Here is a 54,201-nt window from a genome sequence, read left to right as displayed (position 1 = left end):
GTGCCGGTGCCGGTGCCACGGCCGAGGCTCCCGCGCAGACCGCCGAGGCGGCGGCCGGCGCGACCCCCGCCGAGACCGAGGGCGGCGAGGCCAGGGCCCCGCGCCGCCGGCGCCGTACCCGCACGGCCAAGCCCGCGGACGCCGAGACGGCGGGCTGACGCACCCCACCCGGCGCTGCCGGGACGAGATCGACGGCGAACGGCCGGGCACCCTCCGCGGTGCCCGGCCGTTCGCCGTCGCGCGCCACGGTCGTGGCGGACTCGTCGCACGACGGAAACCCGCCGCGGATAGCCTCGGCGCATGAGCCGACCGCCGTTTCTGACGCTGCCCGAGAACGTCACCGCGCATCCGCTGTCCACCGAGCGCGGTCGCTTCGCCGTCCTGGAGTCCGTCCCGCCGGCGGGGACCCCGCATCGCGGCACGGGCCTGCTGGTGCCCGGCTTCACCGGCAGCAAGGAGGACTTCCTCGCGCTGCTGGCCCCGTTGACCGCGGCGGGCTTCCGCGCCGTCGCCGTGGACGGCCGGGGCCAGAACGAGTCGGTGGGGCCGCGTGACGAGGCGGCGTACGCGCAGGACGAGCTGGCCGCCGACGTCCTCGCGCAGACCGCCGCGCTGGGCCCGGACACCGGCCCGGTCCACCTGCTGGGGCACTCGATGGGCGGCCTGGTGGTGCGCGCCGCGGCGATCACGGCCGCTGCCGCGGGGAACGCCCTGCCGTGGGCGTCCCTGACCCTGATGAGTTCCGGCCCGGCGGCGATCGAGTCGGCCCAGCAGGCACGGACCAAGCTGCTGCTGGAGGCGCTGTCCGCGATGGACATGGAGAGCGTGTGGCGGCGGATGCGCGAGCTGGACGCCGAGGATCTCGAAGGCACGGCGAACGCCTCCGGCGAGATCGAGGAGTTCCTGCACCAGCGGTGGCTGCGGACCGTGCCGGAGCAGCTGACGGCGACCGGCAGGCAGCTGATCGCGGAGCCGGACCGGGTGGCGGAACTCGCGGCGGTGGGCCTGCGCACCCTGGTGCTGTCCGGCGCGGTCGACCACGCGTGGCCGGTACCGTGGATGGACGAGATGGCGGTCCGGCTGGGCGCCCGGCGCGTGGTCGTCGAGGGCGCGGAGCACTCGCCCAACACGGAGCGGCCGGCGGAGACGGCCGCGGCACTCGTCGGCTTCTGGAACGGGGAGCCCGCGGGACCCCGCGGACGGTGACGACGGGGCTCAGAGCCTGGCCTGCAGGTGCTCCCAGAACCCGTCGCGCAGCACGCGTCGCAGATCGGCGTGGCCGCGCAGGGAGATGTTGAGCATGCCCTCCGCCTCGACGAGCAGTTCCTGGTCGTAGGCGGGCGGCAGGTAGGGGTGCCCGGGCAGCAGCTCGGCCAGGGAGTCCCGGCCGCGGGTCGCCAGCCACTGCGAGGCGACTCGGGCACCCACGAAGTGCACGTCCTCGCGGGTGGGGATGGGGCCGGTGGGGATGGGCGCGTCGCCGTAGATGGGCGCGGTGCGCCGGGTGATGTACGGCTTGCAGAAGTCCAGGTCGAGCGTGCGCAGGCTGTCCACCTCCCACAGCAGGGGGTCGGCCTGGTTGCGCCCGTCGGCGGCCTCGATGCCCCACAGGTGGACGCGGGCGCCGTAGCCCTGGGCGGCCTCGACCGCCGAGACCAGGTCCTCGTCGCCGCCGATCAGCACGGCATCGGAGATCGCCCGGTGCCGGGCCAGCGACTCCAGGTCGCTGCGGATCAGCGAGTCGACGCCCTTCTGCTGCCGGCTGGCGTTGAGGTTGCCCAGCCGCACCTTGACGTCGGGCAGCTCGGCGATGCGTTCCTGCTCGGCGCTGTGGATGCGGCGGCGGGCCCCGTCGTACCAGTAGACCCGCAGCAGCCGGCTGTCCGGGAACAGTTTCCGGGCCCGGTCGATGAAGGCCTCGATGATCCCCTCGGCGTCGAGTTCGAAAGCCCTGCGGTCCTCGGTGCCCGCGACGAGGCGGCCGGCGGCGGCGTACACGTACCCGGCGTCCACGAACACAGCGTGGGTCGCCGGGGTCGTGGCGACCTCGGCGAGGACCCGCTGCAGGAGCTCGTTGGTGCGCTCGATGCCGGCGGCGATGGCGGAAAGGGCTTCGTCTTCCATAGAACTCACATTGTCCGGCGCCCCGGTCCGCACACACAACCGGAACCCAGGCCACCGAGGGTCGTTGTTACCGACGGGTAGAAGGCGGCCGGAAGATTTTCCTTAGGACAGGGAAGGTTTTCGCTCCGGCAACAGTTGTGGATACATGAATGACCCACGCAGGTAACGGCTGCGAAGCAGCCCCGTACTCCAATGGAGGAGTGCCCGGACGAAGGGAGAAGCCATGAAGACCATGCGCTTCGAGATCATGCGCCTCAACGACCAGGACGGTCGCGCCGTCGACTGCACGGTCGTGGACGCCGCCTCCGTCGATCAGATCGTTCAGCAGGCCGCCGCGATCGGCCAGCGCATCTACATCCGCCCGGTCGAGCTGGCCTGACGGACACCGCGGAAGGGCCCCGTACGCTGCGGCTGCGGGGCCCTCGTCGTGCCCGCACGGCGGGAGACGGACCGTCAGCCCTCGCCGCGGATGAAGCCGAAGACGCCGTTGGCGATCTGCTGCACCGCGATCGCGGAGAGCAGCATCCCGGACAGCCGCGTGACCAGCACCACGCCGCCGTCCTTGATCAGACGGATGATCACCAATGAGTAACGCATCGTCAGCCAGAGCACGACGTGCATGGCGGCGATCGCGAGCCACACCGACACCTGTTCCCCGAAGCCGTGTGCGCGCTGCACCGCGAGGATCACCGTCACGATCGCGCCCGGCCCGGCGAGCAGCGGCATGCCCAGCGGCACCAGCGCGACGTTGACGTCCTTGGTCTGGGTCGGCTCGTCCGCCTTGCCGGTGAGCAGGTCGAGCGCGATGAGCAGCAGGAGCAGCCCGCCGGCGATCATCAGGGCCGGCACCGAGACGTGCAGGTAGTCCAGGATCTGCTGGCCGCAGATCCCGAAGACGGTGACGACGCCCAGCGCGACCGAGGCGGCCTGCCAGGCCATGCGGCGCTGGACCTTGCCCGCGCGGCCGGAGGTGAGGGCGAGGAAGATCGGCGTGATGCCGGGCGGGTCCATGATCACGAAGAGCGTGACGAACACGGACCCGAACAGGGTCAGGGAGAAGAGATCCATGGGCCTAGCGGTGTGCGGAAGGGGTGAGCGGAGCCGCGCCGGTCGCCCGGCGGACGATCTCGCGGTAGACGTCGGGGTCGGTGGTGTGCTCGCCGAGCCGGCAGGTCTTGCGCGTGCCGTGGTAGTCGCTGGAACCGGTGGCCAGCAGTCCGAGCTCGGCGGCGAGGTGGCGCAGCCGCGCGCGGGTGGACTCGTCGTGGTCCATGTGGTCGACCTCGATGCCGTCCAGCCCGGCCGCGGCCAGCTCCTGGATCATGCTCTCCGGGACGACCGCCCCGCGTTTGACGGCGGCGGGGTGGGCGAAGACGACGACCCCGCCGGCGTTCTTGACCAGGCGGATCGCCGCGAAGGGGTCCAGTTCGTGCTTCTGCGCGTAGGCGCGGCCGCCGGGGCCGATCCACTCGGGGGTGAACGCCTCGGAGATGCTGTCCACCAGGCCCGCGTCGATCAGCGCCTGCGCGATGTGCGGGCGCCCCACGGCGCCGTCACCCGCGATGCGGGCCACCTGTTCCCACGTCACCGGCACGCCGTACTCACGGAGTTTGGCCACCATGGCCTGCGCGCGGGGGGTCCGGTCGTCGCGCACGAGCTCGCGCTCGCGGTACAGCTCCGGCTCCAGCGGGTCGAAGAGGTAGGCGAGCATGTGCATGCTCACGCCGTCGTGCCGGCAGGACAGCTCGGCGCCGGTCACCAGGGTCAGGCCGCTGTCACCGGAGGCGTGCAGTTCGTCGAGCGCCTTCCCGGCCTCGGCGTATCCGCCCACCGTGTCGTGATCGGTGAGGGCGACCACGTCGAGCCCCGCGGCGGCCGCGGCACGGACCAGCCCGGCCGGGGTGTCCGTGCCGTCGGACGCGGTGGAGTGGGTGTGCAGATCGATGCGCACGAACGTCACTCCAAGGCTCTCGGTACTCGGCGCCGACCACCAGGAGGCGGCGGTCTTGCGATTACCAGGATAACTGCCCGGCGAGCCTCGGAATCTCAGGAGAGCAGGCGGGGGGAGAGCGCCCCGCACGGAACGAGGTCGATCTCGGCACCGGCCTCGCGCAGATCGGTCAGTATCAGCTCGTCGTAGATGAGCAGCCCGGACTCCTCGGGCCAGACGATCGCCCACAGCCACAGGCCGAAGGATTCCCCGGCGAACACGGCCCGGTCCAGCGGGGTGCCCGTCACGTGCCACAGGGGGGTGGGCCGCCCCGCGGCGACCACCTTCGCGGCCGGCGGCTTGCCGATGCACATCTGCGGGCCGGGATCGGGCCCCGCGATGCCCGCGAACCGCGCGCCGAGACCGACGCCCAGTTCCTCCGCGACCAGCACCATCTCCCCCGGCCCGCCGAGCGGACCGGGGCCGGAGCAGGCGACCGCGGTCGCCCGGCCGCCGCTGCGGTCGTCGCCCGCCGACGCGACACCGCTGAACAGCCAGCCGACCGGCAGCGGCCAGGGCATCCAGACCGGGACCCGGGCCCGGCTGACGACGACGCCGAGCGCCTCGACACTGGGTGGTACGACGGGCTGCAGCGGGTACACGGCGCCGTGCTCGTCGCAGTGCCAGGAGTCGGCGAAGAGGCCGGGCGCGCGGACCCGGCCACCGCACTTCGGGCAACTGGGTTCGCCCCTCATACCGCCCCACGGTCCTACCACGGCGTGCCCGCGTCAAGGACGATCACCCGTCCGGGTCCGGCAGCGTGGCGCCGCGGGCACGACCCGGCGGTACAACGCACCGGCGCGGCACGGCCGTCAGTCGGACAGCGGTACCGAAGCGCGCAGCGGGTCGCGCAGGTCGGTCCCGGCCCGCAACCACCGTTCCTGCAGCGGCCCGGCGCCCCGCACGCGCTTCCAGGCGGCCTCGTTGGCCGTCATGGGCAGCAGTGGGAAGAAGCGGACCGGGTCCATGGGCGGATCGAGGACGAGGTCCTCGACCAGGCCGCCGGGCTCGGCGACCAGGACGGCGGAGAACGCGGCGCCGGGCCACAGGGGTTCGCCGACGTCCAGGGAGTTGCCGGGCGCCACGACCACCCCCTCGACCTGGGGCGAGGCGGCCAGCACGGCGAGCGGGCGCAGCACCTGGTCGATGTCGGCGCCGCTCCCGGCGCGCAGGGTGAGCACGAGTTCGGCCCGCGGTCCGCGCACGGGGTCGGCGACGGAGACCGACAGGGGCGCGGCGAAGGTCGAGGGGGCGGCGCCGGCCGAGCTTCCGGCCGGGTCGTTCATGGGCGCACGGGACATGCCGAGCGTCACGTAGCGCACCAGTGCCCCGTCCTTCCCGTCCTCCCCGTCGTGGGGATCGCGGACGTCGCGGAACCGCAGCACCTCGATGCGCTCGGTCCCGAGGAAGGTGATCGCCGCGCGCGCGTCCGGCTCCCCGAAGGACATGCGCAGACGCGCCTCGACCAGCCCCAGTACATCGACCATGAGCCGAGCATAAGCGCGTATGAAATGGGCAAAGGAGCGCTGTGACGCTTTGGGCTCCTGGTATGGTGAGCCGTCGGCCACGCCGGTAGAGGCGTGCTCGTATTCCCCCAGCGGGGACAGGCCGGAGGAGGTGGGGCTGCAATGGATCCTAGTCGACCGTGCAGTACCGGCAGCTCTTCCGCCCGGCATCTCTCCTGATCCCCAGCGTTCCGTACCCGGCCACCCGGCCGTGAAACCAAGAAATTTCACGGAACTCCAGAGGATTTTCGGAACACTCCGCGAGCACCCGCGTGCCTTGTCGCCGCCCTGCCCGCACCCTGGTCTGCCCGGGCCGCCCGCCGCCTCCGGAAGAGCTCGCTGAACTGCGCAGTGATCAACGGTGATCACCCTGCCCTGATCCGCATTTCAGTCCGGCCAGTCCGTGAAGGAGCTTGCCATGTCGATGATCCGCGACCTCCGCGCAGTCGTCCGTCCCGCCCTGCGCAAGAGCAGCACTTCGTACGACTACGGCCCGGACCGCTCCCGCAACGCCACCGTGCCCAGCGCCGTCGTCGACTGCGCCGTCTACCGCGACGGCCGCCGCAGCAGCGACCACATCACTCCGCGCGAGGCGCTGGAGAAGGTGAGCGGCGGTGGCGACGAGGGCTTTGTGTGGATCGGGCTGCACGAGCCGTCGGAGCGCGAGTTCTCCGAGATCGCGGACGTCTTCGGGCTGCACCCGCTGGCCGTGGAGGACGCCGTCCACGCCCACCAGCGGCCCAAGCTGGAGCGGTACGACGACACGCTCTTCATGGTGTTCAAGACCATCCGCTACGTCGAGCACGCCGAACTCACCGCCACCAGCGAGGTGGTGGAGAGCGGCGAGGTCATGGTCTTCACCGGCCGGCAGTTCGTCATCACCGTCCGGCACGGCGGCCACGGCTCGCTGCGCGCGCTGCGACACCGTCTCGAGGACGACCCCGAGCTGCTGGCCAAGGGCCCCTCTGCGGTGCTGCACGCCATCGCCGACCAGGTCGTCGACGACTACCTGGCGGTCAGCGAGGCCGTCCAGGACGACATCGACGAGGTGGAGATCGACGTCTTCTCCGCGCAGGGCAAGTCCCCGCGTGCCACCGACGCCGGGCGCATCTACCAACTCAAGCGCGAGGTGCTGGAGTTCAAGCGCGCGGTCTCCCCGCTGCTGCGGCCGATGCAGATGCTCAGCGAGCGGCCGATGCGCGTGGTGGACCCGGAGATCCAGAAGTACTTCCGGGACGTCGCCGACCACGTCGCCCGCGTCCACGAAATGGTCGTCGGCTTCGACGACCTGCTGAACTCGATCCTCCAGGCCAACCTCGCCCAGGCGGCGGTCGCGCAGAACGAGGACATGCGCAAGATCACCTCATGGGCGGCCATCATCGCCGTCCCGACGATGATCTGCGGCGTGTACGGCATGAACTTCGAGCACATGCCCGAACTGCACTGGCGCTACGGGTACCCGATGGTGCTGGTCGCCATCGGTGGCATCTGCCTCGCCATCCACCGCATCCTGCGCCGCAACGGCTGGCTGTAGACCGGACCGGTTCAGCCCTTGCGGCGGTCGGCGAGGACGACCAGCGCCAGCCCGGCCAGGATCACCAGGAGCGCCGGGTAGGCCGCCACGGGCGGGGTCTGACCCAGCCAGAGGGCCGCGACCAGCGCGGCCCCCGGCGTCTCCAGCAGGATCGCCGTGGAGGTGGTCGAGGCGCCGAGGCCGCGCACCACGCGGTTGAGGATGCTGTGCCCGAGCAGTTGCGCGGCCACGGTCAGCGCGGCGAGCTTCAGCCAGGTGGTGCCGGAGTAGCCGGCGAGCGCGGAGCCGGAGAGCAGGCAGGCCGCCAGCAGCGCCACGGCGGTGGTGGCGTAGCAGACGAAGGTGTACGCGGTGGTGCTGACGGTCCGTCGCACCTCTGCGCCCAGCAGTACGTAACCCGCGGCGGCGATGCCGCCGCCCAGCGCCAGCGCGTCCCCGGCCAGGGCGCGGGGCGACAGCGACAGGTCGACGCCGGTGAGGATGACCACGCCGAGAACGGCGAGGCCGGTGCCCGCCCACACCAGCGCGGGCTGCCGCTGCCCGCGCAGCCGCAGGAAGAGCGTGGTCCAGACGGGCGTCGTGGTGACCATCGCCGTCGAGGAGGCCACCGAGGTCATCGACAGGCTGGGCAGCCAGAGCCCGAAGTGCAGGGCCAGCACCGCGCCCGCGGCGAGCGACATCACCAGGGCCCGCCGGCCCATGCCGCGCAGTTCCGCGCGGTGCCGCAGCAGCGCGAACGGGCTGAGCACACCCACCGCCATGGCGTTGCGCCAGAACGCGATGGCCAGCGCGGGCGCGGCCGTCGCGGCGATGAGCGGGGCGGACAGCGACACCCCGGCGATGGCCACCGCCAGCAGGACGAAGTCCAGGGGTGCCTTGGCCTGCGGGACGGCGCCCGGGGCAGCCACCGCCGTCGTCGAACCGGAACTGCTGGTGGGCGGCGCGGCGGACACGCGGGTTCTCCTCGGGGCGGTGGGACGACGACCCCCACAGCGTAAGGCCCGTACCCCGCCCGAGCCCCTGTCGTCTCACGATGCGTGCGGCCGACGGCCCCGCAGGGGCAGGCAATAGGCTGGGCGCATGACGGAAACCGTGGAGCAGCCCCTGCTGGACCGGGCACTCATCGAGGAGGCCGCGAAGAAGTCCGGGCTGCTGTGGGTCGACGGTCAGGCGCTGTGGCACGCCTGGGTGGACGGCGCGGTCGTGGTGGTCGGCGGCGGCCCCGGCGAGCAACCGCTGCCCGGACTCGCCCCCGGCGGTACGGCCCTGGTCACGCTCCGCAGCAAGGACAAGGGCGGCCGGCTGGTCGCCTTCCCGGCCGTGGTCTCGGAACTGCCCGCGCACGAGGACGCGTGGACCGCCGCCGTCGCGGAGCTCAAGGGCAAGCGGCTCAACGCGCCGGACGCCGAGACGATGACCGGGCGCTGGGCGCGCGAGTGCCGCGTACTGCGCCTGGAGCCCGCGGGGGCGCCCACCGAGCGGCCCGGCCTGATGCCGGAGCACAGCGGCGCCGCGGTCCCGGTTCCCACCGCCGCCACCACCCGCCGGCCGGCTCCGGCCGGTCTGCCGAAGCTGCTGTTCCGGCGGCGCGGCCGCCGGTGAGGGCGGCTACGGCGTCACGGAACGGCCGTAGTCGACGACCTCGTCCTTGTCGGGGGCGCGCAGCGTGAAGTCCTTGCCCCAGTCGGCCATGGTCAGCGTGCCCGCGCCGCCGGCCCGTTCGTAGCGCAGCGGGTAGGGCGTGCCCTCCAGGGAGACGTCGATCGTGCCGCCGCTGCCGCCGTCCGCGGTGACGGCGACGGTGCGGACGGAGCCGACCTTGCGGTGGTCGCCGAGCGCGAGGTCGCCGCGCAGCACGAAGAATCCGTCCAGCAGCACCTCCTTGTCCGTGAAGCCGCTGAACTGGCGGTAGGCGGGATCGCCGGTGGGCACCTTGACGTACTTGTCCTTGAGCTTGGCGCCGACCTCGTCGCCGTAGAAACCCGCGCCCGCCTTCAGGTACAGGTCCTTGCCGACCCGCAGCAGCTCGAAGGTGCTGCCCTTGGTGCTGACCTCGCCGAAGCCGCCGTTGCCGCGCAGCCGCATGTCGAGGGTGTAGGTGCGGCCCTGGCTGACCACCGTGCCGGACAGCCGCACGGTGTCGGCGGCCTCCGCCGCGGTGCGGGCGCGCTTCTCGATGGTGGTGGGGGGCAGCTTGCCGACGCCGTTGGTCCCCGCGTCCGGATCACCCGCACATCCCGTCAGCAGGGTGAGCGCCAGTGCGCACACGAGGCTCGTGAGGGCGGCTGAACGGCGGCCGGGGATCACGGTGTTCTCTTCCTCCTGCGGTCGTCGTCGCCGTCTCGAACGGCGAAGCGGAGCCGAAGCTACCGAAGCGTACCCCCGGCCGGGTGAACAGCTGTGAACACGGTGCGAAGCCCCCGTGGAGCATCCCCGCGCGCCTGGTGCGACCTGCGGCGTTAGCCTGACCGCATGGCAGCCGGAACCTCCCGGGTCTTTCTCTCGCACCTGTCCGGCGTGCGGGTCTTCGACCCCAACGGGGACCAGGTCGGCCGGGTCCGGGACGTGATCGTGATGCTGCGGGTCGGCGGCCGCCCGCCGCGCGTGCCCGGCCTGGTGGTCGAAGTGGCGAGCCGGCGCCGGATCTTCCTGCCCATCACGCGGGTGACCGGTGTGGAGTCCGGCCAGGTCATCACCACCGGCGTGGTCAACATGCAGCGCTTCGAGCAGCGCCCCACCGAGACCCTGGTCATCGGCGAGCTGCTGGACCGGCGGGTCACGCTCGTCGACACCGGTGAGGAGGTGACCGTGCTGGACGTGTCGATGGTGCGGTTGCCGGCCCGCCGCGACTGGGAGATCGACAAGGTCTTCGTCCGCCGCGGCAGGGGACGCGGGCTGCGGCGCGAATTCGAGGGGCGCGTGGGGCTCGCGTGGCGGGGCGTCGGCGGGCGGCGGGGAGAGACCCTGACCGTGGAGTGGTCGGCGGTCACCGGCTTCTCGCTGGACGAGCACGCGCAAGGCGCGGAGGCGCTGCTCGCCACCTTCGACCAGTTGCGCCCGGCGGACCTCGCCGGCGTGCTGCACCACCTGTCCGCCAAGCGCCGAGCCGAGGTCGCCGCCGCCCTCGACGACGACCGGCTGGCCGACGTCCTGGAGGAGCTGCCCGACGACGACCAGGTGGAGATCCTCGGAAAGCTGAAGGAGGAGCGGGCGGCCGACGTCCTGGAGGCGATGGACCCCGACGACGCCGCCGACCTGCTCGCCGAGCTGCCCGAGCCGGTGCAGGAGCGCCTCCTCGGGCTCATGGAACCCCACGAGGCCGCCGACATGCGGCGGTTGATGTCGTACGAGGAGCGCACCGCGGGCGGTCTGATGACCACCGAGCCCATCGTGCTGCGCCCGGACGCCACCGTCGCCGACGCCCTCGCGCGGGTCCGCAATCCTGATCTGTCCGCCGCGCTGGCCGCCCAGGTGTACGTCTGCCGGCCACCGGACGAGACCCCCACCGGCAAGTACCTGGGCACCGTGCACTTCCAGCGGCTGCTGCGCGACCCGCCGTTCACGCTGGTGAGCTCCCTGCTCGACAACGACCTGGAGCCGCTGCGCCCCGACACCCCGCTGCCGGCCGTCACCAGCTTCCTGGCGACGTACAACATGGTGGCCGTGCCCGTGGTGGACGAGGGCGGCTCGCTGCTCGGCGCGGTGACCGTCGACGACGTCCTGGACCACCTGCTGCCGGAGGACTGGCGCGAGACCGAGCTGCACGGGGTGGCCGGGGATGAGTGACGAGCGCCCCCGGGTCCGGCTCGACCAGCCGCTGGTCCGCCGGATCAGCCTGCTGCCCGCCTACGACCCCGAGGCCTTCGGACGGCTGTCGGAGAAGATCGCCCGCTTCCTGGGGACGGGCCGCTTCATCGTCTGGATGACCGTGGTCATCATCGCCTGGGTGGCGTGGAACGCGTTCGCGCCCCCCGGCATGCGCTGGGACCCGTACCCGTTCATCTTCCTCACCCTGATGCTGTCGCTGCAGGCCTCCTACGCCGCCCCGCTGATCCTCCTGGCCCAGAACCGGCAGGACGACCGCGACCGGGTCAACCTGGAGCAGGACCGCAAGGCCAACGAGCGCAGCATCGCCGACACCGAGTACCTCACCCGCGAGATCGCCGCGCTGCGGCTGGGACTCGGCGAGGTCGCCACCCGCGACTGGATCCGCTCGGAACTCCAGGAACTGCTCAAGGACATCCACGAGCAGGCGCGCGCCGACGCGGAGTGAGGGCCCGCGGGGCCGTGTGAACCCGACCACCGCGGGTCATGGGCCGTTCACGCGCGACGTACCATCGATCCATGGCTGACGACACTCCCGCAGGCGCTGTCTCGCTCGACGCGGTGCGCGCCGCCCTCGCGACGGTGAACGACCCCGAGATCCACAAGCCGATCACCGACCTGGGCATGGTCAAGTCCGTCGACATCGCCGACGGCGGCGCGGTGCGGGTCGGTGTGTACCTGACGGTGTCGGGCTGCCCGATGCGGGACACCATCACCAGCCTGGTGACCACGGCGGTCGCCAAGGTCGCGGGCGTCACCGGCGTCAGCGTCGAACTGGACGTGATGAGCGACGAGCAGCGCCGCGAACTGGCCTCCTCGCTGCGCGGCGGTCAGGCCGAGCGCGAGATCCCCTTCGCACAGCCGGGCTCGCTCACCCGCGTGTACGCGGTGGCCTCCGGCAAGGGCGGCGTCGGCAAGTCCTCGGTGACGGTGAACCTCGCCGCCTCGATGGCCGCCGACGGCCTGAAGGTCGGTGTGGTCGACGCCGACATCTACGGCCACAGCGTGCCCCGCATGCTGGGCGCGGACGGCCGTCCGACCCAGGTCGAGAACATGATCATGCCGCCCTCGGCGCACGGCGTGAAGGTCATCTCCATCGGCATGTTCACCCCGGGCAACGCCCCCGTGGTGTGGCGCGGCCCGATGCTCCACCGCGCGCTGCAGCAGTTCCTCGCCGACGTGTACTGGGGCGACCTGGACGTGCTGCTGCTCGACCTGCCGCCCGGCACCGGCGACATCGCCATCTCGGTCGCCCAGCTGGTACCGAACGCCGAGATCCTCGTGGTGACCACGCCCCAGCAGGCGGCGGCCGAGGTCGCCGAGCGCGCGGGCACCATCGCCGTGCAGACCCACCAGAAGATCGTCGGCGTCATCGAGAACATGTCCGGGCTGCCCTGCCCGCACTGCGGCGAGATGGTGGACGTCTTCGGCAGCGGCGGCGGCGAGCGCGTCGCGGAAGGCCTGACCCGCACGACCGGCGCCAACGTGCCGGTGCTGGGCCAGATCCCGATCGACGTCCGGCTGCGCGAGGGCGGCGACGACGGCCGACCCGTCGTGCTCACCGACCCGCAGTCCCCGGCGGGCTCCGCGCTCCGCGACATCGCAGGCAAGCTCGGCGGGCGCCAGCGCGGTCTGGCCGGCATGTCCCTGGGCATCACGCCGCGCAACAAGTTCTGAGCGGCAGCGCCGCCGCGTCAGGGGCGTCCTCTCGCGAGGGCGCCCCTGGTGTGCGACCGCGCGTCAGCGCCCGTAGGCGTGGATGTCCTTGACCCGCGACAGTCCGAGACCGTAGGCGCTCATGCCGCGCCCGAACGCGCCCAGGTGCACCCCGCGCGCGGACCCGGCCATCACCCAGCCGTACTCGGACTCGCGGTAGTGGAAGGGCGTGGGCTCACCGTCCACCGGCAGGGTGAGCGTCGACCAGTCGGCACCGTCGAGGTTGTCGGCCAGGTCCCACGCGATGGCGGTCTGCTGGTCCAGCCAGTCGTCGCGCAGATGGCGTTCCATCTGGGTGGGCCAGGTGCACGACAGCAGCCCGGAGCCGGCCAGCCACGCGGCGGAGGCCACCGAGGTCTCCTCCAGGACGCCCGTTCCGTCGGCGCTGCGCCGCACCGGACGCTGAGCGACCGTCACGACCACTGTGAAGCGCCGGTTGTCCGGTGTGGGCTCCACCTTCACGGAGGGCTCGTCTCCGTGGCCCGTCGAGCCGTGCTCCACGGTGCCGTCCGCGCTCCTGCCGACAGGGGCGAGCCAGCGGTGCCCGGTGAAGGCCTCGTCCAGCCCGTACCAGGCGAAGTCGGCGCTGAGATAGCCGTCGATCGTACGATCCGCTGGATCGGCTGTGGTCTCCATACGCGCGGCGCCTCCTCCATAAGGGCAAACAAAGGGAGAATAGCCACTCGCGCGACCTGAACGGGGCAGGGGCCCCGGTTCAGGTGGCGTCGGAGTCGAACGGCGGAGCCTCGCCCGGCTCCAGCCCGTCCCGCTTGCGCAGCCGGTCCGGCGTACCCGAGGAGCCGGAAGCGCCGCTGGAGCCGCTGTCCCGCCCGTGGACGGCGTCGGTGACCGCCGACATCTCCTGCTTGAAGTCGAATCCGTTGCGGATCTCCTTCAGGCCGAGCTCGTCGTTGTCCAGCAGCTGCTTGCGGACGAAGTTGCGCGGGTTGAGGTCCTCGAACTCGAAGTCCTTGAACTCCGGGCCCAGCTCCTTGCGGATGTCGGCCTTGGCGCTGTCGGAGAACTCACGCACCTTGCGGATGAACTGCGTGACGTCCCTGATGACCTTGGGCAGCTTGTCGGGCCCGAACACGAGCACGGCAAGGATCACGAGCGCGACGACCTCCAGCGCGCCTATGTCTGAAAACACCGTGCAGCTCCTCGCGGTCCTCGGCCGGCGGACGGAATCCGGCGCATCTCACCGTACCTGCCCGAACCAGGTGGACGGGAGTGGCCCGGGGTCAACAGTAGGCCGCGCCGGGGTAAACCCGTGGCCGCCTCAGCCGGTGGCCGAACCGAGGACCAGCTGCACGCTGCGCTGCTTGCCGCCGCGCTTGAGGGTGAGGGCCAGCTTGTCGCCGGGACGGTGGCTGCGGATGCGCACGATCAGCTCCTCGCCGCTGTGCACACGCTTGCCGTCGATCGCGGTGATGACGTCGCCCGGCTCGATGCCCGCCTTGGCGCCGGGACCGTTGGGGGTGATGGACTCCCCGTCGCCCTCGCCCTCGGGGCTCACCTGGGCGCCGTCGCCCTCGTACTGCAGATTGATGCTGACGCCGATCACCGGGTGGGTGGCCTTGCCGTTGTTGATCAGCTGCTCGGCGACCCGCTTCGCCTGGTTGACGGGGATGGCGAAGCCCAGGCCGATGCTGCCGCCCTGGCCGCCGTTGCCGAAGGGGTCCGAGCCGGTGTCGGCGGAGCGGATGGCGCTGTTGATACCGATGACCAGGCCCCGGGAGTCCACCAGCGGGCCGCCGGAGTTGCCCGGGTTGATCGGGGCGTCGGTCTGGATGGCGTCGACGTAGCTGACGTCGCTGCCCTCGGTCTCGCCGCCCGCGGTGATCGGGCGCTGGGTGGCGCTGATGATGCCGGAGGTCACGGTGCCCTCCAGGCCGTACGGGGCGCCGATGGCGACCACCGGGTCGCCCACCTGCGCCGCGTCGGAGTTGCCGAGGGCGACCGGGCGCAGGCCCTTGACCCCGCTGACCTTGATGACCGCCAGGTCGTAGCCGGTGTCCCGGCCGACGATCTTCGCGGAGCGGATCTGGCCGCCGTTGAAGGTCACCGAGATGGTGCCGCTCTTCGCGACGGTCTCCACGACGTGGTTGTTGGTGAGGATGTGGCCCTCGTCGTCCAGTACGAAGCCGGTGCCGGTGCCCTCCCCGCTGTCGCTCTTGACGTGGATGTAGACCACGCCCGGCAGGACCTTGGCGGCGATGCCCGCGACGCTGTCCGGGGCCCGTTTCCCGGCGTCCCGGGTGACCTGGGGCAGGGTCACCTGCTCCGATCCGTCGTTCTGCGCCACGTACGCGCCCAGGGCGCCGCCGATGCCGCCGGCGACCAGCGTGAGGGCGACCAGGCCGGCGGCCAGCGGGCCGCGGCGGCGGGAGGTCCTGGGGGCGGCGGGCAGCGGCCCGGGGGCCGCCCAGGGGTCGTAGCGGTGCCACTGGCCGACCGGGAGCGGCGGCGGGGCCGGGTTGGCGGTGTACGGCGGCGCGGGCGGCAGGGGAGGCCGAGAGGGCGGTGCGGTGTCCGCCGGACGGGTGACGGGAGGGGCGGGCGCCCAGGGCCCGGGCTCGCCGTACGGCGGGGTGTCGTACGGGTCGGAGCCGTGCCGCGGGACGGCGTCCTGCGCGGGCTCGGAGGGCTGCGCGGCGGACGGCCCGGACCGGGGCGGGGCCTGCGCCTCCGGCGGGGCCGGTGACACCGGCTCCGGGCGGCTCCACCACTTCGGCCCGCCGGCCTTCCCCTGGTCCACAGTGCTCCCCTACGACGACCTGTCCTGACTGGATTGAACCAGGACTCGGCGCCGCCCGCAGCCGCCCGCTCAGCGGCTGACGGGGAAGGTGCCCAGCAGGGGGGTGGTCGAGGCGACGGGAACGGATGCCGACGGCGAGGCCGGGGCGCTCCCGCCGGGGCGCGGGGAGGCCGTGGCCGACGTGCCCGGCGCGGGGACGGCCAGGGTGGCCGGTACCGCCGTCCCGGACGCGGAGGGCGAGGCGGACGCCCGCCGGTCCGGTGCCAGGAGGGACCGCGCGACGGCCGCCGGGTCGATCCGGCCCCCGGCCGTCGGCGAGGTCAGCGCGAAGGGCCGCGTACCGCTGCTCGGGTGCAGAAGGTCGCCGGTCGGCCTGGCCCAGACATCGGCGGCGGGCCGGGCGGACTGCTGCGAGCTCAGGGGGGTCACCGCGGCACCGGTCTCGTCCATGCCGGGCTCAGGGGCGCCGTCCAGGGGCAGCGCACCACCCAGGGCGATGGCCGCCATGGAGAACGCGCCGGCCGCCGCGAAGGCGAACCGCCGCCGGCCGCGGCCGGCCGAGCCCGTCGGGCCAGGCGCCGCGGGGGTGCTCGGACGCGCCGTCTCGTGGATCCGGAAGCCCCGGGACGACGATGCCGACAGCGGCAGCGCGAACTCCTCTCGGGCCTTGCCGAACAGGTCGCCGTTCAGCCGCTCGCCGCCGAGGCCGGCGGCCTGGATCATGCCGCCGCCGTCGAAGGGGCCGCCCGTCGCGTCGCCGTCGCCCGCGGGCAGCTCCTGCAGACGGGCCAGCAGGCCCGCCGAGAGGGTGGGGGGCGCGGAGGCGGCGATCGCGTCCTTCATGCGGCGCTGCTCGTCGGCCGCGTCCTTGCACTCGGTGCAGGTCGCCAGGTGCGCCAGCACCCGGTCGCGGGCGTCGTCCTGCAATTCGCCGTCGACGAAGGCGGCGAGATGGTCTCCCAGGTGCTGCTCGGCGCAGAGCAGATGCCGGCCGCGGGTGCTGCTCACGTGCTCCCGCCCTCCAGGGCCGCCCGGCCCGTGGTCAGCACGGGAGCCCGGCCCGGACGCGCGGCGGGCGCCCGGTGCTCCAGCGCCTTGCGCAGGTGGGAGCGGCCGCGGTGGATGCGGCTGCGCACGGTGCCGAGCTTGACCCCGAGGGTCGCCGCGATCTCCTCGTAGGACAGGCCCTCGATGTCGCAGAGCACGACCGCGGCGCGGAACTCCGGTGCGAGGGTGTCCAGCGCCTGCTGGATGTCGGCGTCGAAGTGCGTGTCCGCGAAGTGCTGCGCGGGGGACGGCTCACGGCTGGGCAGCCGCTCGGCCGCGTCGTCGCCGAGGGCGTCGAAACGGATGCGCTGGCGGCGCCGGACCATGTCCAGGAAGAGGTTGGTGGTGATGCGGTGCAGCCAGCCCTCGAAGGTGCCGGGCGTGTACGTCGACAGCGAACGGAAGACCCTGACGAAGACCTCCTGCGTGAGGTCCTCGGCGTCGTGCTGGTTGCCCGTCAGGCGGTAGGCCAGACGGTAGACCCGGGCGCTGTGGGTACTGACGATCTCCTCCCAGGAGGGAGGGGTCCACGTCTGAGCACCCCCGTCGGTGGCGAAGGTCGCGTTGGCGGCCACTGTCGAGGACTCGTCGGAGCGCGGACGGTCGTCAGCTGTATCGGTCACGGATTTCGGCTCGCCGGCCGACCTGCGGAAGCGCGACAGCACTCCCCGGTGACCCGCCGCAGCCGCACCTCCCCTATCGGCTCTGGTGGTGTCCAGTAGAGCCCCTACCATATCCACCTCGCCCGTTAGCTCCGGATAAGTGCCGAGCTCATCAGCGCGGCCCTCGTTTCCCGTCATCCGTCGAACCTCCCAACGACTGGTCCCATCTCCGGGTTCCCGACCGCAACGGATACAGTCGCCGGGCGGGCTGCAACCGTCACGCGGACAGGAGAGGGCAATTACCGGCAACCGGCAGGCGAGCTGGGCGTTCGCGGACGCCTTCGTCGCCGAGGACGACGCGCTGATACGAGCCCGCGCGCGAGCTCGTGAGGCGGGCGTGCGTCCGGTCTCCCCGGGCACCGGCGCGACCCTGCGCCTGCTGGCCGCGGCCACCGACGCCAAGGCGGTCGTGGAGATCGGCACCGGCACCGGGGTCTCCGGCATCCACCTGCTGCACGGCATGCGCGCCGACGGGGTGCTGACCACCGTCGACACCGAGCCCGACCGCCAGCAACTGGCCCGCGGCGCCTACCGCGAGGCCGGCTTCGCCACCAACCGCGCCCGCTGCATCCCCGGCCGGGCGCTGGACGTGCTCCCCCGCCTCGCCGACGGCGGCTACGACCTGGTCTTCTGCGACGGGGACCGGCTGGAGTACCCGGACTACCTCGGCGAATCCCTGCGCCTGCTCCGGCCCGGGGGGCTGGTCTGCTTCGAGGGCGCCTTCGCCCAGGGCCGCGCGATGGACGCCGCCCACCAGGAGGCCGAGGTGATCCGGCTGCGCGAGCTGATGCGCACGGTCCGGGACAATCCCGCGCTCGCCCCCGTCCTGCTGCCGACCGACGACGGACTGCTCTGCGCGGTACGGCGCGGCTGACAATTCCGGCGCCGCCCGTGCCGCTCCGCGCGGCATTCCGGCGCGCCGCCAACCGTCCGGCCGTTCGGAAAAACAAACAAGCGACCCCCGGCGCAGGTGTGCTGCCGGGGGCCCAAGGCTTGGATTGGCCGGTTCAGGCGATGGCCTTCTTCAATGCCTCGCCGAGTGCATCCGCCTCGTCCGGGGTCAGCTCGACGACAAGCCGTCCGCCGCCCTCGAGCGGAACGCGCATGATGATGCTCCGCCCCTCCTTGGTCACCTCGAGCGGGCCATCACCCGTCCGCGGCTTCATGGCCGCCATGCTCGTTCCCCTTCCTGAAACCAGCTCTTCGCACACGGTGGCCCAGGCGCCACCGGACTCGAACACATTGGTTCTCGGCCATTATCCCGCATCGGGTGACCCGATGACCAACATCGGTTCCCATCCGTTCGAGAACCCGGTCCCGCAAAACCGTCCATTTCGGTGATCGCCCACTCGCGTGCGTTTGATGGACGCCACATGTTCGCGTACGGCGATCTCCGGCATGCTGACCCCGAACGCGAGCCGCGACGAAGGGGATCACATGGCCGACACCGTGCTGTACGAGGTGAGCGACGGGCTCGCCACCATCACTTTGAACCGCCCCGACGCGATGAACGCGCTGGACATCGAGACCAAGGTCGCCCTCAGGGACGCCCTGCGGGCGGCGGGCGCCGACCGGGTGGTGCGGGCGGTGCTGCTGACCGCGACCGGCAGGGCGTTCTGCGTGGGACAGGACCTGAAGGAGCACGTCGCGCTCAGCGGCGAGGCGGGCGGCGGCGCGGCCATGTCCACGGTCCGGGAGCACTACAACCCGATCGTCACGGCCATCACGACCATGCCCAAGCCGGTCGTCGCCGGGATCAACGGCGTCGCGGCCGGCGCGGGGGCCGGCTTCGCCTTCGCCTGCGACTACCGCGTGGCCGCCGACACCGCGGCGTTCAACACCTCCTTCGTCGGCGTCGCGCTGACCGCCGACTCCGGCGCCTCGTGGACCCTGCCCCGGCTCATCGGCCGCAGCCGCGCCGCCGACCTGCTGCTCTTCCCGCGGACGGTGCCCGCGCGGGAGGCGTACGAACTCGGCATCGTCAACCGGCTCGTCCCGGCGGCCGACCTGGCCGCCGAGGCCGCCGCGGTGGCCCGCGGCCTCGCCGAGGGCCCCACGGTCGCCTACGCGGCGGTCAAGGCGTCCCTGGCGTACGGCGAGGAGCACTCGCTGGTCGAGACGCTGGCCAAGGAGGACGAGCTGCAGACCCTCGCGGGCGCTTCCGAGGACCACCGGATCGCGGTCGAGGCGTTCCTCAAGAAGGAGAAGCCCCGCTACCTGGGGCGCTGACGGCCTCCGGCGGCCGGCTGCCCCGCGGCCTCAGCGGCGGGCGAAGCAGCCGGCCAGGTGGTCGTCCACCAGGCCGCAGGCCTGCATCAGCGCGTAGGCGGTGGTGGGGCCGACGAACCGGAAACCGCGCTTCTTGAGGTCCTTGGCCAAGGCGGTGGACTCCGCCGTCACGGCCGGGACGTCCGCGGAGGTGCGGGGGGCGGGCCGGCCGGCGGGGTCGGGCGCGTACGACCACACGAGGGCGTCAAGGCCGCCCTCGTACCCCTCGCGCAGCTCCAGCGTGGCCCGAGCGTTGGAGATCGCCGCGTCGATCTTGGCGCGGTTGCGGATGATGCCGGAGTCGCCGAGCAGCCGCTCGCGGTCCTCGCCGGTGAAGACGGCCACGGCGTCCGGCGAGAAGCCCGCGAAGGCCTTCCGGAAGCCCTCGCGGCGGCGCAGGATGGTGATCCACGACAGCCCGGACTGGAAGGCCTCCAGGCAGATCCGCTCGAAGAGCGGTGCCTCGCCGTGCACCGGGCGGCCCCACTCGGTGTCGTGGTACTCCCGGTAGTCCGCGGAGGTCCCGGTCTCCAGTCCCCAGGGGCAGCGCGCCTTGCCGTCCGCCCCGACGACCACCGCGCTCATCGCTCGCCGCCGGGCCCGCTGGGCTCGTGGGCGGCGTCCTCCGCGTCCTGGGCGGCGTCCTTGACCAGGGAGGGGCCGCCGAACGCGGTGGCGTGCGCCCCGGCCAGCGCCGCCTCCAGGTCGGCGATGTGCGCATCGCGCTGGGCGAGTTCCGCGGCCAGCCGGTCCAGCACGTCGTCGACGTCGAGCATCCGGTAGCCGCGCACGGCCACCGGCAGCCGCAGCTGCTCTATGTCGGCGCGCCCCACCGGTCGCTCGCGCGGCAGCCGGTCGTCCAGCCGGTCCGGCTCCACGTCACGGAGCCCCCCGCCGTCACCGAGCACCGCGAGGGCCACCGCGGCGACCACCGCGACCAGCGCGATGAGCAAGAACCAGAACAAGACCTCTCCCGGGGTCGGCCCGACGTGTACGGCACGATCGTGCCACGCCGCGCTGTGCGCGCGGTGCGCGGACGGCGACTATCTTCGATCGGCGGACCACATTTCGAGGAGACGGGCGCGACATGCTGAGGCTGGGCACACGGGAATTCGGCGAGCACGAGCCCGTGATCATGGCGATCGTGAACCGGACACCGGACTCGTTCTACGACCAGGGCGCCACGTTCAGCGACGAACCCGCCCTGGCACGCGTGTCGCAGGCCGTGGCCGAGGGCGCCGCGATCATCGACATCGGCGGCGTCAAGGCGGGCCCGGGGGCGGAGGTCTCGGCGCAGGAGGAGATCCGGCGCACGGCCGACTTCGTCGCCGAGGTGCGGCGGCGCCACCCCGACGTCGTGATCAGTGTGGACACCTGGCGCCACGAGGTCGGCGAGGCCGTCTGCGAGGCCGGCGCCGACCTGCTGAACGACGCGTGGGGCGGCGTCGACCCCCGGCTCGCCGAGGTCGCCGCGAAGCACGGCGCCGGCCTGGTGTGCACGCACGCGGGCGGTGCGCAGCCGCGCACCCGGCCGCACCGCGTGGGGTACGACGACGTGATGGCGGACATCCTCGAGGTCACCGTGGGGCTCGCCGAGCGGGCGGTGGCCCTCGGGGTGCGGCGCGACGCCGTCCTGATCGACCCCGGGCACGACTTCGGCAAGAACACCCGGCACTCCCTGGAGGCGACCCGGCGGCTGCCGGAGATGACGGCGACGGGATGGCCGGTGCTGGTCTCCCTGTCCAACAAGGACTTCGTGGGCGAGACGCTGGACCGGCCGGTCAAGGAACGGCTGCTGGGCACGCTGGCGACCACGGCGGTGTCGGCCTGGCTGGGCGCGCGGGTGTACCGGGTGCACGAGGTCGCCGAGACCCGCCAGGTGCTCGACATGGTCGCCTCCATCGCGGGCCGGCGACCGCCGGCGGTCGCCCGGCGCGGACTGGCCTGACGGACCCGCCCGCGCCGGCCGCCGGCCGGGACGGCCTGCTAGTCGCCGCTCTCCTTGGTCACCAGCGCGACGGCCTCGTCCACGTCGTCGGTGAGGTGCAGCAGTTCCAGGTCCACCGGGGACGCCTTGCCCTGGTGGACGACGGTCTCCCGGACCCAGTCGACCAGGCCCTGCCAGTAGGCGGTGCCGAACAGGACGATGGGGAACTGCGTGACCTTGCGGGTCTGCACCAGGGTGAGGGCCTCGAAGAGCTCGTCGAGCGTGCCGAAGCCGCCGGGCAGCACGATGAAGCCGGAGGCGTACTTCACGAACATCGTCTTGCGGACGAAGAAGTAGCGGAAGTTCACGCCGATGTCGACGTAGGGGTTGAGGCCCTGCTCGAAGGGGAGCTCGATGCCGAGCCCCACCGAGAGGCCGCCCGCCTCGCACGCGCCGCGGTTGGCCGCCTCCATGGCGCCGGGGCCGCCCCCGGTGATGACGGCGAAGCCGGCCTCGGCGAGGGCCCGGCCGATCCGGACGCCGGTCTCGTACTCCGGGGCGCCCTCGGGCGTACGGGCGGAGCCGAAGACGCTGACGGCACGGCCGAGTTCGGCCAGCGCGCCGAAGCCCTCGACGAACTCGGACTGGATGCGCATCACGCGCCAGGGATCCCCGTGCACCCAGTCCGACGGGCCGCGGGTGTCCAGCAGCCGCTGGTCGGTGGTGGACTTCTGCACCTGGCCCCGGCGGCGTACCACCGGGCCGGTGTGGCGCTCGGGCCAGCCTCGCCCTGCGGAGCTGCCTTCCGCCGCCGCCGTCTCGGCCGCCGCCGCCTCCTCCGCGTCATGGTCCATGTCGCGCTCCTTTCGCTGCGTCCCCCGGTCCGGTCAGGGTACGCACGCGCCCACCGCGCGGATCAAGAACGCGCCGCTTAACAGCTCGTTACGCCAGCCAGGCGCGCAGTTTCCGCTCCGCCTCCAGGACGGCGGCGACGGCGACGTGCTCCTCGCGGGTGTGGGCCAGCTTGGGGTCGCCGGGGCCGTAGTTCACCGCGGGGACGCCGAGCGCGGAGAACCGGGCGACGTCGGTCCAGGCGTCCTTGGGCGCCGGCTCGGTGCCGATGGCCGCCACGAACGCCGCCGCGGCGGGGTGGGACAGGCCGGGCAGGGCGCCGGGGGCGCTGTCGGTGAGCAGCACGTCGAAGCCCTCGAAGACCTCGCGGACGTGGTCGAAGGCCTCGGCCTCGGAACGGTCCGGGGCGAAGCGGAAGTTGACGATGACCGCACAGGCGTCGGGGATGACGTTGCCCGCGTGACCGCCCTCGATCATGACGGCGTTGAGGCCCTCGCGGTAGGTCAGGCCGTCGATGACGGCCTGCCGGGGCTCGTACGCGGCGAGCCGGGCCAGCACCGGCGCGGCCTTGTGGATGGCGTTCTCCCCGAGCCAGCTGCGCGCGGAGTGGGCGCGGCGGCCGGAGGTCTCGACACGGACCCGCAGGGTGCCCTGGCAGCCGCCCTCGACCTTGGCGTCGGTGGGCTCCAGCAGGACCGCGAAGTCGCCCTCCAGCCAGTCGGGGTGATGCCGGACCAGCCGCCGCAGCCCGTTGCGCTCGGCCTCGATCTCCTCGGCGTCGTAGAAGACGAAGGTCAGGTCGCGGTTGGGCTCGGGGAGGGTGGCGGCGAGCCGCAGCTGCACGGCGACGCCGGACTTCATGTCGGTGGTGCCGCAGCCCCACAGGATGCCGTCGTCGTCCAGCCGGGAGGGAACGTTGTCGGCGATGGGCACGGTGTCCAGGTGCCCCGCGAGCACCACCCGCTCGGCGCGCCCCAGACGGGTGCGGGCGACCACGGCGTCGCCGTCGCGGTCGACGGTGAGGTGCGGCAGGGCGCGCAGCGCCTCCTCCACGGCGTCCGCCAGCGGCTTCTCGGCGAGGCTGACGGAGGGGATGTCGACGAGCTGCGCCGTCACCGCGGCGGCGTCCTGACTGAGATCGAGCACGGGCCGTTCCATGGGGCCGACCCTACCGGGGGACGAATACCGTGGTCGGCACAGCGGCCTTCGGTACGGTGTGCGCGTGCCGAAGCCGACGTCGACGTCCAGCCCCGCCGCGCGCGCCCCGAAGAAGCGGGGACGGGCCGTGCGGGTGGTCACCGCCGCCCTGGTGCTGCTGGGGGTCGCGGGCTACGCCGCCCACCACTTCGGCGTGATCGGGGGCCCCGGGCCCGTCGAGTGCACGGTGACCGCCGAGGGCGGGACGCTGCGGCTGGAGCCCCAGCAGGCCGCCAACGCCTCGACGATCGCCGCCGTGGCCAGTTCGCGCGGACTGCCGGAGCGGGCCGTGGCGATAGCGCTGGCGACGTCGATGCAGGAGTCCGCGCTGCGCAACATCGACCACGGCGACCGGGATTCGATGGGCCTGTTCCAGCAGCGTCCCTCGCAGGGCTGGGGCACCGCGGCGCAGATCATGGACCCGGTCTACGCCTCGAACGAGTTCTTCGACGGCCTGGTGAAGATCCAGGGCTATTCGCGGCTGCCGCTCACCGTGGCCGCGCAGCGGGTGCAGAAGAGCGGTTATCCGCAGGCGTACGCCAAGCACGAGTCGGACGCGGCGCTGCTGGCCGCCGCCCTCACCGGACGGCACGGTGCGGCGCTGACCTGCACGACGGCGGACGGCGAGCGGACCGTCACCGGCGGGGACCCGGCGAAGGTGCGGGCCCGCCTGGTACGGGAGTTCGGTCCGGACGTGGCCCCGCGGACGACGGCGGCCGCCGATCGGGATCCCGGGGCCGGCGCCGAGGGCGACGCCAAGAACGGCGGTACCGCGGACCGCGCCGGCGCCGGTGGCCGACAGGCCGCGGGGCCGCGCACGGTGGCGGTGCCGTCCGCGCCCGCCGACGGCCGGGGGCGGGGCGGGGACGCCCGGCGGGGCTGGGAACTCGCCCAGTGGGCGGTGGCGCACGCCCATGAACTGAAGGTGGAGAAAGTCGCGTTCGCGGACCGCGAGTGGTCGGCGGCGGCCTCCGGCAAGGGCTGGACGAAATCGAATGGCGCCGATTCCGGCGCGGCGGCCGACGACGTGCGCATCACCGTCGCGCAATAGTGCGGGCATTCACCCCCAGGCGGGTCGCTTGTACGCCAAACCCATCAGATGGGAAACCGTCTTGACGGAACGTCAAAACCGCATCTGAGGAAGGGCCGTGACGTTTCGTCGGCGCAGCTCAACACGCCCGAATTGCTCCGCTTTACCGGCCGCCGGAACTCGCCGCATTACCAACTCTTTACCTGAGACGGCCGCAACCTTCGGGGCACCTCACGCGGTAGTCACGACGTCCGCCCCGCGGACATGTCACGCCGTAACTGTCGTCTCTCCGTAAAAGGAGCACCATGTCTCTCCCCCTCACGCGTCGGATCGCCCGGGCCGCCCTGCTGGTCGGCGCGGCCGCGGCTCCTCTCATCGGTGCCGGTGCCGCGTCCGCCGCCGAGCTGCCGCAGGTCGGCGACCTGGGTGGGCTGACCAACGTGGACAAGGCCCCGGAGCTCGCCGGCACGGTCACCCATGCCGCCCAGGACTCCGGCGCGGTGAAGACCGTCCAGCAGACCGTGCCCGCCACGGCGCGCACGGTGGCCGGCCTCGGCAAGACGGCCCAGCCGGCCGTCAGCGGCGTCGCCACGAAGGCGGTGGGCACCATCGGCGGCGCCGCCGTGGAGGTCGGCAAGCACGCCGGCAAGACCGGCCTGCCGCTGCAGAGCCTGCCCACCACCGACCAGCTTCCTCTCAAGGGGCTTCCCCTCGGCGGCTGACCCCCCACAGCCGCCCCGGAAGGGCCCGGAGAGCCTTCGCTCTCCGGGCCCTTCGGGGCGCCGCGGCTTCGCCCGGTACGAGCCGGTCAGCCGGCCATGCGGCGCACCGCGGCCGCCACCCGTTCGTCGGTGGCCGTGAACGCGATCCGCACGTACCGCTCGCCGGCCGCGCCGTAGAAGTCGCCCGGCGCCACGAGGATGCCGCGCTTGGACAGGTCGGCGACCGTGTCCCAGCCCGACTCGTCACGCGTGGCCCACAGGTAGAGGCTGGCCTCGCTGTGCTCGATGCGGAAGCCGGCCGCCTCGAACGCGGTGCGCAGCGCCGCCCGGCGCCGCGCGTAGCGCTCCCGCTGCCCGGCCACATGGGCGTCGTCACCGAGGGCCGCGATGGTGGCGGCCTGCACCGGGGCGGGCGTCATCATGCCGCCGTGCTTGCGGATCTGCAGCAGCTCGCCCAGCACGGCCGGGTCGCCCAGCAGGAAGGCGGACCGGTAGCCGGCCAGGTTGGAGCGCTTGGACAGCGAGTGGACGGCGACGATGCCCTCGTACGAGCCGCCGCAGACGTCCGGGTGCAGCACCGAGACCGGGTCGGCCTCCCAGCCCAGCTCCAGGTAGCACTCGTCGCTGAAGACCAGCACGCCGTGCTCACGCGCCCAGGCCACCGCCCGGCGCAGCTCGTCCTTGCCGAGCACCCGCCCGGTGGGGTTGGACGGGCTGTTGAGCCACAGCAGCCGCAGGCCGGCCGGGTCGAGCTCGGTCGGCTCGTCGTAGACGACCGGCTCGGCACCCGCCAGGCGCGCGCCGACCTCGTAGGTCGGGTAGGCCAGCCGCGGGTACGCGACCTTGTCGCCGGCGCCCAGGCCCAGCTGGGTCGGCAGCCAGGCGACGAGTTCCTTGGAACCGACCACCGGCAGCACGTGGGTGTCCCCCAGGTCCGTGGCGCCGAGCCGGCGGCCCGCCCAGCCGGTGATGGCGGCGCGCAGCTCGGGGGTGCCCCACACAGTGGGGTAGCCGGGGCTGTCGGAGGCCTCGCTCAGCGCGCGGCGGACGATGTGGGGGACCGGGTCGACGGGGGTGCCCACCGACAGGTCGACGATCCCGCCGGCGTGTGCGGCGGCCGTGGCCTTGTACGGTTCGAGCCGGTCCCACGGGAAGACGGGGAGTCTGGACGAGACTGGCTGCGCCACGCTGGTGCTCACTTTCCGTTACTGAACGGCCGGGGGCCGCCAAAGACGGCGGTCCCGCACGGCGGTGTGCCGTACGGGACCGCCCACAACTGTCGGGGTCACTCGCCCTGCGGGGGCAGGGCGGCGATGAAGGGGTGGTCGCGCTCGATCAGCCCGAGCTTGGAGGCACCACCGGGCGAACCGAGCTCGTCGAAGAACTCGACGTTCGCCTTGTAGTAGTCCTTCCACTCCTCCGGGGTGTCATCCTCGTAGAAGATGGCCTCCACCGGGCAGACCGGCTCACAGGCTCCGCAGTCGACGCATTCGTCCGGGTGGATGTACAAGGACCGCTGGCCCTCGTAGATGCAGTCGACCGGGCACTCCTCGATGCACGCCTTGTCCTTGACGTCGACACAAGGCTGCGCGATGACGTAGGTCACGCTGTCGTTCCTCCTCGATAGGGCTGTCTCGCGCGGGAGCGCGGCGTCGTCGATGCCCGCCCCTAGTATCTCCGTTCTTGGGCGGCAGACGAACAGGAGGGGCGGTCATGAGCATGGATTTCACCGCCGGAGCTCGGGCGGATGTACGCATAACGCCCTCTGACGTGGGCAAACGGGTATCGGTCCGCCGGATCGCGGAGATCGTCGGAGGACGCCCCGTGTTCACCGACGCCGTAGGGGTTCTCACATCGTGGGACGAGGGCGCACTGGTCGTGACCCGCAGGAACGGGGAGGCCGTCCGCATCGCGGAACCCCTGCTGGTGGCGGCCAAGATCGTGCCCGACACGCCGGCCCGGCGCGGCGCGCGGGCGCCCCGCGCGACCGCCCGTGAACTGCAGGAGAGCGCCGCGCGCTGCTGGCCCGCGCCCGAGACCGGGCGGCTCGGCGCCTGGACGCTCCGGGCCGCCGGCGGGTTCACCCGCAGGGCCAACTCCGCGCTGCCGCTCGGCGAGCCGGGCATGCCGGTGGCGGCCGCGGCCGAGGCGGTGACCCGCTGGTACGGCGAACGCGGGCTGCCCGCGTACATCCAGGTCACCACGGGCGGCGAGGAGGGCGACGAGGCCCTCGCGGCGTCGCTCGACGCCCTCGGCTGGACCGCCGAGGGCCACGCCCTGCTGCGCACCGCCCCGCTGGCGCCGCTCGCGGACCTGCCGGGCGCCGAACAGGTGCGGCCGGCACGTGAGGTGGACGCCGGGTGGCTCGCCCGCTACCACCGCACCGGCGGCCTCGGCGACGCGGCACTGGCCGTGCTCACCGGTGGCCCCTCCGTGTGGCTGGCGAGCGTGCCGGGCGCCGCGGGCGGCGCGCCCGCCGCGATCGGCCGGTGCGTGGTCGACGGACGCTGGGCGTCCTTCGCCGCCGTCGAGACCGACCCGGCCGCGCGACGGGGCGGGCTGGCCACGGCGGTCGTGGCGGCACTGGCCCGCAAGGCCCTGGAGGAAGGCGCCTCGGGGGCGTACCTCCAGGTCGAGGCGGACAACGAGGGCGCCCGCGCGCTCTGGGACCGGCTGGGCTTCGGCACACACCACGCGTACCACTACCGGCGCGGGCCGCGCCCGGCGGACGGTTAGGAGCGGCGGCATGGACGACTCCGTCAGGCGGCGCTTCGCCGAAGCAGCCCGCGAACCGCGCCCGGACCTGGCGACGCTGTGCCTGCTCGTCGGCGAGGAGGCCGACCCCGGCCTCGGCGAGGCCGGGACGGACGCCGCGCAGATCGAACTCGACCGGCTCGCCGGGCTCCTGCCGTACGGGCTCACCGGGCCCGCCGACTGGGCCGCCGCCACGGCCGCCCTGCTCGGCGGCCGGCTCGGCTTCGGCGGGACACCAGCGGACTACCAGCGGCTGGACTCCTCGCTGCTGCACGAGGTCCTGCGGCGGCGGCGCGGGCTGCCCATCCTGCTGTCCGTGGTGTGGATCGAGGTCGCCCGGCGGGCCGGTGCGCCGGTCTACGGCGTCGCCCTCCCCGGCCACTTCGTGGTCGGCTTCGGCGACCCGGCCGGCGCGTTCGTGCTCGCCGACCCCTTCAACGGCGGGCGCCCCCTGGGCGACGAGGACGTACGCCTGCTCGTGGCGGGCGCCACCGGGTCCGTTCCGTCCCCGGCGATGCTCGGCCCGGCCGACCCGCTGGACATCGTGCTGCGCGTGCTGAACAACATCCGTGCCTGGGCCGACGCACGCCCCGAGCACCTCGCGGTGCAGCTGTGGGCGGTCGAGCTCTCGCTGCTCCTGCCGCAGCATCCGGGGCGGTTGCGGCAGGAGCACGCGCAACTGCTGGTGCGGGCGGGGGATTTCGCGCGGGGCGCGGCCGAGATGGAGGCTTGTGCGGAGGTGCTCGACGCGGCGGAGCCGGGGAGGGCGGGGGCGTTGCGGCACCAGGCGCGGGCGGCGCGGGCGCTCCTCAACTGACCGCTGCGCTGGCTGTCCGGGTGGGTTTTTTCCCCGCCCGCCCTCCCTCCCCCAACCTTCGGCCGGGGGTGCCCCCAGCCCTGTGAAGTCAGGTCACCCCGGCGCGCGTTTCGTGGGGGCCGGGGTCGAGGCCTCCGGGGCTGGCCATTCTGGACAGCACATTTCGGTGCCTCCGGCACAATCTGTTGATCACCCCGGTTCATGCACCCACATATGCTCCACAGTCCAGAACACCCACCCCTCCGACCCCGCCCCCTCCGTTTCGTCATGCGCCTGATCCCCGGTGGGGGGGTATGGAGGCGGACCGTGCTCGGGCCACCGTTTACGCACCGCACGCCAGCCGCCCAGGCAACCGCCGCCTCACCGCCACACCGGCAGTGGAGTTCTACGGGGCCTCGGCAAGACGACCCGGCCGAGCCACTCGCAGGCGCCGCCGAGCGCACAGGACCGGACGACCTCACCGCCCGCAGCCACGTCTACGTCCGGCACCCTGCGGAACGCGCCGCCGCGCGGAACCCCATGAGACCCGCGATCCCCCCGGAGACACCCCGCACGACAGCCGCCCAGACAACTGCCGCCTCGGCGACCTGGACATCGACCTCGGCGAGACGATCCGGACGAGCCACTTGCACGCGCCACCGAGCGCACAGGACCGGACGACCTCACCGCCCGCAGCCGCGTCTACGTCCGGCACCCTGTGGAACGCGCCGCCGCGCGGAACCCCATGAGACCCGCGATCCCCCCGGAGACACCCCGCACGACAGCCGCCGCATCGCCCCCGCACCGGCATAGGCGTTCGGCGCGGCCTCGGCGAGACGATCCGGACGAGCCACTTGCACGCGCCACCGAGCGCACAGGACCGGACGACCTCACCGCCCGCAGCCGCGTCTACGTCCGACTCCCTGTGGAACGCGCCGCCGCGCGGAACCCCATGAGACCCGCGATCCCCCCCGGAGACACACCGCCCACCAGCCGCCGCATCGCCCGCACACCGGCGGCAGACGCTCGGGGAACCCCATGGGACGCTGCGCGCCCTCACAGCCGCTCGGCCTGTGTCCAGGCAACCGGGTGCACCCGGACCGCCTCGATACCCCCACCGGGGATCAGGCGCGACAACCTACGGAGGGGGCGGGGTCGTAGGGGTGGGTGTTCTGGACTGTGGAGCATATTTGGGTGCATGACCCGGGGTGATCAGTTGAGGGTGCCTGAGGCACCTAAATGTGCTGTCCAGAATGGCCAGCCCCGGAGGCCCCGCACCCGGCCCCCACGAAACGCGCGCCGGGGTGACTGACCGCGCCGGGCACACGGGAGGGCGGGCGGGGAAAAAACCAGGTCAGAGCCAGCCGCGGTCGAGCGCGATCCGCACCGCCTCCCCCCGATTCCGCGCCCCCGCCTTCTGCATCGCCGTCGAGAGGTAGTTGCGAACCGTCCCCTCGGACAGATGCAGCCGGCGCGCGATCTCCGCGTTGACGGAGCCGTCGGCCGCCGCCCGCAGAACCTCCCGCTCGCGCGCGGTGAGCGGATCCGCACCGCCGCTGAGGGCGGCCGCCGCGAGCGCCGGGTCGATGACCTTCTCCCCGCGCAGAACCGCGCGCACCGCGTCCGCGAGCCGCGCCGCGGGGGCGTCCTTGACCAGGAACGCGTCGGCGCCGGCCTCCATCGCGCGGCGCAGGTAGCCGGGCCGCCCGAAGGTGGTGACGATGACGACCCGCACGTGCGGCAGCTCGGCCCGCAGCGCGGCCGCCGCGTCGAGGCCGGTCATGGCGCCGGGCATCTCGATGTCGAGGAGCGCGACGTCCGCCTCCGCGGTGCGCGCGGCCGCGACGGCGTCCTCGCCGCGCGAGACCTGGGCGACGACCTCGATGTCATCCTCCAGCCCCAGCAGCGCGGCCAGTGCCTCCCGCACCATCGACTGGTCCTCCGCCAGCAGCACCCGGATCATGGGCGGCAGCGTAGCCCGCCGGGACGAACGCGCGGAGGGTGAAACCGCGTCCGCCCTCCGTCTCCAGGCGGCCGCCGGCCAGCAAAAGCCGTTCCTCCAGCCCTGTGAGGCCGTTGCCGCGCCCGGTGCCGCTCGGGCCGCGCCCGTCGTCGGAGACGGTCAGACAGACCGTTCCGCCGCCGCCCACGCCCACGGCGACAGCGCACCGCCGGGCGCCGCTGTGCCGTACGACGTTGGTGACGGCCTCGCGCAGGGCCCAGGCGAGGGCCGCCTCCGCCTCCGGGGTCAGCGCGGCGGTCACCTCGGTGGGCAGGTCGGCGCGGATACCGGCGGTCCGCAGCGCGCCGCGGGCCGCGATCAGCTCGTCGGCGAGATTGGCCCGCCGGTAGCCGCTGACGGCCTCGCGGACGTCGACCAGGGCCTGGCGGCTGACCCGCTCGATGTCGGCGACCTGCGCCGCGGCGTCCCCGGGCCGGTCGGGCAGCATGCGCCCGGCGAGTTCGCTCTTGAGGGTGATCAGGGACAGCGAGTGCCCCAGCAGGTCGTGCAGGTCGCGGGCCAGCCGGAGCCGTTCCTCGGTGGCGGCCAGCTGCGCGATGGTCTCGCGGGCCTCGCGCAGCTCGCGGGTGGTGCGGACCAGCTGCCGTACGCCCGTCATCGCGAAGCCGCCGAGCATGCACGGTACGAGGAGCGAGACCAGCGTGATGCCGTCCGCGCCGCGCGGCCAGGCGCACAGCGCGAGCACCCCGGTGACCAGGGGGATCACCCAGCGGGCCTGGCGGCCGGGCAGGACCGCGCCGCAGCCGACCGACAGGTAGACGAAGAGCACGAGGAACGCGCTGCCGAGGGTCAGTCCCAGCACCAGGGCGAGCGCCCCGAGCAGTCCCAGTACCCCGTACACCCAGGGCGGCTGCCGTTCCGCGTTGGTCCGCCGGAAGACCAGCCCGAGGTAGAGCGTGACGTAGACGGCGAGCCCGGTCCAGCCCAGCACGGTGGCGAGCAGGCCGTGCCCGCCGTCGGCCAGATCGCTGACCGGGGAGCCCAGGTAGAGCATCCACATCGCGATCCAGATCAGCTTCACGAGTGCCTGCCGGCGGTTCTCCGGCGCCCGGCCGATCGCCGTGGTGTCGTCCGCCTCGACGGCCTCCCGCCAGCGCGTCGCTCCCGCGGCCACGTCGCGCTCCCTTCCGGCCCTCAGGCCTTCGCGGTGTCCTTGCGGTACATCCAAGCGGCTGTGCCCGCGAAGAGCACCAGGTAGACCAGGAGCACCGCCACGTCGCGCAGGTGCGGGGCGTGGCCGAGCTCGACGGCCTGGCCGAGCGCGGCGTACGGGCGCGCCGGGAGCACGTCGGCGATGTGCCGCAGCCACCCCGGGAAGGAGCTGTACGGCATCCACAGGCCGCCGAGCAGCGCCATGCCGAAGTAGGCGATCATCGCGACCGGGCGGGCCACGTCCGCGCTCGCGACGTAGCCGATGGCCACGCCCAGCGCGGCGAAGACGAAGCTGCCGGCCCAGCTGGTCAGCAGCACGCCGCCCCACTGCCAGGCGTCCAGCCGCACGCCCTTGACGGCCGCGCCCGCGATCAGGACGAGGGCGATCGAGGGCAGGCTGACGGTGGCCGCGGAGGCGATCTTCGCCAGGACGTAGCCGCGGCCGGGCAGCGCGGTCAGCCGCAGCTGCCGGACCCAGCCCCGGTCGCGCTCGCGGGCGATGCGCTCGGAGTTGCCCATGAGCACGGCGGTCATGGCGCCGAAGGCGCACATCGCGACCATGTAGTACGTCACCAGGGAGCTCTTCTGACCTGCCGTCAGAATCAGGAAGAGCAGCACCGGGTAGAGCACCGAGAAGAACATGAACTTGCGGTTGCGCAGGACGCGCAGGATCTCCAGCTTGACCAGCGTCCTCATCGGGCCGCCACCTCCTCGTCCTTGGCCGCGGCGACCGGCGCCGCCGGTTCCGTGCCGGCGGTGCCTGCGGTGATGGCCAGGAAGGCCTGTTCCAGGCCGAGCCCGGCGACTTCCAGGTGGCGGGGGTAGAGCCCGGCCGCGTAGACGGCGTGCACGGTCGCGTCGGCGTCGGTGGACCGCAGGCGCACGGTGGGCCCGGTCACCTCGGCCGCGGTGACCCCGGGCAGCGCGAGCAGCGCCGCCTCGTCCCAGGCGGTGTCCAGGTCGAAGACGATCCGCCGGGCCCCGGCACGTGCCTTGATCTCCGAGGCGGTGCCGTCGGCCAGCAGCCGTCCGCCCTGCAGGACGAGCACGCGGTCGGCGACCGCGTCCGCCTCCTCCAGGTAGTGGGTGGCGAACAGCACGGTGCGGCCCTGCCGCACCTGGCCGCGCATGGCGTCCCAGAAGGCCTGGCGCGCGGAGACGTCCATGCCGGTGGTGGGCTCGTCCAGGACCAGCAGGTCGCTCGCCCCGGCGGTGGCGAGGGCGAAGCGCACGCGCTGCTCCTGGCCGCCGGAGAGCTTGTTGACCTTGCGGCCGGCGATCGCCTCCAGGCCGGCGTCCGCGAGCACCTCGGCGACGGGGCGGGGGCGGGGGTGCAGGTCGCAGGCGAGCCGCACGATCTCCCGGACGGTGACGTCCTCCATGAGGCCGCCGCTCTGCAGCACGGCGCCGACCAGCCCCTCGGAGATCGCGCGGCGCGGCGGGCGGCCGAAGATCTCGACGGTGCCGGAATCGGGGGTGCGCAGGCCCAGCAGCAGGTCCAGGGCGGTGGACTTGCCGGCGCCGTTGGGGCCGAGGAGGGCGACGGTCTCGCCCGGGTGGAGGGTCAGGGTCAGGTCGTCGACGGCCCGTACCGGGCCGAAGCTCTTCGTCACGTGCGTGAACGCGATGGCGGTCATGGCATCAGAATCCCGGTGCGGGGGTCCGCCCGGCAGTGCCCGGCGTCCCGTTCCGCGCATGACAGATGTCATGGGTGTGGCCCCGGTACGGGTACCGGGGCCACACCCATGGCGCTCGTGGCGGAAGGCTCAGGCGGTCAGGAGGTGCCCTCCACGGTGACCGTCTTCTTCGTCGGGTCGTCCGTCCGCAGCGCGGGCAGCATCGCCGAGGCGACGTCCTGCGGGGTGACGGCGGTCTTGCTGCCGTCCCCACGGGTGACCAGCACGCCGTCGAAGGCGCCGCCGTACAGGCCCTTGAGCACCTTGGTGTCGATGTACGGGGTCAGGTTGCCGTCCTTGTCCGGGACCATCGACAAGATCTCCGACAGCGAGTGCTCCGGGCTGAACGGGACGGGGTTGCCGCTGCCCGCCTTCACGTAGACGAAGCCCGACATCGCGGTCTTGCCGAAGCCGTTGACCGCCGCGTCGAGCGCGGCCTGGGTGACCTTGGGCTCGACGGTGGTGGCCGCCAGCGTGACCAGGCCGGGCTTGCCGCTGGCGACCTGCGTGGCGTAGGCCGCCGCCACCTTGTCCACCGAGCCGTCGACGTCGATGGCCTGGTGCGGCTTGCCGGCGACGGCGACGGCCTTGCCGGACACGAACGTGACCTTGCCCTCGGAGCCGGCGCCGCCGAGGCCGGCGGAGAGCTTCTCCAGCTGCGCGCGGAGCTTGTCCTTGTCGGTGTCCACGACGGGGTCGACCTCGCGGGTACCGCCGAAGAGCGAGCCGATCACCGTGACCGGGTTGTAGTCGCGGCGCGCCACGTTGCGGACGGTGGCGTCGGTGTCGAGGACCAGTCCGGCGGCCGAGGGCTTCAGCTTCCGGGTCTGGTCGCCGACGGTGACGGTGATCGCCGTGTCCTTGCGGGGGCCGAGCTGCGCGTCGAGCGCCGCCGTGGCCTGGTCCTTGGACTTGCCGCCGATGTCGACGCCGTAGACGGTGGTGCCGGCCGGGACGTCGGAGTGGTCCATCAGCAGGCCCGCCGTGTAGGCGATGCCGAGCAGGGCCACCACGGCCACGCCCGCCAGTATCAGCTTGGAGCGTCCCTTGGGCTTCGGGGCCGGCTCGTCGTCCTCCTGGAAGTGGTACGCGTCGCCGCCGGCCGGGACCGGGCGGGTCACCGCGGGGCCCGCGGGGGGCACGGCCGGGATGCCGCTGACGACCGTGTCACCGGACAGCCGCTCCCCCGCGGGCGCGAAGGCGCCGGGGAAGGGCTCCTGGTGCGGCGCGGCGTGCGGGGCGCCGGCCGGGGGGATCCGCATGTCGCCGGTCATCGGGCCCGTGGTGGGGCCGGACGGGGGCTGGAAGCTGCGGAAGGGGGTACCGGGACCGCCGGGGCCGGGGCCGGGGCCACCCGGACCGCCGGGACCGCCGGTGCCGGGGCCGGGGCCACCCGGACCGGACGCACCGCCGGGACCGCCGGGACCCGCCTGGCCGGGGAACGGCCGGGAGCCGGGGGCACCGGGCCCGCCCGGGCCCATGGGGCCGTCGGTGAGGTACGGGATGCCGGGACGGGGCGCGCCGCCGGGGGCACCGGGGCCACCCGGACGACCGGGGCCACCAGGACGGCCGGGACCGCGCTCCTGGCCGGTGGGCCGCGAGGGGAGGTCGCCGAGTTGCATCGGCTGCGTGATCTCCGGGGCGGCGAAGTCCTGGGCCGGCCCGGGGGCGGGTGCCGGGGCGGGCGGCGCCGCCTCGGGCGCCTGCGGCGCGGGAGTGGCCTTGCGCGGGGCGAACCAGTCGCTGGTCGGCTTCGCGCCGCCCTGCGCCGGGATCTCCGGCTCGGGGGCCGGGGCGGGTGCGGGCACCGGCTCGCCCTGCCCGGCGCCGGTGGCACCGTTGCCGCCGCCGGCGGGGGTCCATCCCGCGGCCGGCTGCGCCGGTTCCGGGGCGGGGCCGGCGGCCGGGGAGGCGGGGGCCTCGCCCTCGGCGCCGCCGTCGACGGTCGTACGGACCACGACGGGCGGAATCGGCCGGGACCCGGGGATGTTGATCCGGATCCGCGTGGTCAGCGTGGTCTCGGTCCTGGGCTCTCCCGCGGCCGGGGCGGCCGGGGTCTCCCCGTCGGCAGGTGCCTCGTCCCGTGGGCCCTCCTGCGGATGCAGCGACGGAAACGGGCGGGTCCCGTACGGCGGGGTGCCCGAGGGATACGCGGCTCCGCCTCGGCCCTGGTGGCCGGGGGACGGACGGTCAGTTTCACGACTCAATGCAGGCTCTCCCGGTTCGCTTCGCCACCCGTCACGGCCTTCCGCGGGCGGCCCGGCGGCGCGCACCACCATACTGGGCACCGCCGAGGAGTCGCCTGCCGCCGGGGGGAGACCGCCCGTACCAACGGGACGTATGCGACGTCATCCACCAAAACGGACGACGCGCAGTTCGTGAGCGGTCAACGCGCGCATCGTAACGGACGGAACGTGGCGCCTATCGTGCCGCAAGTGATCCGCCGCCGGGAGGCCCGGGTTGGGCGAGCGTGGCCGACATCACGCCGGCCATGGCACCGCCCAACAAGTAGATGTACGGGCTGAGTCCATTGGCGAACAGGAAGTCACCCTCCGGGCGCGCGGAGCTCAGGAAGACCACGGTGAGCAGCCAGACCGCCGCCGGCACCAGAGCCCCCACCCGCCCGCCGGTCAGCTTGGCGCCGCCCCAGAACAGGGCCGCGCAGCCGGCCAACGCCAGGATCAGCCCACCGGGGAACCAGGCCGCCTGGACCAGCCCCCCGGCGACCGCCACCACGGCGCCCAGCACGGCGAGCACGGCGTATCCGAGGAGCCTCATGCCCCCACCCCCGCGAACAGGTCGTCCTCGAGGCCGTCGACGACCCCGGGCTCGCCCGTGACCAGGCGGTAGCACTCGGCGCCGAAGAGCGGCTGCCCGAGGTCGTTGGAGAGGGCGAAGAACGGTCCGTCCACCGCGATCTGCGTGCTGTGCGCCCGCATGGCAGCCGCCTTGAGCCCGCCGTAGCGCGCCTCGGCGTCGATGCGCGCGGTCACCTCGGAGTCGTCCACGACGCCCGGCAGGTCGTCGGCGGTCGCGATGCCCTCGAACAGGTGGTCCCTGCCGGCCGCGCGCAGCCGCGCGAAGCCCTCCTCGACCTCTGTCCGGGGCAGGCAGTTCCAGTAGACCTTGGCGATCGTGTGCGGGGCGCCGAGGTCGGGCCGGAAGGACGGCTCGGCGGCCAGCCCCGCGGCGCGGGTGGCGACCCGGTGCGCCTGGATGTGGTCGGGGTGGCCGTAGCCGCCGTTCTGGTCGTAGGTGACGAGCACCTGCGGCCGCGTCTCGCGGATCACCTCCACGAGGTACGAGGCCGCCTGGTCGAGGTCGGCCTGCCAGAAGCAGTCCGGCCGCTCGTTCTGCGGGACGCCCATCATCCCCGAGTCGCGGTAGCGGCCGGGGCCGCCCAGGAACCGGTGGTCGCTGACGCCCAGCTCCTTCATGGCGGCCGCCAGTTCGCCGATCCGGTGGGTGCCGAGGGTGTCGTCCCGGTCGGCGGCCAGGTGGGCCAGCTCCGGCGGGATCACCTCGCCCTCCTCGCCCAGGGTGCACGTCACGAGCGTCACGTGGGCCCCCTCGGCGGCGTACTTGGCCATGGTGGCGCCATTGTTGATCGACTCGTCGTCGGGGTGTGCGTGGACGAGGAGCAGTCGGCGGGCGGGCGTCGCGGTCATGGGAAGAGCCTACGGCTCAGAACTTGAAGTCCCCGATCATGCCCGCGACGTTGTTGGTCAGGTCCCTGATCGTCGGGGCGATCGACGAACTCGCCAGATAGAAGCCGAGCAGTACGCAGACCACCGCATGCCCCGCCTTCAGCCCGGACTTCCGGACGAGCAGGAACACGACGATCAGCAGCAGCAGCACCGCCGAAATCGAGAGTGCCACAGCGGCTCACCTCCAGGGCCTCAGGGTCGCGACAGCAGTTGCCAACCGGTTGTTACCCACTCTCGGCAATGGATCATAACTTTGTGGTGCACCGCATAGCTCGGTGCACGGGAGCACGCGGGGGCGCATGGCCGGTTCTCGCGGGTGCGCGCGCCGGGCCCGGCGGCCGTCCCCGGTGGGAGACTCGCCCTCATGACGCAATCGCTCTCCTTCCCGCGGCAGTACGCCCGCACGCAGCGGTTCTCGCTCGGCGCCCCGCGCGCCTTCTCCGTCTCGCCGGACGGCGGGCGCATCGCCTTCCTGCGCTCCCGTTCCGGCACCGACCGCTCGCACCTGCTGTGGGTGCTGGACCTGTCCGCGGACGGCGCCGCGGCCGAGCGGGTCGTGGCCGATCCGGCGGCGCTGCTCTCCGGTGCGGACGAGGAGCTGTCACCGCAGGAGCGGGCGCGACGCGAACGCAGCCGCGAGGGTTCGGCGGGCATCGTGGCGTACGCGACGGACGACGCCATGGAACGCGCCGCGTTCGCCTTGTCCGGGCGGCTGTTCACGGCGGAACTGATCGCGGGCACCGCCCGGGAGATCGCGGTGCCGGGCCCGGTGGCGGACCCCCGCCCGTCGCCGGACGGCCGCCGGGTTGCGTATGTGGCGGACGGCGCGCTGCGCGTGGTGGACGCGGACGGCGGCGGGGACCGCGCCCTCGCCGGGCCGGAGGGCCCCGGCGTCACCTACGGGTTGGCGGAATTCATCGCCGCCGAGGAGATGTCCCGCAGCCGCGGCTACTGGTGGGCCCCGGACGGTGCCGCCCTGCTCGCCGCCCGGGTGGACGAGGGCCCGGTGCGGCGGTGGTGGATCGCCGACCCCGCCAACCCCGGCCAGGAGCCCGCCGAGGTCGCCTACCCGGCCGCCGGAACGCCGAACGCCGAGGTCACGCTGGTGCTGCTGACCCTGGACGGCGCGGCGACGCCCGTGGAGTGGGACCGGGAGCGCTATCCCTACCTCGCGCGGGTGCACTGGTCGGCGGCCGGCCCGCCGCTGCTGCTCGTGCAGGCGCGGGACCAGCGCGAGCAGGTGTACCTGGCGGTCGACACGGCCACCGGCGGCACCCGCGAGGTGCACCGGGAGCGCGATGAAATCTGGCTGGATCTTTTCGGTGGAGTGCCGGCCTGGGCGAGCGGTGAGCGCCTGGTCCGGATCACCGACGAGAGCGGCGCGCGGTGTCTGGTCGTCGGTGAACAGGCCTTCACCGGACCGGAGTTGCACGTGCGTTCGGTGCTCGGCAGCGATGCGGACGGCTTCTTGCTGACCGCCTCGGCGGGGGCCGCGGCCAAGGACCCGGAGACCGGCGAGATCCATGTGTACCGGGCGGACGGCGGGCCCGGCGGCCCGGTCCGGCTGACCGGCACGCCGGGTGTCCACACGGCGGTGCGCTCGGGCGCCGTCACGGTGCTGACGTCCGCCTCGCTGGAGCAGCCGGGTGCCGCCACGCGCGTGCTGCGCGACGGCGCGGAGGTCGCCGTGATCGCCTCGTACGCCGAGACCCCCGTGCTGACCGCCCGCCCCGTGCTCACCACCGCGGGCGAGCGGGACATCCCCGCGGCGGTCCTGCTGCCCTCCGGCCACCGGGACGGCGACGGCCCGCTGCCCGTGCTCATGGACCCCTACGGCGGCCCGCACGGCCAGATGGTGGTGCACGCCCAGCGCACCTACCTGCAGGCGCAGTGGCTCGCCGACCAGGGCTTCGCGGTGGTCGTCGCGGACGGCCGCGGCACCCCCGGGCACTCCCCCGCGTGGGAGAAGGCGATCGCCGGCGACTTCGCCGGGGTCACCCTCGACGACCAGGTCGACGCGCTGCACGCGCTCGCCGCCCGCTACCCGCTGGACCTGGGCCGGGTCGCCATCCGCGGCTGGTCGTACGGCGGTTACCTCGCCGCGCTGGCGGTGCTGCGCCGCCCCGACGTCTTCCACGCGGGCGTGGCCGGCGCGCCGGTCACCGACTGGCGGCTGTACGACACCCATTACACCGAGCGCTACCTCGGCGACCCCGGACGGCAGCCCGGGGTGTACGCCGCCAACTCCCTCGTGACCGAGGCCGGACTGTCCGCGCCGGCGGAGCGGGTGCGGCCGCTGATGGTCATCCACGGCCTCGCGGACGACAACGTGGTCGCCGCCCACACCCTGCGGCTGTCCTCCGCCCTGCTGGCCGCCGGACGCCCGCACGAGGTCCTGCCGTTGTCCGGCGTGACCCACATGACCCCGCAGGAGCAGGTCGCGGAGAACCTGCTGCTGCTCCAGGTCGCCTTCCTCAAGCGGGCCCTGGGGCTCGGGACCGCGGGCTAGTTGTACGGGGGTTCCCGCAGGTACGCCGCCCGGGCCTCCCCGGGCGGCATGCCGGGCGGCGGCCCGTGGGCGTCGACGACGGGCAGGACGGCCGTCTGGTCGAACAGCGGCATGCTGAGGTTGTCGGCGGCCGGCACCACCTCGGCGTCCGCGAACGGGTCGCCCTCCGGCACCCCGTCCCGGTCCGGCCGCCGGGGGATCAGCAGCAGCACGGCCACTACGGCCGCGGCCGCCGAGAAGCCCGCCGCGAACTCGGCGCCGGACAGCGCCTGGAGCCGGAAGGTGACGAGCACCGGGACCGCGACGGCACCCAGCAGGCACGCGACCGAGATGCCCAGCGGCCGGGAGAAGGGCGCCCGCGCCAGCGCCGCCGTCCCGGCGGCCGCGGCCAGGGCCGCGCTCGCCCAGGCCTGCCAGTCGAAGGGCGCGCCCAGCTGCGAGTTGACGAGATAGCCGCCGACGGCCGTACGGAACAGGAAGCTCGGCGGCAGGGGCGTGGCGGCCGGATCGCCGTGGGCGCGGGTGAACTCCCAGATGCCCGTGATCGCCGCGGCGACCAGCAGCAGCAGTCCCGCGAGCACCCCCGCGGCGGGCCGGGGCGGTGCGGGGGCGTCCGTGCCGTTGCGGCGTACCACCAGGAGCAGCAGGAGCGCCCCGGCCACCTGCCCGCCCGCGGTCAGCAGCAACGGCCCCTGCAGGCCCCGCAGGACGCCGCCGGAGGCGGGGGCCAGGAGAAGCGCCGCGGGAGTGCGCAGCGCCAGGGTGATCACGGCGGCGGCCCCGAGGACCCCCACGCCACCGGGCCGGAAGGCGGCCACCGCGCCGGCCGCGTACAGCCCGAGCAGCAGCAGGTCCACGGTGGAGGTGACCAGCGGCGCCCCGCCGACCGGCATTCCGAGCCCGGTCCACACCCTGAGGGCGCCCTCCGCCCGGAACTGGGTGAGGTCCTGCGCCACCCAGACGGCCTCGGCCGCCGCCAGGGCAGCACAGATCACGCCTCCGAGCCGATACGTCTGCCGCATGGCCACCTCCCAGGCCCCTCCGGCAGCAGTGTCCTTGCGTTCGGAGGGGATACGTGGCGCGACCGCCCCGCGTTCAACGCGGGGTCCGGCGGTGGCCGGCCGGGGCGGCGCGAGGCCACCCCGGCCGGCGGACGGCACCCGCACGGCCGTACGCCCAACAGCCTGGCGCGCCCGTATATCGCGGATGCGTCGGTGAAGTTGCCCGCACGTAAAAGACCTTGCCGCCACCTTCTTCACGATCGCCCGCGGAACAGGGCAGGTGTCTGGCGCGAGATCACGCCGATCAGCAGAAATAAGGGGGCGGAACGATCAGGTGCGCGACAATCGGGTGCGCGATTCCCGGCCTCCGGGCCGCTCGGGCGGGCGGCGTATTCACGCCTTGCACCGACGGGTCACGGACATTCACCGCCACCACCGAACTCGTCGATGCGCTAGATCGCCATGCCCACGCCGAGCACGACAGCCCCCGGACCTCTTTTCCGAACGGTCCCCGCGGGACGCATCTCCGCCGCCGACCTGCTGTAAGGCTGCCGTAAAAGGATGAAATCCCCCGCACTTCACGGCGGCAATGTCCGGAATGTACAGCTTCCACCCCTTGTCAGTTCAAGCTGCGCCCAAAGATGCGTTGCACTGCCATCAACCTTTACAAACAACGATAAAAAAGCATCTTCCCCCTCTGACCTCCCTTGACGATCTCGCTTAGCGTTGCGCCAAGTCCGCAGACCCTTAAGCCATTGGCAACCCCCGTCACATCGTCTTTTCACCCAAGGGCAGATCCGAATGACGAGTTCAACCAGAGGCGCGACCTGGCCACCGCCCCCGGCCGGTCTTTCCCCGGCCGGCGGGGGACGCGAAAAGGCCGCCGGCGAATCGGCCGGGCGTTCCGCGCGACGCACCGGGATCGAATCCGGGATGTCCCGACGATGAGCGCCCGATCCCAGCCGGTCGAGGCCGGCGGCGGCACCGCGCAGCGGGCCGACGACCCGGCGGAACCGATGGCGGGCCCAGCGCCCCCCGGCGACCCGGTCATCGCCGGCCGCTCCCCGTCCCGGATGGCCTGGAAACGCGTCAAGCGGGACAGGATCACCACGATCGCTCTGGTGATCACCGTCCTGTTCGTCCTCATAGCACTGTTCGCACCGCTGCTCACCGCGGTGACCGGCTGGGGGCCGATCACCCCTGACAACAAGGCGATCAACCCGGACACCGGCAACTACCCGTACGGCGCTCTCGGTGGCATCAGTCTCGCGCACTGGCTGGGCGTCGAACCGGGGACGGGCTACGACCTGTTCGCCCGGATCGTCTACGGCCTGCGTACCTCGCTCCTCGTGGGCCTGGTGTCCGCCGTGGTGTCGACCGTGGTCGGCGTCGTGGTGGGGCTGGCGGCCGGCTACTTCGGCGGCTGGATCGACACCCTGCTGTCCCGGGTCATGGACGTGATGCTGGCGTTCCCGCAGCTGCTGTTCATCATCGCGCTCACTCCGGTGATCCAGAGCGCGTTGCAGACCGACAGTCATGGGGGCACCAACGAGAACCTCCGGCTCGCGGTCCTGGTCCTGAACATCGCGGCGTTCGCGTGGGCCTACACCGCCCGCCTCGTGCGCGGTCAGGTCCTGTCCATGCGCGAGCGGGAGTTCGTCGACGCCGCGCGGATCATGGGCGCCGGATGGCCTCACATCCTTTTCCGCCAACTGCTGCCGAACCTGTGGGCGCCGATCCTGATCGCGTTCGCCCTCGCGGTCCCGCAGAACATCACCACCGAGGCCGCGCTGTCCTACCTGGGCGTCGGTGTCGTCCCGCCCAACCCCGACTGGGGCTCCCTGCTCACCGACGCCTCGCAGTTCTTCCTCCAGGATCCGGCGTACCTCTTCGTCCCCGGAGTCCTGCTTCTGATCCTCGTACTCGCGCTGAACCTCCTCGGCGACGGCGTGCGGGACGCCCTCGACCCCCGCGCCAACCGCGGCTGACGCGCCGTACGGCCTGGGCCCCTCAGCCCCGCCCGGCAGCTGCCGAGGCACGGCAGACAAGCAAAAGGAGCACTCCTCGATGATGCGTCGTACGCGCACGGCTGCCCTCACGGCGACCGCGATGGCGCTGGCCATGGGGGCCACCGCCTGCGGCGGTTCCTCCGGCGGCAGCGGCAACAGCAGCAGCGGCCCGGTGAAGGGCGGCACGCTGACCATTCTCAACAAGGCGGACTACGACCACCTCGACCCCCAGCGCACCTACACGACCGAGGGTTCGAGCATGGACCAGGAGATCGTCCGCAGCCTCACCGGCTGGGACGAGACCGGCACCACGCCGAAGCTGGTCGGCGACCTGGCCACCGACACCGGAACGTCCAGCAAGAAGGCCACGGTGTGGACCTTCCACCTGCGCCACGGGGTGCAGTTCCAGGACGGCACCGAGGTCACCGCGCAGGACGTCAAGTACGGCGTCGAGCGCGGCTTCTCGCCCGACATCAACGGCGGCCCGCCCTACGCGAGCCAGTGGCTGGTCGGCGGCGCGGGCTACAAGGGCCCGTACAAGGGCAAGGAGCTCAGCTCCATCAGCACGCCGGACAAGTACACCATCGTGTTCCACCTCAACACGCCGGTGGCCGACTTCAACGAGACCACCGCGATGCCCGCGTGGTCGGCCGTGCCCAAGTCCAAGGACACGGGAGCGACCTACGACACCCACATATGGTCCGACGGCCCCTACATGATCAGGTCGTACACCAAGAACAAGGAACTCGTCCTCGTCAAGAACCCGCACTGGTCGCAGACCACCGATCCGATCCGGCAGCAGAACGTCGACGAGATGGACGTCAGGTTCGGCCAGGACGAGGCGGCCATCGATCAGCAGCTCAAGTCCGACAGCGGTGCCGCCCAGACCGCGCTCCAGCAGTGGCCGATCGCCGGCTCCGACCTCTCCCAGATCGCGAACGACCCCACGGTCAGGTCGCGTTACTACAAGATCGCCGCTCCGGGCATCAACTACCTGACGATCAACGTCAACCGGGTCAAGGACCTCCGAGTCCGCCAGGCGATCGAGTACGCGATCGACAAGACCACGGCCCGTGGCGCCTTCGGCGGCGCGGCGTACGGCGACTACGCCGACACGATGCTGAGCCCCGGGATCGGCGGCTACAAGAAGTTCAGCCTCTACAGCAGCACCCCGGCCGGTGACCTCACCAAGGCCAAGGCGCTGATGGCGCAGGCCGGGAACCCCACGCCGACCATGTCGTTGGCCGTGGAGAACACCACCACGCAGGAGCACTTCGCCGACGCGATCAAGAGCTCGCTGGGCCGGATCGGCATCAAGGTGAACGTCACGCCGCTCGACGCCGCCAACTACTTCAGCACCCTGGACAACACCAAGAACCAGTACGACATGGCCTGGATGGACTGGATCGCGGACTGGCCGAACGCCTCCACCGTGCTCCCCGTCCTCTTCGACGGCCGGCAGATCAAGAAGCTGCCGCTGTCCAACCAGGACATCTCCTACCTCGACGACCCCAAGGTCAACGCGCAGATCGACAGGCTCGCGAAGATGACCGACATCGCCGAGCGCAACGCCGGCTACGGCGCCCTGGACGAGCAGATCGTGAAGGACGCCTCGGTGGTGCCGCTGATGTACATGAACTTCAGCGAGATGTCCGGTTCCAAGGTGGGCGGTGTCATCCCCGACACCATCCTCGCCGAGCCGAGCCTGGTGCACGTCTACGTCAGGAAGTGATCCACCCGTGATCGCGCCCGGCCGGCGGCCATCCGCCGCAGGCCGGGCAGGCTCCCCCCACCATCGTCACCCACGCGCAACCACCACCGCGCAGGTCCACAGCGAGAGGGAGGCGGACCGGGCTCCTCGCCAGGTCCCAGCACCACATGTTCCGTTATCTGATCAGACGTCTGCTGGCGGCGGCCGTCATCCTCGTGGTGATCAGCCTGATCACCTTCTTCATCTTCTTCGCGCTGCCCTCCGACCCCGCGCTCCTGGCCTGCGGAAAGACCTGCTCCCCCTCCCGTCTGGCGGAGATCAAGCACTCACTGGGCCTGGACCAGGGTCTGAGCGAGCAGTACTGGAACTTCTTCAAGGGGCTCTTCGCCGGCCGCGACTACGGCGACCAGAGCGTGCTCGTCCACTGCGCCGCGCCCTGCCTGGGGATCTCCTTCCAGACCGACACGCCCGTCCTCACCACCTTGCTGGACGCGTTCCCGGCGGACCTCTCGCTCGGCCTCGGCTCCGCGGTGGTCTTCCTCGTCCTGGGCATCGGCCTCGGCGTGCTGGCCGCGGTGCGCAAGGGCAAGGCCGCCGACAAGGTGGCGGTCGGCTTCGCCCTGTTCGGTGTGTCGCTGCAGATCTACTTCGTCGGACTGCTGCTGATGTGGGTGTTCGTCGACAAGTGGCAGCTGCTGCCGGCCCCCGGCTACACCCCGCTGACCCAGGATCCGGCCTCCTGGTTCCAGGGACTCATCCTTCCCTGGGCGACCCTGGTCATCCTCTATCTCGCCCTGTACACGCGGCTGACCCGCTCCTCCATGCTGGAGGTGTTCGCCGAGGACTACATCCGCACCGCCCGGGCCAAGGGCGTCCCGGCAGGGACAGTCGTCGTCAAGCACGGGCTGCGCGCCGCGATCACCCCGATCGTGACCATCTTCGGCATGGACTTCGGCTCGCTGATCGGTGGATCCGCGGTCATCACCGAGTCGGTCTTCGGCATCAACGGCATCGGCAAACTGGCGGTCGACTCGGTGACCAACTCGGATCTGCCGGTCATCCTCGGCACCACCCTCTTCGCCGCCACCTTCATCGTCCTCGCCAACGTCGTGGTCGACATGGTCTACGGCGTCATCGACCCCCGCGTCCGCCTCGCCTGAGCAAGGAAGCACCGTGGCCCTCGAAACCTCGCCGCACACCGCGGACCTCGCACCCTCGTCCTCCTTCCTCCAGGTCCGGGACCTGCGCGTGCACTTCCCGACCGAGGACGGCATCGTCAAGTCAGTGGACGGGGTGTCCTTCGCCCTGGAGAAGGGAAAGACCCTCGGCATCGTCGGCGAATCCGGCTCGGGCAAGTCGGTGACCTCGCTGGCCCTGCTGGGGCTGCACAAGAACTCCCGTGCCATGGTCTCCGGCGAGGTCTGGCTGGACGGCGAGGAACTCGTCGCCCTGTCCGAGTCGCAGATGCGCACGCTGCGCGGCGACAAGGTCTCCATGATCTTCCAGGATCCGCTCTCGGCGCTGCATCCCTTCTACACCGTCGGCGCGCAGATCGCCGAGGCGTACCGCGTGCACCACCGGGCCTCCAGGAAGGAGGCCCGGGAACGCGCCGTGGAGATGCTCAAGCGGGTCGGCATCCCCCAACCGGAGCGCCGGGCCAGGGACTACCCGCACCAGTTCTCCGGTGGCATGCGGCAGCGCGCGATGATCGCCATGTCCCTGGTCTGCGACCCCGCACTGCTGATCGCCGATGAGCCCACCACCGCGCTGGACGTGACCGTCCAGGCACAGATCCTGGACCTGATCCGTGATCTGCAGCAGGAGTTCGGTTCCGCGGTCATCCTCATCACCCACGACCTGGGCGTGGTCGCCGAGATCGCCGACGACATCCTGGTCATGTACGGCGGCCGCCGGATCGAGTACGGCACCGTACGCGATGTGCTGCGGCAGCCCGAGCACCCCTACACCTGGGGGCTGCTCCAGTCGATGCCGCACCTGAGCGGCGACGTCGGCCACCGCCTGAACCCCATCCCGGGCGCCCCGCCCAGTCTGATCAACCTCCCTGGCGGTTGCGCCTTCCACCCGCGCTGCGCGTCCAGGGACCAGGTGGCGGGCGGGCGCTGCACGGCGGAACGGCCCGAACTGCTGCCGGTCCCCGGCACCCCGAAGCACATCGCCGCCTGCCATCTCACCGCGGGGAGCACGCCGCGGAGCCGCGGAGCCGGGACCGCCGGCGCCGCGAAGTGACCGCGGCGGACGAAAGGAGCATGCAGTGAGCACCACCCAGCCCGTCCCCGGGCAGCAGGCGGCCCCCGCCGCACAGCAGCCGGCCGGCGAGAGCCTGCTCGAAGTACGCGGGCTGCGGATGCACTTCCCCATCCGGCAGGGCATCGTCTTCCAGAGGCAGATCGGTGCCGTGCGCGCCGTCGACGGGATCGACCTCTCGGTCGGGGCCGGTGAATCACTCGGCCTGGTCGGCGAGTCCGGCTGCGGCAAGTCGACGACGGGACGCCTGGTCACCCGGCTGCTGGAACCCACCGCGGGCACCATCATGTTCGATGGCGAGGACATCACCCACAAGCCCGTCGGCAGGATGCGGCAGGCGCGCCGGCACCTCCAGATGATCTTCCAGGACCCGTACGCCTCGCTGAACCCGCGGCACACCGTCGGCACCATCATCGAGACCCCGATGAAGCTCAACGGCGTCAACCCGCCGCAGGGCCGCAAGAAGCGCGCTCAGGAACTTCTGGAGATCGTCGGTCTCAACCCGGAGCACTACAACCGCTACCCCAACGAGTTCTCCGGCGGCCAGCGGCAGCGGATCGGCATCGCCCGCGCGCTCGCCCTGCGACCGAAGATGATCGTCGCGGACGAACCGGTCTCCGCACTCGACGTGTCGATCCAGGCGCAGGTGGTCAACCTGCTTCAGGATCTGCAGCGTGAGTTCGGTCTCGCCTTCCTGTTCATCGCCCACGACCTCGCCGTGGTACGGCACTTCTCCGAGCGGGTGGCCGTGATGTACCTCGGGAAGATCGTCGAGGTCGCCGACCGGGAGACGCTCTACTCCCGGCCGCGTCACCCCTACACGCACGCGCTGCTGTCCGCGGTCCCGGAGGCCGATCCGGACAGCGTCGGCAGGCGGGAGCGGATCCGCCTCGCCGGGGACGTGCCCAGCCCGATAGACCCGCCGTCCGGCTGCCGGTTCCGTACCCGCTGCTGGAAGGCCCAGGCCAAGTGCGCCGCCGAGGAGCCGCCGCTGGTCCGCGTCGAGGGGAACCGGGAGGGGCACCTGAGTGCGTGCCACTTCCCCGAGGAACCGACGGTCGCGGCACGGGCAGAGGACATCGTCCTCGACCCCGCGCTCGCCGCGATCGAGGAGACGTCAGCCGACAGGACCCCTTGACCCGGGCTCGGCACACGTCTCCGTCGGAAACACGGCCCGCGCCCCGCACCCCGGCAGCACCGGGGCGCGGGCCGTACAGTCCTGGAGGCCCGGTTCACCTCCGGGGCCTCAGCCCCTCGGCTCAGTCGCCCGCGGGATCCGCGGGCACCACGGTCTTCTCCTCCGCGAAATGGCAGGCGCTCGCATGCGCCGCGGGGGACTCCAGGCCGCGGAAGACGGCGGGGACGGCGAGTTCGGGGACCTCCAGGGCGCAGCGTTCCTGCGCCTTCCAGCAGCGGGTGCGGAAGCGGCATCCGGAGGGCGGGTCGGCCGGGGAGGGGACGTCGCCGGACAGCAGGATGCGCTCGCGGTGCTCGCGGGCCTCCGGGTCGGGTACCGGCACCGCCGACAGCAGGGCCTGGGTGTAGGGGTGGGTGGGGTGCTCGTAGATCTCGGTGTCGTCGCCGGTCTCCACGATCCGCCCGAGGTACATCACCGCGACGCGGTCGGAGATGTGCCGGACGATGGACAGGTCGTGCGCGATGAAGAGGTAGGACAGCTCGAACTCGTCCTGCAGCCGCTCCATCAGGTTGACGACCTGAGCCTGGACCGAGACGTCCAGCGCCGAGACCGGTTCGTCGGCGACGATGACCTCCGGGCGCAGGGCCAGGCCGCGGGCGATGCCGATGCGCTGCCGCTGGCCGCCGGAGAACTGGTGCGGGTACCGGTTGATGTACTCCGGGTTGAGACCGACGACGTCCAGCAGCTCCTGCACCCTGCGCCGGCGGTCGCTCTTGGGGGCGACCTCGGGATGGATGTCGAAGGGCTCGCCGATGATGTCGCCGACCGTCATGCGCGGGTTGAGCGAGGTGTACGGGTCCTGGAAGACCATCTGGATGTTCCGGCGCACCGCTTTGAGGGCGCGCCCGGACAGCCGGGTGATGTCCTCGCCCTTGTAGAGGATGCGGCCCGCGGTGGCCTGCTCCAGATTGACCAGCAGCCGGGCGACGGTGGACTTGCCGCAGCCGGACTCCCCCACGATGCCCAGGGTCTCGCCCTTGCGGAGGTCGAAGTCGACGCCGTCGACGGCCTTGACGGCTCCCACCTGCTTCTTGAACACGATGCCCTGGGTCAGCGGGAAGTGCTTGACCAGCCCCCGCACCTGGAGAACCGGTTCAGTGCTCGTGCTCACCGAGGCACTCCCTCCAGAAGTGGCAGGCGCTGCCACGGGTGGCGCTCACCCGGTACAGCTCGGGTTCGTCCGTGCGGCACACCTCGCGGGCCATCGGGCAGCGGGGGTGGAAGGCGCAACCGGGCGGGATGCGCAGCAGGTTGGGTGGCAGGCCCTTGATCGCGTAGAGCTCCCGGCCCTTGTGGTCCAGGCGCGGGATCGACGCCAGCAGGCCCTTGGTGTACGGGTGGGCGGGGCGCCGGTAGATCTCGTGGACGGGGGCGGACTCCACGATGCGCCCGGCGTACATGACGGCGATGTGGTCGGCGACGTCGGCGACCACGCCGAGGTCGTGGGTGATGAGGATCAGGCCCATCCCGTACTCGCGCTGGAGCTCCGCCAGCAGCTCCATGACCTGGGCCTGGACGGTGACGTCCAGGGCGGTGGTCGGCTCGTCCGCGATGATCAGCTCGGGTTCGAGGGCGAGCGCCATGGCGATCATGACGCGCTGCCGCATGCCGCCGGAGAACTGGTGCGGGTACTGGCCCACGCGTTCCTTCGCCGCCGGGATGCGGACCCGGTCCATCAGCTCGACCGCCTTGGCCTTGGCCGCCTTGCGGGACATCCCCTGGTGCACCCGGAACATCTCGCCCAGCTGGTCGCCCACCGTCAGCACGGGGTTGAGCGCGGACAGCGCGTCCTGGAAGATCATCGCCATCCGGGCGCCGCGGACCTTGCGGCGCTCCTCGCCGCTCATCGTCAGCAGGTCCCGGCCCTGGAAGAGGATCTCGCCGCGGGTGACGTAGCCGGGCGGCGAGTCCAGGATGCCCATCACCGCCTGCGCGGTCACCGACTTGCCGCTGCCGGACTCGCCGAGCACCGCGAGCGTCTGGTGGGACCGCACGGAGTAGCTGACGCCGTTGACGGCCTTGGCGACGCCGTCCCGGGTGCGGAACTCCACGTGCAGGTCGCGGACGTCGAGCAGCGCAGCCCCGTCGTCCGCCGGGGACTGCTCCTTGACCGGGCCGGCCATCACGCCTCCGTCCATCAGCGCAGCTTGGGGTCGAGGGCGTCGCGGACCGCGTCGCCGAGCATGATGAAGGCCAGCACCGTCACGCTCAGCGCGCCGGCCGGCCACAGCAGCATGTGCGGGGCGTTGCGGATCTGGGTGGAGGCCTGGGAGATGTCGATGCCCCAGGACACCGTGGGCGGCTTCAGGCCGACGCCGAGGTAGGACAAGGTGGCCTCCAGCGCGATGTACGTGCCGAGCGCGATGGTCGCGACGACGATGACCGGCGCCACCGCGTTGGGCGCGATGTGCCGCAGCAGGATGCGCCCGTTGCCGGCGCCCAGCGCCCGGGCCGCCTGCACGTAGTCGTTGTGCTTGGCGGTGATGACCGCGCCGCGCGCGATACGGCCGATCTGCGGCCAGCCCAGCAGCACGATGAACCCGACCACCGGCCAGACCGTGGAGTTGGTGATCACCGACAGGAAGACCAGGCCGCCCAGCACGATGGGAATGCCGAAGAAGATGTCGCTGACCCGCGACAGCACCGCGTCCGGCCACCGGCCGAAGAAGCCCGCCAGGCCCCCCAGGAGGCTGCCGAGCAGCGCGGCGCCGACGGTGGCGCAGATGCCGACGGTGACCGAGGCGCGGGCGCCGTACACGACCCGGGTGTAGACGTCGCAGCCCTGGTTGTCGAAACCGAAGGGGTGGCCGGGCGACGATCCCTTCTGGGAGTTGGCGAGGTCGCAGCTGAGCGGATTGCCGTCGGCGATCAGCTGCGGCCGGATCGCGATGACGACGAGGAAGACGATGACGAGCGCGGAGAGCAGGAAGACCGGATTGCGCCGCAGGTCCCGCCACGCGTCCGACCACAGGCTGCGCGGCTTGTCCGCTGCGGACGGCCCGGGCCCGCCCGGGTGCCCGGCGGGAGGCTCTTCCAGGCTGCGCGCCTCGTCCTGCCCGAGTTCCATGGCGGCGCCGGTGCCGCCGGCCGGTTCCATGGCTTCGTCGGGGTGGTTGCGGGGTTCGGGCATGGTGGTTCCTCGGCTCGGGCGGGAGGTGCTGCCGGTTCGCTCCGGGTCGCCGCCGTCCGGCTCACGCATAGCGGATCCTCGGGTCGAGCACCGCGTACAGGAGGTCGACGAGGAGGTTCGCCACGAGGAAGACGATGACCAGGATCGTCACGAAGCCGACGACGGTGGCCGAGTCCAGCCGCAGGATGCCCTGGTAGAGCTGGAAGCCGACGCCGCGGATGTTGAAGATGCGCTCGGTGACGATGGCGCCGCCCATCAGCGCCCCGATGTCCGTGCCGATGAAGGTGACGACCGGGATGAGCGAGTTGCGCAGCAGATGGCGGGTGACCACCCGGCGGCGCGGCAGTCCCTTGGCGGTGGCGGTGCGCACGTAGTCGGCGCGGGCGTTCTCCACGACGGAGGTGCGGGTGAGCCGGGTGACGTACGCCAGCGAGGTCAGCGCCAGGACCAGACCCGGGATGACCAGCTCCCCGAAGGGCGCCTCGGAGGAGACCGAGGGCGCGATCAGGTTCCACTTGACGCCGAGCAGGTACTGCAGCACGTACCCGGAGACGAACGTCGGGACCGAGATGACGATCAGCGTGGCGAGCAGCGCCGCGGTGTCGACGGGGCGGCCGCGGCGCAGCCCGGTGAGCACCCCGAGGCTGATGCCGATGGCGATCTCGAAGACGATCGCGATGATCGTCAGGCGCAGGGTCACGGGGAAGGCGCTCCCCATCAGCTCGGTGACCGCCTGGCCGTTGTAGGCCGTGCCGAAGTCGCCCTGGAAGATCTGCCCCATGTAGTGCAGGTACTGCTGCCACAGGGGGTGGTCCAGGTAGAGGTCGTGACGGATCTGCGCGGCCGTGGCGGGGTCGCACGCGCGGTCCCCGCACTTGGCCTGCACCGGGTCGCCGAGCGCGTACACCATAAAGAAGATCAGCACGGTGGTGCCGATGAACACCGGGATCATCTGCAGCAGCCGGCGGACGACGTAGCGTCCCACGAGGCGTCAACCGACCTTGATCTGGTTGTAGACCGGCACGCTGAACGGATTGAGGGCCACGTTCGACAGCCGGTCCGACCAGCCGGCGCTGCCGTTCTGGTACCACAGCGCGATGGCCGGCACCTGCTGCGGCAGAATCCGCTCGGCCTCCTTGAAGGTCTCGACGGCCTTGGCGAGGTCGGTCTCGGCGTTGGCCCGGTCGACCAGCTTGTCGAACTGCGGGTTGCTGAAGTGCGAGTCGTTGGACGAGGCGCCGGTGTAGTACAGCGGCTGCAGGAAGTTCTGGATCAGCGGGTAGTCCATCTGCCAGCCGGCCCGGAAGGGGCCCTTCAACTGCTTGTTGACGATCTGGTTGCGGAAGTCGGGGAAGGTGCCGACGGGGTTGCCGACGCAGGACTTGTCATTGCCCAGGACGTTGTTGATGCTGTTGCAGACGGCGTCGACCCAGTCCTTGTGGGAGCCGCTGTCGGCGTTGTAGGTGATCCTCATGGTGCCGCCGGGGATGCCACCGGCTTCCTTGATCAGCTTCTTGGCCCGGGCGGGGTCGTAACTGCAGACGTCACCGCAGATGGTGTCGTCGAAGCCGCCCTGCGCGCCGAGCACCGGTGAGGTCCAGTCCTTGGCGGGGGTGCGGGTCTTCTGGAAGATCTGCTGGGTGATCTGGTCGCGGTTGATCGCCATCGAGATGCCCTGGCGGAGCTTCGCGGAGTCCGGGCCGGACCAGGCCTTGTCGTACAGCGGGAAGGCGAGGGTCTGGATGATGCCGGCCGGGGTGTTGAGGTAGCGGTCGCCGAGGTCGGACCGGACGTTCCTCAACTGCTGGGCGGGGACGTCGTCGACCAGGTCGAGGTTGCCGGCCTGCAGATCGGTGTAGGCGGTGTTGCTGTCGGTGTAGACCTTCAGGTCCACACCGCCGTTGACCGCCGCGTCCGCGCCCTTGTACCCGTTCCACTTGCGCAACTTCATGACCTGGCCCCGGGTGTAGGACTCGACCTGGTACGGTCCGTCGCCGACGGGCTTCTTCAGCCAGGCCGCGTGGTCGGTGAAGAAGGCCCTCGGCAGCGGCATGAAGGCGTTGTAGCCGAGGGTGTCGGGCCAGGTGGAGAACTTCTGGTTGAGCTTGACGGTGAAGTTCAGGGCGTCCTTGCGCACCAGGCCGGACATCGTCGTGACCGCCGGGGCGCCACTGGCCGGGTGGACCTTCTCGAAACCGTCGATGTACGTGAAGAAGGGAGCGTTGATCTGCTTGTTCGTCACCAGGGCCGCGTAGTTCCAGGCGTTGATGAACGAGTCGGAGGTGACCTTCTCGCCGTTGCTGAACGTCCAGCCGTCCTTGAGCCTGACCTCGAAGGTCCGGGAGTCCGTGGTCGAGATCGAGTCGGCGACGACGTTCTCCGCGGCCCCGGTCCTGGGGTTGTATCGCTTCAGGCCGCGGAAGATCATGTCGAGCACCTTGCCGCCCTGCACCTCGTTGGTGTTGGCGGGCTCCGGCGGGTTCTGCGGGTCGGTCCACGAGGCGCTGAGCACACCCTTGGCGTCCGGCTCGCCACCCGCGCCGCCGCCCCCGCCGCCCCCGCAGGCCGTCGCCGTCGCCGCCAGGGCGAGGGCCGTCGCACCGATGGCCCAACCCGCCGCGCTCCGTCGCATCGGATGCCTCCTCCGGGAGCTCTACGCCACACAGGACACCTGAGCCCCCATCAGACCGCAAAGTGGGACATTGTGCACTGCGGCTCACCGGACCGCCCCGGCCCGTCGCGGCGATGAAGGGTTATCCCTCGGTCCGCTTCTGCCAATAAGGGGTTTCCCGATCGTCGGGTTAAGTTTCGATCAAGAAAATAAAGGATCGATCACGACGAACCGGCCTTCATTGACGCGGGTGTAATTCCATTGCGAAAGTCCCACTCAACCCGCAAGGGCCGCGCACCCCACTCGCACGACCTGCGGCGACGGATGCGTCCCAAATGTTTCGGCCGCGTTGCACCACTATGCCAGAGCCGGCTTAAACGTAACGTTTAATTTTCTTCATTATGTCGAACTGAGTGAGAGTGTGTGACTCGTGGGCCGTTATCTGCTGCGCCGACTCGTCAACTATCTGGCGCTGGTCCTCATCGCGGCCTCCCTCACCTAC

53 protein-coding genes are annotated in these 54,201 nt (G+C 72.2%); 20 read left to right on the top strand and 33 right to left on the bottom strand.

Annotated features, from left to right (window positions below):
* The first annotated feature begins 300 nt into the window (after positions 1 to 300).
* Positions 301 to 1,206: an alpha/beta hydrolase gene (locus tag PV364_RS38435; protein ID WP_319665575.1), complete on the top strand. Its 906-nt coding sequence runs from the start codon at positions 301 to 303 to the stop codon at positions 1,204 to 1,206.
* Positions 1,207 to 1,215: 9 nt separating this feature from the next.
* Here the strand turns inward: PV364_RS38435 and PV364_RS38430 are convergent, their stop codons facing one another.
* Entirely contained in the window at positions 1,216 to 2,124 is a 909-nt protein-coding gene (locus PV364_RS38430; RefSeq protein WP_319665574.1) for an NYN domain-containing protein, read from the bottom strand.
* A gap of 223 nt (positions 2,125 to 2,347) precedes the next feature.
* On the opposite strand from PV364_RS38430, the gene PV364_RS38425 reads away from it, so the two are divergent.
* Complete coding sequence (locus tag PV364_RS38425; RefSeq protein WP_319665580.1) at positions 2,348 to 2,503, top strand: hypothetical protein; 156 nt, start codon at positions 2,348 to 2,350, stop codon at positions 2,501 to 2,503.
* 74 nt (positions 2,504 to 2,577) lie between these two features.
* Here PV364_RS38425 and PV364_RS38420 read toward each other — a convergent pair whose 3' ends face one another.
* The 4 genes from PV364_RS38420 to PV364_RS38405 form a co-directional block, all read right to left on the bottom strand.
* Positions 2,578 to 3,192, bottom strand: a complete 615-nt coding sequence (locus tag PV364_RS38420; RefSeq protein ID WP_319665573.1) for a MarC family protein — start codon at positions 3,190 to 3,192, stop codon at positions 2,578 to 2,580.
* A 4-nt stretch (positions 3,193 to 3,196) separates the two neighbouring features.
* Positions 3,197 to 4,075: a PHP domain-containing protein gene (locus PV364_RS38415; RefSeq protein ID WP_319665572.1), complete on the bottom strand. Its 879-nt coding sequence runs from the start codon at positions 4,073 to 4,075 to the stop codon at positions 3,197 to 3,199.
* Between the two features lie 95 nt (positions 4,076 to 4,170).
* The gene (locus PV364_RS38410) at positions 4,171 to 4,809 is read right to left on the bottom strand and encodes a DUF6758 family protein (protein WP_319665571.1); all 639 of its coding nucleotides are present in this window, start codon (positions 4,807 to 4,809) and stop codon (positions 4,171 to 4,173) included.
* Positions 4,810 to 4,926: 117 nt separating this feature from the next.
* On the bottom strand, positions 4,927 to 5,601 hold the full coding sequence (locus PV364_RS38405; protein WP_319665570.1) for a suppressor of fused domain protein: 675 nt from the start codon (positions 5,599 to 5,601) through the stop codon (positions 4,927 to 4,929).
* A gap of 436 nt (positions 5,602 to 6,037) precedes the next feature.
* Between PV364_RS38405 and PV364_RS38400 the strand changes: the two genes are divergently transcribed.
* Entirely contained in the window at positions 6,038 to 7,153 is a 1,116-nt protein-coding gene (locus tag PV364_RS38400) for a magnesium and cobalt transport protein CorA (RefSeq protein WP_319665569.1), read from the top strand.
* A gap of 11 nt (positions 7,154 to 7,164) precedes the next feature.
* Here the strand turns inward: PV364_RS38400 and PV364_RS38395 are convergent, their stop codons facing one another.
* Positions 7,165 to 8,106, bottom strand: coding sequence for a DMT family transporter (locus PV364_RS38395; RefSeq protein WP_401978088.1), 942 nt, complete (start codon positions 8,104 to 8,106; stop codon positions 7,165 to 7,167).
* 127 nt (positions 8,107 to 8,233) lie between these two features.
* Here PV364_RS38395 and PV364_RS38390 point away from each other — a divergent pair, with 127 nt between their 5' ends.
* Positions 8,234 to 8,755 (top strand): hypothetical protein, encoded by a 522-nt coding sequence (locus PV364_RS38390; protein WP_319665568.1) that lies wholly within the window; start codon positions 8,234 to 8,236, stop codon positions 8,753 to 8,755.
* A 6-nt stretch (positions 8,756 to 8,761) separates the two neighbouring features.
* Here PV364_RS38390 and PV364_RS38385 read toward each other — a convergent pair whose 3' ends face one another.
* On the bottom strand, positions 8,762 to 9,460 hold the full coding sequence (locus tag PV364_RS38385) for a hypothetical protein (protein WP_319665567.1): 699 nt from the start codon (positions 9,458 to 9,460) through the stop codon (positions 8,762 to 8,764).
* Between the two features lie 165 nt (positions 9,461 to 9,625).
* Between PV364_RS38385 and PV364_RS38380 the strand changes: the two genes are divergently transcribed.
* From PV364_RS38380 to PV364_RS38370, 3 genes are all read left to right on the top strand, one after another.
* The gene (locus PV364_RS38380; RefSeq protein ID WP_319665566.1) at positions 9,626 to 10,939 is read left to right on the top strand and encodes a magnesium transporter MgtE N-terminal domain-containing protein; all 1,314 of its coding nucleotides are present in this window, start codon (positions 9,626 to 9,628) and stop codon (positions 10,937 to 10,939) included.
* Positions 10,932 to 11,426: a DUF1003 domain-containing protein gene (locus tag PV364_RS38375; protein ID WP_319665565.1), complete on the top strand. Its 495-nt coding sequence runs from the start codon at positions 10,932 to 10,934 to the stop codon at positions 11,424 to 11,426. Before PV364_RS38380 ends, PV364_RS38375 begins: the two co-directional genes overlap by 8 nt.
* Before the next feature lie 71 nt (positions 11,427 to 11,497).
* The gene (locus PV364_RS38370; RefSeq protein WP_319665564.1) at positions 11,498 to 12,655 is read left to right on the top strand and encodes an Mrp/NBP35 family ATP-binding protein; all 1,158 of its coding nucleotides are present in this window, start codon (positions 11,498 to 11,500) and stop codon (positions 12,653 to 12,655) included.
* Between the two features lie 63 nt (positions 12,656 to 12,718).
* Here the strand turns inward: PV364_RS38370 and PV364_RS38365 are convergent, their stop codons facing one another.
* The 5 genes from PV364_RS38365 to sigE all read right to left on the bottom strand — a co-directional run bounded on the left by PV364_RS38365 (position 12,719) and on the right by sigE (position 17,233).
* A complete protein-coding gene (locus PV364_RS38365; protein ID WP_319665563.1) occupies positions 12,719 to 13,330 on the bottom strand; it encodes a hypothetical protein in 612 nt (203 codons plus the stop codon).
* A 79-nt stretch (positions 13,331 to 13,409) separates the two neighbouring features.
* Positions 13,410 to 13,844 carry a sec-independent translocase gene (locus PV364_RS38360; protein WP_319665562.1) on the bottom strand — a complete coding sequence of 145 codons (435 nt, stop codon included), beginning with the start codon at positions 13,842 to 13,844 and terminating at the stop codon, positions 13,410 to 13,412.
* Between the two features lie 129 nt (positions 13,845 to 13,973).
* On the bottom strand, positions 13,974 to 15,452 hold the full coding sequence (locus tag PV364_RS38355; RefSeq protein ID WP_319665561.1) for a S1C family serine protease: 1,479 nt from the start codon (positions 15,450 to 15,452) through the stop codon (positions 13,974 to 13,976).
* A 69-nt stretch (positions 15,453 to 15,521) separates the two neighbouring features.
* On the bottom strand, positions 15,522 to 16,460 hold the full coding sequence (locus PV364_RS38350; RefSeq protein WP_319665560.1) for a zf-HC2 domain-containing protein: 939 nt from the start codon (positions 16,458 to 16,460) through the stop codon (positions 15,522 to 15,524).
* Positions 16,457 to 17,233: an RNA polymerase sigma factor SigE gene (gene sigE / locus PV364_RS38345; RefSeq protein ID WP_319665559.1), complete on the bottom strand. Its 777-nt coding sequence runs from the start codon at positions 17,231 to 17,233 to the stop codon at positions 16,457 to 16,459. Before sigE ends, PV364_RS38350 begins: the two co-directional genes overlap by 4 nt.
* Positions 17,234 to 17,369: 136 nt before the next feature.
* Between sigE and PV364_RS38340 the strand changes: the two genes are divergently transcribed.
* Positions 17,370 to 18,035: an O-methyltransferase gene (locus tag PV364_RS38340; protein ID WP_319665578.1), complete on the top strand. Its 666-nt coding sequence runs from the start codon at positions 17,370 to 17,372 to the stop codon at positions 18,033 to 18,035.
* A gap of 133 nt (positions 18,036 to 18,168) precedes the next feature.
* Here the strand turns inward: PV364_RS38340 and PV364_RS38335 are convergent, their stop codons facing one another.
* Positions 18,169 to 18,336 carry a DUF3117 domain-containing protein gene (locus PV364_RS38335; RefSeq protein WP_018561471.1) on the bottom strand — a complete coding sequence of 56 codons (168 nt, stop codon included), beginning with the start codon at positions 18,334 to 18,336 and terminating at the stop codon, positions 18,169 to 18,171.
* 262 nt (positions 18,337 to 18,598) lie between these two features.
* Here PV364_RS38335 and PV364_RS38330 point away from each other — a divergent pair, with 262 nt between their 5' ends.
* Positions 18,599 to 19,390: an enoyl-CoA hydratase/isomerase family protein gene (locus PV364_RS38330; protein ID WP_319665558.1), complete on the top strand. Its 792-nt coding sequence runs from the start codon at positions 18,599 to 18,601 to the stop codon at positions 19,388 to 19,390.
* A gap of 30 nt (positions 19,391 to 19,420) precedes the next feature.
* Here PV364_RS38330 and PV364_RS38325 read toward each other — a convergent pair whose 3' ends face one another.
* Together PV364_RS38325 and PV364_RS38320 are read right to left on the bottom strand one after the other, a co-directional pair.
* On the bottom strand, positions 19,421 to 20,014 hold the full coding sequence (locus tag PV364_RS38325; RefSeq protein ID WP_319665557.1) for a DNA-3-methyladenine glycosylase I: 594 nt from the start codon (positions 20,012 to 20,014) through the stop codon (positions 19,421 to 19,423).
* Complete coding sequence (locus tag PV364_RS38320) at positions 20,011 to 20,394, bottom strand: DivIVA domain-containing protein (protein WP_319665556.1); 384 nt, start codon at positions 20,392 to 20,394, stop codon at positions 20,011 to 20,013. Before PV364_RS38320 ends, PV364_RS38325 begins: the two co-directional genes overlap by 4 nt.
* A 122-nt stretch (positions 20,395 to 20,516) precedes the next feature.
* On the opposite strand from PV364_RS38320, the gene folP reads away from it, so the two are divergent.
* Positions 20,517 to 21,377, top strand: coding sequence for a dihydropteroate synthase (gene folP, locus PV364_RS38315; RefSeq protein WP_319665555.1), 861 nt, complete (start codon positions 20,517 to 20,519; stop codon positions 21,375 to 21,377).
* Positions 21,378 to 21,415: 38 nt separating this feature from the next.
* Here folP and PV364_RS38310 read toward each other — a convergent pair whose 3' ends face one another.
* A complete protein-coding gene (locus PV364_RS38310; RefSeq protein ID WP_319665554.1) occupies positions 21,416 to 22,210 on the bottom strand; it encodes a TIGR00730 family Rossman fold protein in 795 nt (264 codons plus the stop codon).
* Positions 22,211 to 22,298: 88 nt separating this feature from the next.
* Complete coding sequence (dapE, locus tag PV364_RS38305; RefSeq protein WP_319665553.1) at positions 22,299 to 23,366, bottom strand: succinyl-diaminopimelate desuccinylase; 1,068 nt, start codon at positions 23,364 to 23,366, stop codon at positions 22,299 to 22,301.
* A 64-nt stretch (positions 23,367 to 23,430) separates the two neighbouring features.
* Between dapE and PV364_RS38300 the strand changes: the two genes are divergently transcribed.
* Positions 23,431 to 24,456, top strand: coding sequence for a heavy metal transporter (locus PV364_RS38300; RefSeq protein WP_319665552.1), 1,026 nt, complete (start codon positions 23,431 to 23,433; stop codon positions 24,454 to 24,456).
* 284 nt (positions 24,457 to 24,740) lie between these two features.
* Positions 24,741 to 25,157, top strand: a complete 417-nt coding sequence (locus tag PV364_RS38295; RefSeq protein WP_319665551.1) for an ATP-binding protein — start codon at positions 24,741 to 24,743, stop codon at positions 25,155 to 25,157.
* 86 nt (positions 25,158 to 25,243) lie between these two features.
* Here the strand turns inward: PV364_RS38295 and dapC are convergent, their stop codons facing one another.
* Together dapC and fdxA are read right to left on the bottom strand one after the other, a co-directional pair.
* A complete protein-coding gene (dapC, locus tag PV364_RS38290; RefSeq protein ID WP_319665550.1) occupies positions 25,244 to 26,344 on the bottom strand; it encodes a succinyldiaminopimelate transaminase in 1,101 nt (366 codons plus the stop codon).
* A gap of 98 nt (positions 26,345 to 26,442) precedes the next feature.
* Complete coding sequence (gene fdxA, locus PV364_RS38285; RefSeq protein WP_018561461.1) at positions 26,443 to 26,763, bottom strand: ferredoxin; 321 nt, start codon at positions 26,761 to 26,763, stop codon at positions 26,443 to 26,445.
* Positions 26,764 to 26,876: 113 nt separating this feature from the next.
* Here fdxA and PV364_RS38280 point away from each other — a divergent pair, with 113 nt between their 5' ends.
* Complete coding sequence (locus PV364_RS38280; protein ID WP_319665577.1) at positions 26,877 to 27,893, top strand: GNAT family N-acetyltransferase; 1,017 nt, start codon at positions 26,877 to 26,879, stop codon at positions 27,891 to 27,893.
* Positions 27,894 to 27,903: 10 nt separating this feature from the next.
* Positions 27,904 to 28,728 carry a transglutaminase-like domain-containing protein gene (locus PV364_RS38275; RefSeq protein ID WP_319665549.1) on the top strand — a complete coding sequence of 275 codons (825 nt, stop codon included), beginning with the start codon at positions 27,904 to 27,906 and terminating at the stop codon, positions 28,726 to 28,728.
* Between the two features lie 1,333 nt (positions 28,729 to 30,061).
* Here PV364_RS38275 and PV364_RS38270 read toward each other — a convergent pair.
* The 8 genes from PV364_RS38270 to PV364_RS38235 all read right to left on the bottom strand — a co-directional run bounded on the left by PV364_RS38270 (position 30,062) and on the right by PV364_RS38235 (position 37,437).
* Positions 30,062 to 30,670: a response regulator transcription factor gene (locus PV364_RS38270; RefSeq protein WP_319665548.1), complete on the bottom strand. Its 609-nt coding sequence runs from the start codon at positions 30,668 to 30,670 to the stop codon at positions 30,062 to 30,064.
* On the bottom strand, positions 30,594 to 31,844 hold the full coding sequence (locus tag PV364_RS38265; protein WP_319665547.1) for a sensor histidine kinase: 1,251 nt from the start codon (positions 31,842 to 31,844) through the stop codon (positions 30,594 to 30,596). The genes PV364_RS38270 and PV364_RS38265 overlap by 77 nt, the downstream gene beginning before the upstream one ends.
* A gap of 20 nt (positions 31,845 to 31,864) precedes the next feature.
* Entirely contained in the window at positions 31,865 to 32,578 is a 714-nt protein-coding gene (locus tag PV364_RS38260) for an ABC transporter permease (protein WP_319665546.1), read from the bottom strand.
* Positions 32,575 to 33,519, bottom strand: coding sequence for an ABC transporter ATP-binding protein (locus PV364_RS38255; protein WP_319665545.1), 945 nt, complete (start codon positions 33,517 to 33,519; stop codon positions 32,575 to 32,577). Before PV364_RS38255 ends, PV364_RS38260 begins: the two co-directional genes overlap by 4 nt.
* Before the next feature lie 137 nt (positions 33,520 to 33,656).
* Complete coding sequence (locus PV364_RS38250) at positions 33,657 to 35,765, bottom strand: hypothetical protein (RefSeq protein ID WP_319665544.1); 2,109 nt, start codon at positions 35,763 to 35,765, stop codon at positions 33,657 to 33,659.
* 214 nt (positions 35,766 to 35,979) lie between these two features.
* Complete coding sequence (locus PV364_RS38245) at positions 35,980 to 36,336, bottom strand: DUF6113 family protein (RefSeq protein WP_319665543.1); 357 nt, start codon at positions 36,334 to 36,336, stop codon at positions 35,980 to 35,982.
* Positions 36,333 to 37,226 (bottom strand): N-acetyl-1-D-myo-inositol-2-amino-2-deoxy-alpha-D-glucopyranoside deacetylase, encoded by an 894-nt coding sequence (gene mshB, locus PV364_RS38240; RefSeq protein ID WP_319665542.1) that lies wholly within the window; start codon positions 37,224 to 37,226, stop codon positions 36,333 to 36,335. Before mshB ends, PV364_RS38245 begins: the two co-directional genes overlap by 4 nt.
* Positions 37,227 to 37,242: 16 nt before the next feature.
* Positions 37,243 to 37,437 carry a hypothetical protein gene (locus PV364_RS38235; protein ID WP_319665541.1) on the bottom strand — a complete coding sequence of 65 codons (195 nt, stop codon included), beginning with the start codon at positions 37,435 to 37,437 and terminating at the stop codon, positions 37,243 to 37,245.
* A gap of 192 nt (positions 37,438 to 37,629) precedes the next feature.
* Between PV364_RS38235 and PV364_RS38230 the strand changes: the two genes are divergently transcribed.
* Entirely contained in the window at positions 37,630 to 39,774 is a 2,145-nt protein-coding gene (locus PV364_RS38230; protein ID WP_319665540.1) for an alpha/beta fold hydrolase, read from the top strand.
* On the opposite strand, the gene PV364_RS38225 is transcribed toward PV364_RS38230, so the two are convergent.
* Complete coding sequence (locus PV364_RS38225) at positions 39,771 to 40,796, bottom strand: hypothetical protein (RefSeq protein ID WP_319665539.1); 1,026 nt, start codon at positions 40,794 to 40,796, stop codon at positions 39,771 to 39,773. The genes PV364_RS38230 and PV364_RS38225 overlap by 4 nt on opposite strands.
* A gap of 923 nt (positions 40,797 to 41,719) precedes the next feature.
* Between PV364_RS38225 and PV364_RS38220 the strand changes: the two genes are divergently transcribed.
* The 5 genes from PV364_RS38220 (at position 41,720) to PV364_RS38200 (ending at position 47,898) form a co-directional block, all read left to right on the top strand.
* Entirely contained in the window at positions 41,720 to 42,763 is a 1,044-nt protein-coding gene (locus PV364_RS38220; RefSeq protein WP_319665538.1) for an ABC transporter permease, read from the top strand.
* Between the two features lie 79 nt (positions 42,764 to 42,842).
* Positions 42,843 to 44,516 (top strand): ABC transporter substrate-binding protein, encoded by a 1,674-nt coding sequence (locus PV364_RS38215; RefSeq protein ID WP_319665537.1) that lies wholly within the window; start codon positions 42,843 to 42,845, stop codon positions 44,514 to 44,516.
* A 146-nt stretch (positions 44,517 to 44,662) separates the two neighbouring features.
* Entirely contained in the window at positions 44,663 to 45,655 is a 993-nt protein-coding gene (locus PV364_RS38210; RefSeq protein ID WP_319665536.1) for an ABC transporter permease, read from the top strand.
* A 13-nt stretch (positions 45,656 to 45,668) separates the two neighbouring features.
* Positions 45,669 to 46,742 carry an ABC transporter ATP-binding protein gene (locus tag PV364_RS38205; protein WP_319665535.1) on the top strand — a complete coding sequence of 358 codons (1,074 nt, stop codon included), beginning with the start codon at positions 45,669 to 45,671 and terminating at the stop codon, positions 46,740 to 46,742.
* A gap of 25 nt (positions 46,743 to 46,767) precedes the next feature.
* Positions 46,768 to 47,898 (top strand): dipeptide ABC transporter ATP-binding protein, encoded by a 1,131-nt coding sequence (locus tag PV364_RS38200; protein WP_319665534.1) that lies wholly within the window; start codon positions 46,768 to 46,770, stop codon positions 47,896 to 47,898.
* Between the two features lie 121 nt (positions 47,899 to 48,019).
* On the opposite strand, the gene PV364_RS38195 is transcribed toward PV364_RS38200, so the two are convergent.
* From PV364_RS38195 to PV364_RS38175, 5 genes are all read right to left on the bottom strand, one after another.
* A complete protein-coding gene (locus tag PV364_RS38195) occupies positions 48,020 to 49,069 on the bottom strand; it encodes a dipeptide ABC transporter ATP-binding protein (RefSeq protein WP_319665533.1) in 1,050 nt (349 codons plus the stop codon).
* Positions 49,053 to 50,081: an ABC transporter ATP-binding protein gene (locus PV364_RS38190; protein WP_319665576.1), complete on the bottom strand. Its 1,029-nt coding sequence runs from the start codon at positions 50,079 to 50,081 to the stop codon at positions 49,053 to 49,055. Before PV364_RS38190 ends, PV364_RS38195 begins: the two co-directional genes overlap by 17 nt.
* A gap of 14 nt (positions 50,082 to 50,095) precedes the next feature.
* Entirely contained in the window at positions 50,096 to 51,088 is a 993-nt protein-coding gene (locus PV364_RS38185; protein ID WP_319665532.1) for an ABC transporter permease, read from the bottom strand.
* 61 nt (positions 51,089 to 51,149) lie between these two features.
* Positions 51,150 to 52,073 carry an ABC transporter permease gene (locus PV364_RS38180; RefSeq protein WP_319665531.1) on the bottom strand — a complete coding sequence of 308 codons (924 nt, stop codon included), beginning with the start codon at positions 52,071 to 52,073 and terminating at the stop codon, positions 51,150 to 51,152.
* Between the two features lie 6 nt (positions 52,074 to 52,079).
* The gene (locus PV364_RS38175; RefSeq protein WP_319665530.1) at positions 52,080 to 53,720 is read right to left on the bottom strand and encodes an ABC transporter substrate-binding protein; all 1,641 of its coding nucleotides are present in this window, start codon (positions 53,718 to 53,720) and stop codon (positions 52,080 to 52,082) included.
* Positions 53,721 to 54,201: the final 481 nt, after the last annotated feature.

This window comes from Streptomyces sp. MI02-7b (genome assembly GCF_033793585.1).
In the GTDB taxonomy this organism is placed as follows: Bacteria; Actinomycetota; Actinomycetes; order Streptomycetales; family Streptomycetaceae; genus Actinacidiphila.
This window is presented reverse-complemented; position numbering and strand designations above follow the sequence as displayed.

What these genes read in the sequence shown, in the direction of transcription:
- PV364_RS38435 (WP_319665575.1), top strand. Translation starts at nt 301, where the DNA reads ATGAGCCGACCGCCGTTTCTGACGCTGCCCGAGAACGTCACCGCGCAT.
- PV364_RS38430 (WP_319665574.1), bottom strand. Translation starts at nt 2,124, where the DNA reads ATGGAAGACGAAGCCCTTTCCGCCATCGCCGCCGGCATCGAGCGCACC.
- PV364_RS38425 (WP_319665580.1), top strand. Translation starts at nt 2,348, where the DNA reads ATGAAGACCATGCGCTTCGAGATCATGCGCCTCAACGACCAGGACGGT.
- PV364_RS38420 (WP_319665573.1), bottom strand. Translation starts at nt 3,192, where the DNA reads ATGGATCTCTTCTCCCTGACCCTGTTCGGGTCCGTGTTCGTCACGCTC.
- PV364_RS38410 (WP_319665571.1), bottom strand. Translation starts at nt 4,809, where the DNA reads ATGAGGGGCGAACCCAGTTGCCCGAAGTGCGGTGGCCGGGTCCGCGCG.
- PV364_RS38405 (WP_319665570.1), bottom strand. Translation starts at nt 5,601, where the DNA reads ATGGTCGATGTACTGGGGCTGGTCGAGGCGCGTCTGCGCATGTCCTTC.
- PV364_RS38400 (WP_319665569.1), top strand. Translation starts at nt 6,038, where the DNA reads ATGTCGATGATCCGCGACCTCCGCGCAGTCGTCCGTCCCGCCCTGCGC.
- PV364_RS38390 (WP_319665568.1), top strand. Translation starts at nt 8,234, where the DNA reads ATGACGGAAACCGTGGAGCAGCCCCTGCTGGACCGGGCACTCATCGAG.
- PV364_RS38380 (WP_319665566.1), top strand. Translation starts at nt 9,626, where the DNA reads ATGGCAGCCGGAACCTCCCGGGTCTTTCTCTCGCACCTGTCCGGCGTG.
- PV364_RS38375 (WP_319665565.1), top strand. Translation starts at nt 10,932, where the DNA reads ATGAGTGACGAGCGCCCCCGGGTCCGGCTCGACCAGCCGCTGGTCCGC.
- PV364_RS38370 (WP_319665564.1), top strand. Translation starts at nt 11,498, where the DNA reads ATGGCTGACGACACTCCCGCAGGCGCTGTCTCGCTCGACGCGGTGCGC.
- PV364_RS38365 (WP_319665563.1), bottom strand. Translation starts at nt 13,330, where the DNA reads ATGGAGACCACAGCCGATCCAGCGGATCGTACGATCGACGGCTATCTC.
- sigE (WP_319665559.1), bottom strand. Translation starts at nt 17,233, where the DNA reads ATGGTAGGGGCTCTACTGGACACCACCAGAGCCGATAGGGGAGGTGCG.
- PV364_RS38335 (WP_018561471.1), bottom strand. Translation starts at nt 18,336, where the DNA reads ATGGCGGCCATGAAGCCGCGGACGGGTGATGGCCCGCTCGAGGTGACC.
- PV364_RS38330 (WP_319665558.1), top strand. Translation starts at nt 18,599, where the DNA reads ATGGCCGACACCGTGCTGTACGAGGTGAGCGACGGGCTCGCCACCATC.
- PV364_RS38325 (WP_319665557.1), bottom strand. Translation starts at nt 20,014, where the DNA reads ATGAGCGCGGTGGTCGTCGGGGCGGACGGCAAGGCGCGCTGCCCCTGG.
- folP (WP_319665555.1), top strand. Translation starts at nt 20,517, where the DNA reads ATGCTGAGGCTGGGCACACGGGAATTCGGCGAGCACGAGCCCGTGATC.
- PV364_RS38310 (WP_319665554.1), bottom strand. Translation starts at nt 22,210, where the DNA reads ATGGACCATGACGCGGAGGAGGCGGCGGCGGCCGAGACGGCGGCGGCG.
- dapE (WP_319665553.1), bottom strand. Translation starts at nt 23,366, where the DNA reads ATGGAACGGCCCGTGCTCGATCTCAGTCAGGACGCCGCCGCGGTGACG.
- PV364_RS38295 (WP_319665551.1), top strand. Translation starts at nt 24,741, where the DNA reads ATGTCTCTCCCCCTCACGCGTCGGATCGCCCGGGCCGCCCTGCTGGTC.
- PV364_RS38280 (WP_319665577.1), top strand. Translation starts at nt 26,877, where the DNA reads ATGGATTTCACCGCCGGAGCTCGGGCGGATGTACGCATAACGCCCTCT.
- PV364_RS38275 (WP_319665549.1), top strand. Translation starts at nt 27,904, where the DNA reads ATGGACGACTCCGTCAGGCGGCGCTTCGCCGAAGCAGCCCGCGAACCG.
- PV364_RS38270 (WP_319665548.1), bottom strand. Translation starts at nt 30,670, where the DNA reads ATGATCCGGGTGCTGCTGGCGGAGGACCAGTCGATGGTGCGGGAGGCA.
- PV364_RS38260 (WP_319665546.1), bottom strand. Translation starts at nt 32,578, where the DNA reads ATGAGGACGCTGGTCAAGCTGGAGATCCTGCGCGTCCTGCGCAACCGC.
- PV364_RS38255 (WP_319665545.1), bottom strand. Translation starts at nt 33,519, where the DNA reads ATGACCGCCATCGCGTTCACGCACGTGACGAAGAGCTTCGGCCCGGTA.
- PV364_RS38245 (WP_319665543.1), bottom strand. Translation starts at nt 36,336, where the DNA reads ATGAGGCTCCTCGGATACGCCGTGCTCGCCGTGCTGGGCGCCGTGGTG.
- mshB (WP_319665542.1), bottom strand. Translation starts at nt 37,226, where the DNA reads ATGACCGCGACGCCCGCCCGCCGACTGCTCCTCGTCCACGCACACCCC.
- PV364_RS38230 (WP_319665540.1), top strand. Translation starts at nt 37,630, where the DNA reads ATGACGCAATCGCTCTCCTTCCCGCGGCAGTACGCCCGCACGCAGCGG.
- PV364_RS38225 (WP_319665539.1), bottom strand. Translation starts at nt 40,796, where the DNA reads ATGCGGCAGACGTATCGGCTCGGAGGCGTGATCTGTGCTGCCCTGGCG.
- PV364_RS38220 (WP_319665538.1), top strand. Translation starts at nt 41,720, where the DNA reads ATGAGCGCCCGATCCCAGCCGGTCGAGGCCGGCGGCGGCACCGCGCAG.
- PV364_RS38215 (WP_319665537.1), top strand. Translation starts at nt 42,843, where the DNA reads ATGATGCGTCGTACGCGCACGGCTGCCCTCACGGCGACCGCGATGGCG.
- PV364_RS38210 (WP_319665536.1), top strand. Translation starts at nt 44,663, where the DNA reads ATGTTCCGTTATCTGATCAGACGTCTGCTGGCGGCGGCCGTCATCCTC.
- PV364_RS38190 (WP_319665576.1), bottom strand. Translation starts at nt 50,081, where the DNA reads ATGGCCGGCCCGGTCAAGGAGCAGTCCCCGGCGGACGACGGGGCTGCG.
- PV364_RS38185 (WP_319665532.1), bottom strand. Translation starts at nt 51,088, where the DNA reads ATGCCCGAACCCCGCAACCACCCCGACGAAGCCATGGAACCGGCCGGC.
- PV364_RS38175 (WP_319665530.1), bottom strand. Translation starts at nt 53,720, where the DNA reads ATGCGACGGAGCGCGGCGGGTTGGGCCATCGGTGCGACGGCCCTCGCC.